The 57671-nt window shown below is 63.6% G+C and carries 52 protein-coding genes (1 of these 52 running past the window's edge); 37 read left to right on the top strand and 15 right to left on the bottom strand.

Going from position 1 to position 57671, the window contains the following annotated elements; genetic code table 11:
• Positions 1-1734: the 3' portion of a pyruvate carboxylase gene (locus tag AC1DJB_RS21500; protein ID WP_441438361.1), read on the top strand. The gene continues 1662 nt to the left of window position 1, outside the view; only the last 1734 of its 3396 coding nucleotides appear in the window; its start codon lies off the left edge, out of view; the stop codon is at positions 1732-1734.
• Between the two features lie 100 nt (positions 1735-1834).
• On the opposite strand, the gene AC1DJB_RS21495 is transcribed toward AC1DJB_RS21500, so the two are convergent.
• A complete protein-coding gene (locus AC1DJB_RS21495; RefSeq protein ID WP_441438360.1) occupies positions 1835-3646 on the bottom strand; it encodes an AMP-dependent synthetase/ligase in 1812 nt (603 codons plus the stop codon).
• Between the two features lie 207 nt (positions 3647-3853).
• Between AC1DJB_RS21495 and AC1DJB_RS21490 the strand changes: the two genes are divergently transcribed.
• On the top strand, positions 3854-4969 hold the full coding sequence (locus AC1DJB_RS21490) for an ROK family glucokinase (RefSeq protein ID WP_476910807.1): 1116 nt from the start codon (positions 3854-3856) through the stop codon (positions 4967-4969).
• A 42-nt stretch (positions 4970-5011) separates the two neighbouring features.
• On the opposite strand, the gene AC1DJB_RS21485 is transcribed toward AC1DJB_RS21490, so the two are convergent.
• Complete coding sequence (locus AC1DJB_RS21485) at positions 5012-5554, bottom strand: hypothetical protein (protein WP_284991591.1); 543 nt, start codon at positions 5552-5554, stop codon at positions 5012-5014.
• Positions 5547-6362, bottom strand: coding sequence for an alpha/beta hydrolase (locus AC1DJB_RS21480; protein ID WP_059389158.1), 816 nt, complete (start codon positions 6360-6362; stop codon positions 5547-5549). The genes AC1DJB_RS21485 and AC1DJB_RS21480 overlap by 8 nt, the downstream gene beginning before the upstream one ends.
• Positions 6363-6517: 155 nt before the next feature.
• Here AC1DJB_RS21480 and AC1DJB_RS21475 point away from each other — a divergent pair, with 155 nt between their 5' ends.
• Both AC1DJB_RS21475 and AC1DJB_RS21470 read left to right on the top strand, forming a co-directional pair.
• Positions 6518-7321 carry a lysophospholipid acyltransferase family protein gene (locus AC1DJB_RS21475; RefSeq protein ID WP_476910806.1) on the top strand — a complete coding sequence of 268 codons (804 nt, stop codon included), beginning with the start codon at positions 6518-6520 and terminating at the stop codon, positions 7319-7321.
• Between the two features lie 66 nt (positions 7322-7387).
• On the top strand, positions 7388-8815 hold the full coding sequence (locus tag AC1DJB_RS21470) for a class II 3-deoxy-7-phosphoheptulonate synthase (protein WP_370872293.1): 1428 nt from the start codon (positions 7388-7390) through the stop codon (positions 8813-8815).
• Between the two features lie 88 nt (positions 8816-8903).
• Here the strand turns inward: AC1DJB_RS21470 and pknB are convergent, their stop codons facing one another.
• From pknB to AC1DJB_RS21450, 4 genes are all read right to left on the bottom strand, one after another.
• Positions 8904-10994 carry a Stk1 family PASTA domain-containing Ser/Thr kinase gene (gene pknB / locus AC1DJB_RS21465; protein ID WP_441438356.1) on the bottom strand — a complete coding sequence of 697 codons (2091 nt, stop codon included), beginning with the start codon at positions 10992-10994 and terminating at the stop codon, positions 8904-8906.
• A gap of 73 nt (positions 10995-11067) precedes the next feature.
• The gene (locus AC1DJB_RS21460) at positions 11068-12453 is read right to left on the bottom strand and encodes a lytic transglycosylase (RefSeq protein ID WP_476910805.1); all 1386 of its coding nucleotides are present in this window, start codon (positions 12451-12453) and stop codon (positions 11068-11070) included.
• Between the two features lie 372 nt (positions 12454-12825).
• Complete coding sequence (locus AC1DJB_RS21455; protein WP_059389150.1) at positions 12826-13917, bottom strand: polyprenyl synthetase family protein; 1092 nt, start codon at positions 13915-13917, stop codon at positions 12826-12828.
• On the bottom strand, positions 13914-14186 hold the full coding sequence (locus AC1DJB_RS21450) for a hypothetical protein (RefSeq protein WP_332603343.1): 273 nt from the start codon (positions 14184-14186) through the stop codon (positions 13914-13916). The genes AC1DJB_RS21455 and AC1DJB_RS21450 overlap by 4 nt, the downstream gene beginning before the upstream one ends.
• Here AC1DJB_RS21450 and AC1DJB_RS21445 point away from each other — a divergent pair.
• The 24 genes from AC1DJB_RS21445 (at position 14164) to dnaE (ending at position 41535) form a co-directional block, all read left to right on the top strand.
• Positions 14164-14427: a hypothetical protein gene (locus AC1DJB_RS21445; RefSeq protein WP_476910804.1), complete on the top strand. Its 264-nt coding sequence runs from the start codon at positions 14164-14166 to the stop codon at positions 14425-14427. The two genes, AC1DJB_RS21450 and AC1DJB_RS21445, sit on opposite strands and share 23 nt — an antisense overlap.
• Before the next feature lie 182 nt (positions 14428-14609).
• The gene (gene dinB / locus AC1DJB_RS21440; RefSeq protein ID WP_441438375.1) at positions 14610-15812 is read left to right on the top strand and encodes a DNA polymerase IV; all 1203 of its coding nucleotides are present in this window, start codon (positions 14610-14612) and stop codon (positions 15810-15812) included.
• A 235-nt stretch (positions 15813-16047) separates the two neighbouring features.
• Positions 16048-16413, top strand: a complete 366-nt coding sequence (locus tag AC1DJB_RS21435) for a DUF3040 domain-containing protein (RefSeq protein ID WP_059389148.1) — start codon at positions 16048-16050, stop codon at positions 16411-16413.
• A gap of 377 nt (positions 16414-16790) precedes the next feature.
• Positions 16791-17222, top strand: coding sequence for a division/cell wall cluster transcriptional repressor MraZ (gene mraZ / locus AC1DJB_RS21430; protein ID WP_059389147.1), 432 nt, complete (start codon positions 16791-16793; stop codon positions 17220-17222).
• 179 nt (positions 17223-17401) lie between these two features.
• Positions 17402-18400: a 16S rRNA (cytosine(1402)-N(4))-methyltransferase RsmH gene (gene rsmH, locus AC1DJB_RS21425; protein WP_306963702.1), complete on the top strand. Its 999-nt coding sequence runs from the start codon at positions 17402-17404 to the stop codon at positions 18398-18400.
• Positions 18397-19062 carry a cell division protein FtsL gene (gene ftsL, locus AC1DJB_RS21420; RefSeq protein WP_306963703.1) on the top strand — a complete coding sequence of 222 codons (666 nt, stop codon included), beginning with the start codon at positions 18397-18399 and terminating at the stop codon, positions 19060-19062. The genes rsmH and ftsL overlap by 4 nt, the downstream gene beginning before the upstream one ends.
• A 54-nt stretch (positions 19063-19116) precedes the next feature.
• Positions 19117-20913 (top strand): peptidoglycan D,D-transpeptidase FtsI family protein, encoded by a 1797-nt coding sequence (locus AC1DJB_RS21415; RefSeq protein ID WP_307055765.1) that lies wholly within the window; start codon positions 19117-19119, stop codon positions 20911-20913.
• A 141-nt stretch (positions 20914-21054) separates the two neighbouring features.
• Positions 21055-22692 carry a UDP-N-acetylmuramoyl-L-alanyl-D-glutamate--2,6-diaminopimelate ligase gene (locus AC1DJB_RS21410; protein ID WP_441438352.1) on the top strand — a complete coding sequence of 546 codons (1638 nt, stop codon included), beginning with the start codon at positions 21055-21057 and terminating at the stop codon, positions 22690-22692.
• Between the two features lie 6 nt (positions 22693-22698).
• A complete protein-coding gene (locus AC1DJB_RS21405) occupies positions 22699-24189 on the top strand; it encodes a UDP-N-acetylmuramoyl-tripeptide--D-alanyl-D-alanine ligase (protein ID WP_441438351.1) in 1491 nt (496 codons plus the stop codon).
• Positions 24186-25295 carry a phospho-N-acetylmuramoyl-pentapeptide-transferase gene (mraY, locus tag AC1DJB_RS21400; RefSeq protein WP_236816883.1) on the top strand — a complete coding sequence of 370 codons (1110 nt, stop codon included), beginning with the start codon at positions 24186-24188 and terminating at the stop codon, positions 25293-25295. The genes AC1DJB_RS21405 and mraY overlap by 4 nt, the downstream gene beginning before the upstream one ends.
• The gene (gene murD / locus AC1DJB_RS21395) at positions 25277-26878 is read left to right on the top strand and encodes a UDP-N-acetylmuramoyl-L-alanine--D-glutamate ligase (RefSeq protein ID WP_441438350.1); all 1602 of its coding nucleotides are present in this window, start codon (positions 25277-25279) and stop codon (positions 26876-26878) included. The genes mraY and murD overlap by 19 nt, the downstream gene beginning before the upstream one ends.
• A gap of 2 nt (positions 26879-26880) precedes the next feature.
• Positions 26881-28185, top strand: a complete 1305-nt coding sequence (gene ftsW, locus AC1DJB_RS21390) for a putative lipid II flippase FtsW (RefSeq protein ID WP_284991582.1) — start codon at positions 26881-26883, stop codon at positions 28183-28185.
• Positions 28186-28191: 6 nt separating this feature from the next.
• Positions 28192-29298: an undecaprenyldiphospho-muramoylpentapeptide beta-N-acetylglucosaminyltransferase gene (gene murG / locus AC1DJB_RS21385; protein ID WP_306963713.1), complete on the top strand. Its 1107-nt coding sequence runs from the start codon at positions 28192-28194 to the stop codon at positions 29296-29298.
• Positions 29295-30668, top strand: a complete 1374-nt coding sequence (gene murC, locus AC1DJB_RS21380; RefSeq protein WP_284991580.1) for a UDP-N-acetylmuramate--L-alanine ligase — start codon at positions 29295-29297, stop codon at positions 30666-30668. Before murG ends, murC begins: the two co-directional genes overlap by 4 nt.
• Positions 30661-31500, top strand: coding sequence for a cell division protein FtsQ/DivIB (locus tag AC1DJB_RS21375; RefSeq protein ID WP_059389144.1), 840 nt, complete (start codon positions 30661-30663; stop codon positions 31498-31500). Before murC ends, AC1DJB_RS21375 begins: the two co-directional genes overlap by 8 nt.
• Positions 31501-31715: 215 nt before the next feature.
• Complete coding sequence (gene ftsZ, locus AC1DJB_RS21370; RefSeq protein ID WP_284991578.1) at positions 31716-32948, top strand: cell division protein FtsZ; 1233 nt, start codon at positions 31716-31718, stop codon at positions 32946-32948.
• Positions 32949-32986: 38 nt separating this feature from the next.
• On the top strand, positions 32987-33682 hold the full coding sequence (locus tag AC1DJB_RS21365) for a purine nucleoside phosphorylase YfiH/LACC1 family protein (RefSeq protein WP_441438349.1): 696 nt from the start codon (positions 32987-32989) through the stop codon (positions 33680-33682).
• On the top strand, positions 33675-34424 hold the full coding sequence (locus AC1DJB_RS21360; protein ID WP_307055749.1) for a YggS family pyridoxal phosphate-dependent enzyme: 750 nt from the start codon (positions 33675-33677) through the stop codon (positions 34422-34424). The genes AC1DJB_RS21365 and AC1DJB_RS21360 overlap by 8 nt, the downstream gene beginning before the upstream one ends.
• Before the next feature lie 88 nt (positions 34425-34512).
• On the top strand, positions 34513-35043 hold the full coding sequence (locus tag AC1DJB_RS21355) for a cell division protein SepF (RefSeq protein WP_059389142.1): 531 nt from the start codon (positions 34513-34515) through the stop codon (positions 35041-35043).
• Positions 35044-35145: 102 nt separating this feature from the next.
• Entirely contained in the window at positions 35146-35433 is a 288-nt protein-coding gene (locus AC1DJB_RS21350) for a YggT family protein (RefSeq protein WP_284991575.1), read from the top strand.
• Positions 35434-35599: 166 nt separating this feature from the next.
• Positions 35600-36283 (top strand): DivIVA domain-containing protein, encoded by a 684-nt coding sequence (locus tag AC1DJB_RS21345; protein WP_441438348.1) that lies wholly within the window; start codon positions 35600-35602, stop codon positions 36281-36283.
• A 93-nt stretch (positions 36284-36376) separates the two neighbouring features.
• Positions 36377-36997 (top strand): signal peptidase II, encoded by a 621-nt coding sequence (gene lspA / locus AC1DJB_RS21340; RefSeq protein WP_059389140.1) that lies wholly within the window; start codon positions 36377-36379, stop codon positions 36995-36997.
• A complete protein-coding gene (locus AC1DJB_RS21335; protein ID WP_284991573.1) occupies positions 36990-37916 on the top strand; it encodes an RluA family pseudouridine synthase in 927 nt (308 codons plus the stop codon). Before lspA ends, AC1DJB_RS21335 begins: the two co-directional genes overlap by 8 nt.
• A 61-nt stretch (positions 37917-37977) precedes the next feature.
• Complete coding sequence (gene dnaE, locus AC1DJB_RS21330) at positions 37978-41535, top strand: DNA polymerase III subunit alpha (RefSeq protein ID WP_059389138.1); 3558 nt, start codon at positions 37978-37980, stop codon at positions 41533-41535.
• Positions 41536-41606: 71 nt separating this feature from the next.
• Here the strand turns inward: dnaE and AC1DJB_RS21325 are convergent, their stop codons facing one another.
• Positions 41607-42065 (bottom strand): flavin reductase family protein, encoded by a 459-nt coding sequence (locus AC1DJB_RS21325; protein WP_113990687.1) that lies wholly within the window; start codon positions 42063-42065, stop codon positions 41607-41609.
• 158 nt (positions 42066-42223) lie between these two features.
• Between AC1DJB_RS21325 and AC1DJB_RS21320 the strand changes: the two genes are divergently transcribed.
• From AC1DJB_RS21320 to nrdR, 3 genes are all read left to right on the top strand, one after another.
• Entirely contained in the window at positions 42224-42775 is a 552-nt protein-coding gene (locus AC1DJB_RS21320; protein ID WP_476910803.1) for a hypothetical protein, read from the top strand.
• A gap of 9 nt (positions 42776-42784) precedes the next feature.
• Positions 42785-44158 carry a histidinol dehydrogenase gene (gene hisD, locus AC1DJB_RS21315; protein WP_476910802.1) on the top strand — a complete coding sequence of 458 codons (1374 nt, stop codon included), beginning with the start codon at positions 42785-42787 and terminating at the stop codon, positions 44156-44158.
• Positions 44159-44328: 170 nt separating this feature from the next.
• The gene (gene nrdR, locus AC1DJB_RS21310) at positions 44329-44841 is read left to right on the top strand and encodes a transcriptional regulator NrdR (protein WP_084784530.1); all 513 of its coding nucleotides are present in this window, start codon (positions 44329-44331) and stop codon (positions 44839-44841) included.
• Positions 44842-44891: 50 nt separating this feature from the next.
• Here nrdR and ppgK read toward each other — a convergent pair whose 3' ends face one another.
• Together ppgK and map are read right to left on the bottom strand one after the other, a co-directional pair.
• A complete protein-coding gene (gene ppgK, locus AC1DJB_RS21305; RefSeq protein ID WP_284991624.1) occupies positions 44892-45695 on the bottom strand; it encodes a polyphosphate--glucose phosphotransferase in 804 nt (267 codons plus the stop codon).
• 72 nt (positions 45696-45767) lie between these two features.
• Complete coding sequence (gene map, locus AC1DJB_RS21300) at positions 45768-46646, bottom strand: type I methionyl aminopeptidase (RefSeq protein WP_059389133.1); 879 nt, start codon at positions 46644-46646, stop codon at positions 45768-45770.
• Positions 46647-46759: 113 nt separating this feature from the next.
• On the opposite strand from map, the gene AC1DJB_RS21295 reads away from it, so the two are divergent.
• Positions 46760-46924 carry an SPOR domain-containing protein gene (locus AC1DJB_RS21295; protein ID WP_113990679.1) on the top strand — a complete coding sequence of 55 codons (165 nt, stop codon included), beginning with the start codon at positions 46760-46762 and terminating at the stop codon, positions 46922-46924.
• A 12-nt stretch (positions 46925-46936) separates the two neighbouring features.
• Here AC1DJB_RS21295 and panB read toward each other — a convergent pair whose 3' ends face one another.
• Positions 46937-47848, bottom strand: coding sequence for a 3-methyl-2-oxobutanoate hydroxymethyltransferase (gene panB, locus AC1DJB_RS21290; protein ID WP_441438345.1), 912 nt, complete (start codon positions 47846-47848; stop codon positions 46937-46939).
• Between the two features lie 190 nt (positions 47849-48038).
• Between panB and AC1DJB_RS21285 the strand changes: the two genes are divergently transcribed.
• From AC1DJB_RS21285 to AC1DJB_RS21275, 3 genes are read left to right on the top strand one after another with little or no spacing between them, the layout of a single operon-like run.
• Entirely contained in the window at positions 48039-49379 is a 1341-nt protein-coding gene (locus AC1DJB_RS21285; protein ID WP_284751784.1) for a glutamine synthetase family protein, read from the top strand.
• Between the two features lie 9 nt (positions 49380-49388).
• On the top strand, positions 49389-52400 hold the full coding sequence (locus tag AC1DJB_RS21280; RefSeq protein WP_284991570.1) for a bifunctional [glutamine synthetase] adenylyltransferase/[glutamine synthetase]-adenylyl-L-tyrosine phosphorylase: 3012 nt from the start codon (positions 49389-49391) through the stop codon (positions 52398-52400).
• A gap of 50 nt (positions 52401-52450) precedes the next feature.
• Positions 52451-52972, top strand: coding sequence for a GNAT family N-acetyltransferase (locus AC1DJB_RS21275; protein WP_059389130.1), 522 nt, complete (start codon positions 52451-52453; stop codon positions 52970-52972).
• Positions 52973-52979: 7 nt separating this feature from the next.
• On the opposite strand, the gene AC1DJB_RS21270 is transcribed toward AC1DJB_RS21275, so the two are convergent.
• Positions 52980-53240 carry a hypothetical protein gene (locus tag AC1DJB_RS21270; RefSeq protein ID WP_059389129.1) on the bottom strand — a complete coding sequence of 87 codons (261 nt, stop codon included), beginning with the start codon at positions 53238-53240 and terminating at the stop codon, positions 52980-52982.
• Between the two features lie 462 nt (positions 53241-53702).
• Between AC1DJB_RS21270 and AC1DJB_RS21265 the strand changes: the two genes are divergently transcribed.
• Positions 53703-53867 (top strand): DUF2207 domain-containing protein, encoded by a 165-nt coding sequence (locus AC1DJB_RS21265; RefSeq protein WP_148667595.1) that lies wholly within the window; start codon positions 53703-53705, stop codon positions 53865-53867.
• Positions 53868-54038: 171 nt separating this feature from the next.
• Here AC1DJB_RS21265 and glnA read toward each other — a convergent pair whose 3' ends face one another.
• Positions 54039-55463: a type I glutamate--ammonia ligase gene (glnA, locus tag AC1DJB_RS21260; protein ID WP_059389128.1), complete on the bottom strand. Its 1425-nt coding sequence runs from the start codon at positions 55461-55463 to the stop codon at positions 54039-54041.
• 319 nt (positions 55464-55782) lie between these two features.
• Between glnA and AC1DJB_RS21255 the strand changes: the two genes are divergently transcribed.
• Complete coding sequence (locus tag AC1DJB_RS21255; RefSeq protein WP_059389127.1) at positions 55783-56220, top strand: RDD family protein; 438 nt, start codon at positions 55783-55785, stop codon at positions 56218-56220.
• A 66-nt stretch (positions 56221-56286) separates the two neighbouring features.
• Here AC1DJB_RS21255 and AC1DJB_RS21250 read toward each other — a convergent pair whose 3' ends face one another.
• Both AC1DJB_RS21250 and AC1DJB_RS21245 read right to left on the bottom strand, forming a co-directional pair.
• Positions 56287-57051, bottom strand: a complete 765-nt coding sequence (locus tag AC1DJB_RS21250) for a DUF4191 domain-containing protein (protein WP_059389126.1) — start codon at positions 57049-57051, stop codon at positions 56287-56289.
• Between the two features lie 89 nt (positions 57052-57140).
• Positions 57141-57671 (bottom strand): lipoyl synthase (locus AC1DJB_RS21245; RefSeq protein ID WP_476910801.1); only part of this gene is annotated, 531 nt, incomplete at its 5' end.

Genomic DNA, 57671 nt, shown 5'->3' with positions numbered 1-57671 from the left:
GCCGGTCCCGCGGTCTCCGCCCTTCTGCCCGAACTGCTCTCGGTCGAAGCCTGGGGTGGTGCCACCTACGACGTCGCCCTGCGCTTCCTCGGCGAGGATCCTTGGGACCGGTTGGCCGCCCTGCGCAAGGCCCTCCCGAATGTCTGCCTTCAGATGCTGCTCCGTGGCCGCAACACGGTCGGGTACACGCCCTACCCCGAGGAAGTCACCGAGGCGTTCGTCAACGAGGCCGCGGCAACGGGCATCGACATCTTCCGCATCTTCGACGCCCTCAACGACGTCAACCAGATGGCTCCGGCCATCCGCGCGGTGCGGGCCACCGGCACAGCAGTAGCGGAGGTTGCACTCTGCTACACCGGCGATCTCCTCGACCCAAACGAGAACCTGTACACCCTCGACTACTACCTGGACCTCGCCCGGAAGATCGTCGACGCCGGTGCGCACATCCTCGCCATCAAGGACATGGCCGGACTGCTCCGCCCGGCGGCCGCAGCCAAGCTTGTCAGCGCCTTGCGTGAACGCTTCGATCTTCCGGTCCACCTGCACACGCACGACACCGCAGGCGGCCAACTGGCCACCTTGCTGGCTGCCGTGGAAGCCGGCGTGGACGCCGTCGATGTCGCGTCAGCCTCCCTGGCCGGTACGACGAGCCAGCCGTCGGCGTCGGCGCTTGTGGCTGCCCTGGCACATACCCCGCGCGACACCGGGCTCAGCCTGGCCAGTGTCAGCTCCCTGGAGCCCTACTGGGAAGCGGTCCGCAGGGTCTACGCGCCGTTCGAGTCCGGGCTTCCCGGTCCCACCGGCCGGGTGTACCAGCACGAAATCCCGGGCGGCCAGCTGTCCAACCTGCGCCAGCAGGCCATCGCGCTGGGCCTTGGCGAGCGTTTCGAGGCCATTGAGGACATGTACACCGCCGCGGACCGCATTTTGGGCCGCTTGGTCAAGGTGACGCCGTCGTCCAAGGTCGTCGGCGATCTCGCGCTGCACCTCGTGGGAATCCACGCCGATCCTGCGGACTTCAACGAAAACCCACAGAACTACGACATCCCGGACTCCGTCATCGGCTTCCTGTCGGGCGAATTGGGAGATCCTCCCGGAGGATGGCCGGAGCCGTTCCGCACCAAGGCGCTCCAGGGCCGCAGCATCAAGGTCCGCGACGTCGAACTGAGCGCCGAAGACAGTGCTGCGCTCAAGGGCGATTCCAAGTCCCGCCAGCGGACCCTGAACCGGTTGCTGTTCGAGGGCCCCACAAAGGACTACCTCAAGAGCGTGGACACCTACGGCAATTTGTCGGTACTTGATACCCGCGACTACCTGTACGGCCTCCAGCTCGGTGCCGAACACGTCATGGAGCTCGAAAAAGGCGTGCGCCTGATCGCCTCCCTGGAAGCAGTCTCGGAGCCCGACGAAAAGGGCATGCGCACCGTCATGTGCAAGCTCAACGGCCAGTCACGCCCGGTGGTGGTTCGCGACAAGTCCGTTGTCAGCAACGTGAAGGCCGCGGAGAAAGCGGATGCGTCCCAGCCCGGCCAGGTAGCAGCGCCGTTCGCCGGTGCCGTGACCCTGACCGTCAAAGCAGGCGACGCCGTCAAGGCCGGCGACACGGTCGCCACCATTGAGGCGATGAAGATGGAGGCATCCATCACGACGCCGGTAGCCGGCACGGTCTCGCGCCTCGCCATCAACAACGTCGAGCAGGTCCAGGGCGGCGATCTGCTGATCGTGGTCGAGTAGCAGCCCGCTCCTCCGCGGAGCACGCAACAAAGGAAGGTCCCGGGCTGTCAAGCCCGGGACCTTCCTTTGTTGCTTTGACCGATGCGTCGGGTGCGGCCCGTCAGGACGCCTTGGGCGCCGAGTACATTTCCTCGATCACGGCGTCGAAGTCTTTCATGACCTGGGCGCGCTTGACCTTCAACGACGGCGTGAGGTGCCCTGAGGCCTCGGTGAAGTCGGACGGAACGATCCGGAACGACTTGATCGCTTCCGCATGCGAGACGGACTGGTTCGCGTGGCTGATCAGTTCCTGGACCGCTGCCCGGACGAGGGCGTTGTCCGCGGCAGCCGTCGTCGTAGTTGACGCGGGAAGGCCGTGGCGCTCCAGCCAGCCCGGCAGCGCTTCCTCGTCGAGGGTGACCAGCGCGCCGATAAAGGGCCGGTTGTCGCCGATGACAAGGACTTGGGACACCAGCGCGTCAGCACGGATCTGGTCCTCCAGCAGGGCCGGTACGACGTTCTTGCCGCTCGCTGTGACGATGATTTCCTTCTTGCGGCCTGTGATCTTCAGGAAACCCTGTTCGTCCAGTTCGCCGATGTCACCCGTGCGGAACCACCCGTCCACGAAGGTTTCCGCGGCGAGGTCATCCCGCTTGAAGTAGCCCTTCATGACGCAGACGCCCTTGGCGAGGATTTCGCCGTCGTCGGCAATCCTGACCGCGTTGCCGGGGAGCGGGGCCCCCACGGTGCCGATCTTGATCAAGGACGGCGTGTTGACTGAAATGGGTGCAGTGGTCTCTGTCAGGCCGTAACCCTCGAGGATCTGCAGGCCGATACCGTGGAAGAAATGGCCCAACCGTTCGCCGAGCGGGCCGCCACCGGAGACGGCATGGCTGACGTGGCCGCCCATTGCGGCCCGAAGCTTCCCGTACACCAAACGGTCGAAGACGGCGTGCTTGAGCCTCAGCACCAAGCCAAGGGATCCCTCCTGCTGCGCCTTGGAGTAGGCGATCGCCGTGTCCACTGCCTTGTGGAAGATGGCGCCCTTGCCGCCGTCCTCTGCCTTGGTGAGGGCAGAGTTGAAGACCTTCTCGAACACGCGGGGAACTGCCAGGATGAAGGACGGCTGGAAGCTCTGCAGGTCAGCCAGCAGGTTCTTGATATCCGGCGTGTGCGCCACCTGGGCACCGGCGGCGACGGCAAGGACCGAGATGAAGCGGGCAAAGACGTGGGCGAGCGGGAGGAACATGATGGTCTTGGCGTTCTCGTTGACGACGTCGCCGAGGGAGGCCAACGCGTTCTCCGAGAGTTCCACGAAGTTGCCGTGCGTGAGTTCGCAACCCTTGGGGCGGCCCGTGGTGCCGGAGGTGTAGATGATCGTGGCGACATCGGCCAGCACGGCGCTGCTGCGGCGCGCCTCGAGTTCCTCGTCGCTGACGCCGCTGCCGGCACTGCGGAGCGCGTCAAGTCCTCCGCCTTCGAGCTGCCAGACATGGGCGACAGAGCCGAGGCCTTCGGCCGTGACGGCCTGGCGGATGACGTCCTCGTGGTGCGCGGATTCGGCGAATGCGGCGACAGCGCCGGAGTCGCCGAGGTTCCAGGCCACTTGCGACGGCGACGAGGTTTCATAGATCGGCACGGAAATGCCGCCCGCAAACCAGATGGCGAAGTCCACGAGGGACCATTCATAACGGGTCCTGGACATGATGCCCACGCGGTCGCCCACACCGACGCCCTTGGCGATCAGGCCTTTGGCCAGGGCCGATACATCCTTGAGGAAGTCGGTTGCCCGGATGTCCTGCCATTGGCCGGCGCTGTTGAGCTTGGCAAACAAGGCCGGGTTTGATGGTACGGCGGCCTGACGAACCACGAGGTCCGTGATGTTGGTTTCGGGGGCAACATTCACCAGGGGCGGAACACTGAATTCACGCACGATAGCTCCTTCGATATCAACAGACCATTACGGGGCTGCTCTAACTCTATATGGCCAAGTAATGGGTGTGTCGCAATTCACCTTACTCAAGTTACTGATGAGTAACTTTACGTGAAGCGTGGGATTCCGCCAATGCAGGCGTATGGGCGTTCCGTCCGTACCGCCGACATGTCAGTACATATGCGGCGCTCGGAATAGGATGGCGACATGCCACTGAATTCATCCAACGAACAGGTCCCGGCAAGAGTTCGGAAGATTTCCTGGTCCGGTTCGGCCGCAGCCGGCCGGCGCCCCGGCTCCACGCACGGCGGCCTGCGCTGGGAGTCCGTGCCGTGGGCCGCGCGCCGTTCCCATCTCGGCCGGAGGGGACTGGCGATCGGGATCGACATCGGCGGCACAAAGGTGGCAGCGGGAGTCGTGGATCCTTCGGGCCGGGTGATCGAGGAAGCGCGGCGCTCCACGCCCGGCAATGACGCCCGGGCAGTAGAGCAGGTGATCGTCGAGCTTGTCCAGGAATTGGGGAGAAGCCACCGGATTGCCTCCGTGGGGATCGGCGCCGCCGGTTGGATGGATCTCGACGGCGGCACGGTGCTGTTCAGCCCGCATCTCGCCTGGCGTAACGAGCCGCTGCGCGAGAACCTTCAGAGCCTGCTGAGGCGCCCGGTACTTGTCACCAACGACGCCGATGCTGCCGCCTGGGCTGAATGGCGCTTTGGGGCCGGTCTTGGGGAGAGCCGCCTCGTCTGCATCACGCTCGGCACCGGCATCGGTGGCGCCATGGTCATGGACGGACGAGTGGAACGTGGGCGATTCGGTGTGGCGGGGGAGTTCGGCCACCAGATCGTGGTTCCCGGCGGGCATCGCTGCGAGTGCGGCAACCGCGGATGCTGGGAGCAATATGCCTCCGGTAACGCGCTCGGCAGGGAAGCCCGGGAGCTTGCCCTCCGGAATTCACCGGTCGCCTACGAATTGCTCAAGGCTGCCGGAGGCTCCGCCGAGAACATCACGGGGGTTACCGTGACGGAGCGGGCAAAAGCCGGAGACTCCGCTTCGAGGGAGCTCCTGGAAGAAGTGGGGCATTGGCTGGGGCTCGGCCTGGCGAACCTGGCGGCTGCGCTCGACCCAGGGACGTTCGTCATTGGCGGTGGGCTGTGCGATGCCGGGGAGCTTCTTGTGGGCCCTGCACGGACAGCATTCGCCCGGAACCTCACCGGCCGCGGTTTCCGTCCCGCGGCTGCGATCAAGCTTGCCGCATTGGGACCGCGGGCCGGGATGATCGGCGCTGCCGACCTGTCCCGGGTCAGCGGCAGGGCACACGGCTAGTACGGGATCAGCCGCGAGGGGATGCGCGGTGCGGCAGTCCCCTTAGACGCGGGCGCCGTCGTCGTTCTCGTCTTTTTCCTGCGGCAGCTTCATGATGAGGTACACCACGGAGGCCAGGAAGATCGCCAGGATGCCCATCACGGCAAGGAGCGGCGCCGAGCGCCAGAACATCGCGGTGAACAGCAGGGCAAGCGGGCCGCCCACGGCTCCGATCCACGCGAGCATGGTCAGCGGTTCGGTACCGGCGAGGCTCGGCGGGTCCTCCGGGACGAAGCCGTTCCCGTCCTCGACCTCGTAGTCGCGCGGACCGGGCTCCCCGCTGCCCGCGGGTTCTTCCGCAGCGCCCCTTTTGGACAATCCAAGCGGGTCGAAGTCTTGGAAGGAACGGGACGAGGAGCGGCCCGGAACCTCCTCCGGACCTGGACCCGGATCCGTTCCGGAATCGCTGCCAGTCTCCTCGGCGGTGGGCGCCTCGTCCAGGGCGGAGGAAGGCATCGACTCAAGCCTGGCTACCAAATCGAGCCAGACGGCGTCGTCGTCCTTGTTGGCACTCTGGTCGGGGGAATCGGGCCCTGGCCTATTCATGGGGTGAATCCCGGAGCTCGGTGCCGGACGGTGTGGCCCGGGCGGAACTGCTTGTCAGCCCTGCCATGGTTTTCCTGATGAACTCGGCCGAGCCCCGGAAAATCTCCAGGGCGTCGTTGTCCAGCGTGGCCACGTGGTAGCTGTTCTCCAAGGTGCTGAACTCCATCGAAGCCGTGACCCGCTCCTTCAACTGCTTGATGCTCCGTTCCGAAACCACGTGGTCCACGGAGGAACGGAACACGCGCACCGGCGCGGAAATCCGGGGGAGCAGGCTAATGGTGTCCTTGTACATCTTTTTCAATTCATGGGCGGCTGCGACCGGCGTCCTGGGGTATGCACCCTCGTCCATGCCGGGTTTGAGGATGTCGTTGGCAATGGCCGGGGTGGACTTCATGACGTGCTTGAGGATGCCGACCACGGCTGCGCGCGGATCATCGATCACCAGCCCCGGATTGACGACGACGGTACCGGCGACCGGCCGCGTAGCCGCGATCCGCAGAGCCAATGTCCCACCCATCGACAAGCCGGCGGCGAACACGAAATCGCACTCGGCCTGGAGCTCGAGGTACGCCGCATCCACCGCATGGTGCCACTCCTGCCAGTGCCGGGTGGCCATATCCTGCCACGTGGTCCCATGGCCCGGAAGCAGAGGGAGGCGGACGGCGTAGCCTTCGGCGGCCAGATACTCGGCCCAAGGGCGCATGCTGTGCGGGCTGCCCGTGAAGCCGTGGCTCATCACGACGCCGATGCTGGGTCCACTACCGGTGAAGTCGCTGGCATACGGCGAGGGATCGGGGAGAGTGTTCATGATGACTCCGAGGCTACTCTGTTGGCGGCACTGCTTTCCGTCATGAGTCCATCGTGTCACTGTTCGGGACATTTCTCACTGGAGTAGGGTGGCTTCTGAATGCGGGCCGGGACCGTCCGGACGCCTTGCAGACGCCGCCCCGGAGAGGAACCAAAGTGTTCTATTGGGTCATGAAACGGATCTTTTTGGGTCCGCTTCTCACATTGCTGTTCCGCCCCTGGGTCAAGGGCCTCGACAACGTTCCGCAGGACGGCGCAGCGATTCTCGCTTCCAACCATTTGTCCTTTTCGGACTCGATCTTCATGCCGGTGATGGTGCCCCGGCGCGTCAGTTTCCTTGCCAAGTCCGAGTACTTCACGGGTACGGGGCTCAAAGGCAGGCTTACGGCAATGTTCTTCAGGCTCACCAACCAGTTGCCAATGGACCGATCGGGCGGGGCCGCGTCCGAGTTGTCCTTGCAGGCCGGCAGGGACGTCCTGGCCGACGGTGGCCTGCTGGGTATCTACCCGGAAGGCACCCGCAGCCCCGATGCGAGGCTCTACCGGGGCAAAGTGGGGGTCGCCAAACTTGCGCTCCAAACCCGCGTGCCCGTTGTTCCCGTGGCGATGATCGGCACGGAAAAGGTGCAACCCATCGGCAAGCGTTTGCCCAACATCCGCAGGATAGGGATCATTTTCGGGCAACCATTGGACTTCAGCCAGTATTACGGCCAAGAGGAAGACCATTCCGTTCAGCGCGCCGTGACCGACCAAATCATGTACGAACTCATGCGGCTCTCGGGGCAGGAATACGTGGACGAATATGCCGCCGTCGTCAAGCAGCGGCTGGCCGGGCAGCTTCCGGAGCCCGCGAATGGAAGCGAAGCGAATCCGGCCGACGGCGGGCAAGAAAGCGGCCGTCCGCCCGGCAACGGTTCAGGGCCTGACGGTGACGGCAGCACAGTGACCGGGAAAGTGTGACGGACGCCGAATAAGGGTTACGGAAGCCGTGCCCCGAACAGCGGGCAAGGCAACTAGTCTTGGAGAGTGACTGAGCTATCCGCGAACCCCGCATCGTCCGTGACCGGCCCCCTGACCAGTTCCCTGGGCAGCCCGCTGACCAGCACCGCGCAAAGCGGCGCGGCAAACTATCCCGGCTTGGACGATTGGCGCCAGCTGCCGATCTCGCAGCAACCCACCTGGACCGACCGGGGCGTCTTCGACGCCTCCGTCAAGGAACTCTCCGTGCTTCCGCCGCTGGTTTTCGCGGGCGAAGTCGACATTTTGCGCGAGCGTCTGGCCGCGGCAGCCCAAGGCAAGGCATTCCTGCTTCAGGGCGGCGACTGCGCCGAGACTTTCGAGGACGCCACAGCTGACAAGATCAGCGCCCGGGTCCGCACCATCCTGCAGATGGCCGTTGTCCTTACCTATGGCGCGGCGATGCCCGTCATCAAGATGGGCCGCATGGCCGGCCAGTTCGCCAAGCCCCGCTCGTCGAACGAGGAAACCCGCGACGGCGTGACCTTGCCTGCGTACCGCGGCGACATCGTCAACGGCTACGATTTCACCCCGGAGTCCCGCGCCCACGACGCCAGTCGCATGCTGAAGGCCTACCACACCTCGGCTTCCACACTGAACCTCATCCGCGCCTTCACGCAGGGCGGCTTCGCTGATCTTCGCCTGGTGCACCTGTGGAACAAGGGCTTCACCGAAAACCCCGCCCACGCCCGCTACGAGTCGTTGGCGCGTGACATCGACCGTGCGATCAAGTTCATGGCGTCCTGCGGCGCCGATTTCGAAGCCCTCAAGCGCGTGGAATTCTTCGCGAGCCACGAGGCATTGCTGCTGGACTACGAGCGTGCCCTGACGCGCATCGACTCCCGCACGGGACTTCCCTACGACACCTCCGGACACTTCCTCTGGATCGGTGAACGCACCCGTGAGCTCGACCATGCGCATGTGGACTTCCTGTCCCGCGTGCGCAATCCGATCGGCGTCAAGCTCGGTCCCGGGACTTCCGGAGACGACGCGTTGCGGCTCATTGACAAGCTGGACCCGAACCGCGAGCCTGGCCGCCTCACCTTCATCACCCGGATGGGTTCCAAGAACATCCGCGAGAAGCTGCCCGCCGTCGTCGAGAAGGTCACTGCCTCCGGCGCCCAGGTCCTCTGGGTCACGGATCCCATGCACGGGAACACTGTCACCTCGCCCAACGGGTACAAGACCCGCAACTTCGACGACGTCGTGGACGAAGTCCGCGGGTTCTTCGAAGTCCACCACGCCCTGGGCACGGTACCCGGTGGCCTGCACATGGAAATGACGGGCGACGACGTCGCCGAATGCCTTGGCGGCGCCGATCCCATTGACCAGGACGCCTTCCTGGACCGCTACGAGTCAGTGTGCGATCCCCGCCTGAACCACATGCAGTCCCTCGAGATGGCATTCCTCGTGGCTGGAGCCCTCACCAAGCGGTAGGCCCCACCAAGCGGTGGTCAAACAGCGGCCCCAATACAGCAAAGGCGATCCGGAACGGTTCCGGATCGCCTTTCCTGTATGCGGGGCCCTATACGACGGTCAAGGTGACCACGGAGCCCTCCGGTGCATCGCTGTCCACGGGGTTCTGGTCCCGGACAGTGCCGAAGAAGCCGCCCAGGATGTTGTTGATCTTGACCTCGAACCCGAGGGACTCCAAGGCTTTGCGGGCGGCATCGGCCTGCTTGCCAATGAAGTTCGGGACGTGCACCATCTTCGGACCCTTGGACAGGGTCAGGGTGACGGAGTCGCCGCGGATCAGGGTTCCGTTGGCAGGGGCCTGGCTGACCACGGCCCCCGCGGGGACCTTCTTGTCGTTGACGGGTTCCGGCGCAATTTTGGCGGTCAATCCGGCGTCGCTGATCGCTTTGACGGCGGCTTGCTGGGTCATGCCCCGGACATCCGGTACAGGGAGGGGCTGCGGTCCCTTGGAAACCACCAGTGCCACCGGAGTGCCGTGGCGGACTGCGGTGTCCTGGGCCGGGGACTGGGAGATGACGGTGCCCGAAGGCACTTTGTCGTCATACTGCTCGGTGACTTTGCCGAGCGTCATCCCCGCCACGCCAAGGGCATTCTTTGCCTGGTCGAGTGTCAGGCCGGTCATCGCGGCAAGCGGGAACAACTGTGGACCCTTCGAGACGAAGAGCGACACCGCTTGGAACTTCCTGACTACCTGGCCGGACGCGGGTTCCGTTCCAACCGCCAACCCTGCAGTGACGTCGTCGTCGAACACGTCTTTTGGCTCGGACTGGAAGCCCGCGGTTCTTAGGAGCTGTTGTGCCTCGGCAACGGTCTTGTTCTTGGTGTCCGGTATGGTTCCGGGCGAGCCGGGCCCCATGCCGAAGAACCAGCCCGCCGCTGTGGCCAGGATCGCCAGGACAATCACGACAATTGTCCAGATCACGGCCCGGCGGCGCGGGTTGCCTTCCCGCAAAGAGCGCGACGGCGTTGCCGCCGCCCGGGCGCGGTCCTTTTCTTCCTGGCGCTCCATGCGCTTGATGTCGCGTTTGCTGGGCGGGGCTTCCGCCGGATCCAGGGGTTCGCGGTCCTGTGGCACTTGGATGTCGAAAGCCGGGGCGCCAGCAGAGAATCCCGACGGCGGAAGCACCGTGGTGGGATTGCGCTGGCTTGAGATAATCTCCGTCGGGCGGCCTATCCGTTCCAGGGGCTCCGTACGTTCGGCAGGGAAAGGGGCGACTACCGCGGTTGCCCCGGCCGCGTCTTGTTGTCCTTCCGGCGTTGCCGCCTTTGCGGCCGGCGGGTTGATATCCAGTTGCGCGTCGCTCAAGGTTGTGCGGATGTGCCGCAGTTCAGACAAGAGCGCCGAACCGTCCACAGGACGCTCTTCAGGATCCTTGGCGGTGCACCACTGGACGAGTTCGTCCACGTCCGCGGCAAGGCCGGGGACTGCGAGCGACGGCGGGGCGACGGCCGCGTTGACGTGCTGGTAGGCAACCTGGATGGGGACGTCGCCGGCATAAGGTTGCCCGCCGGTAAGCATCTCGTAAAGCATGATGCCGGTGGAGTAGATGTCGCTCCGGGCATCGGCGGCTTTGCCGAGGACGAGCTCGGGAGCCAGATATGCGACCGTGCCGATCAGGGCGCCGGTGCTGGTTGTCGCCGTGACGGCCCGGGCCAGGCCGAAGTCGCCCACCTTGATGCGGCCGTCGTCGGCGATCAGGACGTTCTCGGGTTTCACGTCGCGGTGGATCAGCCCTGCCGCGTGGGCGGCCGCGAGCCCTTCGATGACGGGGTCGATCAGTGCAAAGGCAAGCCGGGGCGGAAGCGCCGCCTTCTCGTTGAGGACATCGCGCAGAGTATGGCCTTTGATGTACTCCATGACGATGTATGCAATGTGGCCGTCCTGTCCTTGGTCGAGGACGCCTACGACGTGCGGGTGGGAAAGGCTCGCCGCGGCCCGGGCCTCGCGCTGCAAACGGTCGAGGAAGTTTTGGTCATTGGCCAGGTGCGGATGCAGCACTTTGAGCGCCACGTCGCGGTCGAGCCGTTCGTCGGTGGCGAGATAGACGGTTGACATTCCGCCGTTCGCGAGGCGCGATCGCACCAGATAGCGCCCGTCCACGAGGGATCCGAGGAGTTGGTCCGAAACTTGTTCCTGCACCCTACGATCCTAGTTGAGCAAAAACACGGGCCCGAATCGACATGCGATCCGGGCCCGTGTTGTGCGCCGCGAGTTAGCTGAAGTTCTTCTTGAGGGCCAGGATCGAGGCGACGTAGGCCTTGGTGTCGTCGTACATGCCGTGCTTGCTCACCGAGTACTGGCCCTGGTAGTAGCCTGCGATGGCCGTATTCAAGTCCTTGCTCGTGTTGACGAGCGCCCGGATGATGGCGACGCCGGCGGTCACGTTGTCATACGGGTCGAGGATGTTGAGCTTGCGTCCCACCAATTGGGAAGCCCATTCACCCGAGGAGGGAATCACTTGCATCGTCCCGATGGCGTTGGCGGGGGAGACCGCACGCTGGTTGAAGCCGGATTCTTGGAAGGCGAACGCCATAGCCAAGGACGGGTCCACCCCCATCCGACGCGCAGTATCGGCGACGATCCCCTTCATCTGGGCGGTGCTGGGGACAGGGGACGCATTGAGCAGGGCCTTGTTCGCATTGGCTGAACTGACCACTGCCTCGGGGTAGGTGTAGCCCAGGAATGTGCTCGGAACCAAGGGGGCGCTGACCGGAGCAGGGGCCGGAGCCGAGGCCGCAGGAGCGCCCGGGATGGCGAGCTTCTGCCCGGGATAAATGATGGTGCTCATGGACAGCTTGTTCGCCGAGAGAAGAGACGACAGGGACACCCCAAGGCGGGACGCGATACCGCCCAAAGTGTCACCTGACTTGATGGTGTACGAGCCGGTGTTGGCAAGTGCCGGCGCTGCCGGAGCCGCCGGAGCGGAAGCGGGGACCAGTGCGGCCGGAGCCGGTGTGGCGGGAGCTGGTGCGTTCGTTCCGGGGCCGACCTTGATCTTCTGTCCCGGGTAGATGATGGACCGGCCGTTGAGGCCGTTCCAATTGAAGACGTCGGACAGTGCCACGCCGTGGCGGGCGGCAATGCCGCCCAGGGTGTCACCGGGCACCACTGTGTAGCTGGCAGTCGACGACGACGCCGGGCCGGATGCCGGGCTGGGTGCGGGTGCCGGCGCACTTGGAGCCGGTGCCGAACCGGTCAACTTGATCTGCTGTCCCGGGTAGATGATGGTGTTGCCCGAGAGGCCGTTGAGCTGCAGGACAGTGTTGGTGTTCAGCCCGTAGCGGGCAGCGATGCCGCTGATGGTATCGCCCCGGACGATGGTGTAGGTGGCCGGAGCCGCCGGTGCCATGGGCTGCATGGCAGCCGGGATGGTTGCGGCAACCGCGGAGGCAGGAATGACGTTTGCGGACACTGCCGCGGCCTGGGCCCGCATGGCCGCGGTCAGCGATGCGGGAATCTTCTGGCTTTGTACCGCCGGAAATGCTGTTGCCGGCTGGGCGAGTGCCAATGAAGAGAGCATGACGGCGGGCAGCGCCGCTGTGGTGGCCGCAATTATGGGCATGCTCGTTGTCTTCTTGTGCGAGCTGGGCGTCGTCATGGGAGCAATCCTCATCTCAGCAGCGGCTGTTGGGAATGCCGCTGTTGCCAGTGTTACTAAAGTTAGTAGTGATGCAAATGTGATCAATGTGAATCTCTCACATTTTTCGATTCCGCACAAGAAATCCCTGCGCATTCGATTCTTGGGCAATTCCGGGCACAAATTCCGCCCGTACCGCCCCTCCGGCTAGGCGCAAAGCGCGAGGGCGTGGCAATCTTGATCCGTGAGTAATGTAGAAAGCCTCGTTTCCGAATGGCTGCCGCTGCCCGATGTGGCAGAGCTGCTGAACGTTTCAATCACCAAGGTCCCCCCCCCACCACTGTATTTAAGGCAGGTATTTAGACTGCCCTTAACGCGGAATTATGAAAGAGTTCACGCGGCCCGGCTGACGGCGGCTTCGGCCAACTGCCTGAGCGCGGTGAGGGGGAGGTCCGCCAGGGGGAGGCGTTCCAAGGCCTCGAAAGCTTCGTTGCTGAGTTCCTCGATCATCGCCTCCGTGGCTTCGAGCGCTCCGCAATCCACAATGATCCGCCTGATTTCGGCGACCTCGGCCTCTCCAAGGTCCTGCCTTCCGAGCATCGTATCGATGTAGCTCGAATCATCCGCAGCGGCCTGGTTGATGGCGAATCCCACCAGGACCGTCCGTTTGCCTTCGCGGAGGTCGTCTCCCGCGGGCTTTCCAGTAGTCCCGGGATCCCCGAACACTCCCAAGACGTCGTCGCGGAGCTGGAATGCTTCACCAAGGGGCAACGCGAAAGCGGAATATCCTTGCAGGAGCTCTTCGCTGGCACCGGCCAAGGCGCCCCCAAGGGCCAAGGGGTGTTCCGTTGAGTATTTCGCCGACTTGAAACGGATGATGGACTGGGCGCGATCGACGGCCCCCGCGCGATCCCGCACCGGACCCGCGACTTCCTCGAGGATGTCCAGGTATTGGCCGGCCATGACCTCGGCGCGCATCAGGTTGAAGATCCGCCGCGCAGCCGTGCCGGAAGCGGCCCTGCTGCCGATCTCCGTGAACGCCTCCTCGCTGAACGACAAGCAGAGGTCTCCGGTGAGAATCGCGGCCGCGTGTCCGAAGCGTTCGCTGTCCAGGGCCCAGCCCTCGCCCTCATGGAGCTGGCTGAACCGCTTGTGCACACTCGGACCGCCGCGACGTGTATCAGAGCGGTCGATGATGTCATCGTGAATCAGGGCTGCGGCCTGGAAGAGTTCCAAAGCGCAGCCGGCCGTGATGATGTCGGGATGTGCGGACTCACCTCCGGCACCCCGCCACCCCCAGTAGCACATCAAGGCCCGGAGCCGTTTGCCACCGGTCACAAGGCTCGTGATTGAACCCATGAGGGGAGCGACATCCGGGGAGATGGTGGCCATCGTTTCTTGTTGCACCCCAAGGAAACCGTTGAGTTTGGCGGCGACATCGGCCACAAAACGGCTCTGCTCCGAACCCAGGCTCTCCGCGGTCACTTGATTGACCCGGCGGCCACGTTGGCACCGATGGTGAACGTGGATTTGCCCGCGGTTTCCACCACCGAGATATTCACTGTTTCATTGTCGCCACGCAGGAAGTCCTTTGATTTGATACTTCCCACGGTGCTTCCGGGGACTTCCTTGAAGCCTTGCGCCGTGAGCGCGGAGGTGTAAAAGGCCACAACCGCGTCAGACGGGGACGCAATGGTGCCGACCAAGGCCACCGACGCCGGCGAGGAGTTCTTGTCGAAGCTGCTGGATTCCACAGCCGCCTTGGGCATCAAGGGAATCAGTTGCTGCGGGAATCCCGGGACCAGGGAGCCGACTGCCGCCGAAGCTCCTGAGGCAGCCGTGGACGCGGTGGCCTGTGCCGGACTTGCCGAGGCAGTGGCCGCCCCGGACGATGTTGGCGCCGCCCCTTGGGATGCCGTGCCTGCCGGGGACGACCCGCAAGCCGAGATGGTCAACGCGACGCCCGTGGCCAGCAAGGCCAAGCTGACGGGTTGAGGCTTTCCAAAGAGCTTCACAGGGATTTCCTCCTGGGGACGACGCCGGATGCTGCCTCCAGTTTAGGGCGCCGGATGCGGCCACCAGTAACCAGTGCCGCGGCATAGGATTTCCTTGTGAGACCACAAGCAGAGAACAACGGGCGGGGCCCCGGACAGGAATTCGCCCCGGATCCCGCTGCCCTGCGGGAACTGAGGCGCACCAGCATCCTCCACGTGGACATGGATGCCTTCTTTGTCTCGGTGGAATTGCGCACCCGGCCTGAACTCAAGGGGAAACCCGTCATTGTCGGTTTTCCGGTGGATCGCTCCGTTGTGCTGTCCGCCTCCTACGAAGCGCGCGCGCTCGGTGTGAAGTCTGCCATGCCCATGGCCAACGCCATGCGGATGTGCCCCAACGCGGTCATCATCGAACCCCGCCATAGCCTCTACTACGAGGTGTCCCGGCAATTGATGGGAATATTCGAATCGATAACGGACCTCGTGGAGCCCTTGAGTGTCGACGAGGCGTTCCTGGATGTCGGTGGCGCGATCAGGCGGCTTGGTCCGCCTCTCCAGATCGGCCATCTGATCCGGAGCCGCGTTGCCTCCGAGCTGGGGATCACTGCGTCCGTGGGAATAGCCACCAACAAGTTCGTTGCCAAAATCGCATCTACGCGCTGCAAGCCCGACGGACTGCTGCTCATTGAGGAGGGGCAGACCGTAGCCTATTTGCACAGCCTGCCCGTGAACGCCTTGTGGGGAGTCGGGGCCAAGACCGCCGACGTTCTGGCCAGGCTGGGGATCCGTACCGTGGCTGACGTTGCGGCCACGCCGCTTGCTTCCTTGAAAAAGGTCCTGGGAGCTTCGGGCGAGCACGTCCACCGATTGTCGATGGGCTTGGATCCCCGGCCGGTCATGCCTATCCGGCTCGAGAAGAGCATAGGTTCCGAAGAAACGTTCGCTGTCGACACCCCGGATGACGCGCTCCTCCATCGCGAGTTGCTGAGGCTCTCCCACCGGACCGCGTCACGCCTACGGACAGCCGGAATGCTGGCCCGGACCATCGCGCTGAAGTTGCGCTATGCCGATTTTTCGACAATCAGCCGGAGCAAGACAATGCATACGCCGGTCGATAGCGCCCAGTTGATCTATCAGGTGGCGAGCCAGTTGCTGGAGTCCTTGGGGGAGCGGCCCATGAGTGTGCGCCTTATAGGAGTCCGGGCCGAGCAGCTCGAAGCGGCGGAACACGCCTCGCTGCAGTTAAGCTTCGATCGCAGGGACGACAACTGGCGGGCGGCTGAACAGGCGCTTGACCGTGTCACCGAGCGATTCGGCAGCAAGACTGTCCTTCCGGCGACGCTTTTGGAGCCGCACGCGGAGCCCGACAGGCCGGGTTCTCCCTAGGCTTCGAAGGGCCCACGAGTGCCCTCCGGCGTGTCTTTCAGAACAGCGGCCAACAAACTATCCTAGAGATACACAGATTTAGACCGTCTGGATAAATTGCCATGTTGCGTCTGTTCCGTGAGACCGTGTTCACAAGACCCGGTCTTCGGGAACCCTTTTTTGGGTTCGTCCGTTCAAGGGAACAGAGGCAACGGCCGCGGCGTATCCAGACGCTGGCCGACTAAAGGAGGTCGCGATGCCCCTATCGGAGCACGAACAGAAGCTCCTCGAGCAACTCGAGAAGCAACTGCATGAGGACGATCCGAAGTTTGCCAATTCAATGGGCTCTGACCCCATTCGTTCATGGTCGACCAGGCACATCGTTATTGGCGTTCTAGGCACTATCGCCGGAATTCTCTTGTTGTTGGTAGGTGTGTCCTTGCAGAACATCTTCCTTGGCGTGCTGGGCTTCATCGTGATGGGCGCCGGCGTCTACTTTGCCACCCTGAGAAGGGCAGCTGGCGGGAAGTCGAAGAGCGCCAAGCCGGGCAAGTCGAAGAACTCGTTCATGAGCAACCTCGAAGAACGCTGGGACGAGCGCCGCCGCGGCGAGGAGAGCTGAGCGCTCCACCAAGGGGCTTGGCCTCCACTCGGAAGCCGAGTCCTCCACATTGCACCACCAGGCTCCGGCCTGATTGCGAAAAGACCCGAATATCGGGTCTTTTCGCATTTAACGCCGCGCTCGCACGCCGAGCGAGCCCGTCGGCGCGACTTCCATGCCGCCGTCGTGCGCTTCCCTGCAGCGCCGCGGCAAAGTCTCCTCCACCACCAACCACCCCTGAGATCCACGTGTTTTCAGGCTCCTGCATTCGAATGTGGGGCAGAAACACGCCGGATTGCGTTGACTGTGGGGGCTTGTGGAGTAAAGTGGAGCAAGTAAGAGGGTAGTGGCGGCGTGGGGCAGGTACGGGCACCTTTACGGATGGGGGCGGTGGGCCAGTGTTTCTTGGCACGCATTCTCCCCGTCTGGACGAAAAGGGCCGGATCATCCTTCCCGCCAAGTTCCGCGAGGAACTTGCTGACGGCTTGGTGCTCACAAGGGGCCAGGAGCGTTGCATCTACGTCTTCAGCCAGCGGGAATTCGAACGTATTCACGAGTCCATGCGGGAGGCCCCCATCTCCTCCAAGCAGTCACGTGACTACATCCGGGTTTTCCTGTCCGGAGCCTCTGACGAGGTACCTGACAAGCAGGGGCGCGTGACGATTCCGCCGGCGCTCCGGAGCTACGCAGGTCTTGAGCGGGAATTGGCGGTCATTGGCGCCGGAACCCGTGCGGAGATCTGGGATGCCCAGGCTTGGGATGAGTACCTGGCCGAGAAGGAAGCCGCCTTCTCGGAGACCGACGACGACAACCTTCCCGGATTCATTTAGAAACCGGGACAGGAAGCAGCAATGCTTCTTGGACGGGATCTCCAGCCGCCCATCACATAGTTTTCCTGGCTCACCTTCCCCGGAGCCAGGCGGACGCTGCGATAGGCGCGGATGGGGATCCGGCTCAAGAAGCGACCCGCCCGACTGACAGACGAACGAATCAGCTCTGAGGAGGCCGCATGGAGGAGCACGACGCGCCAAAACCCACCTCGGAGCGACATGTACCGGTCCTGAAGGACCGGTGCATCAATTTGTTGGCACCAGGTTTTGAGGCCGCCCGCAACCGTGGCGAAACGCCCGTCGTCATCGACGCCACGCTGGGAATGGGTGGCCACTCCGAAGCGATGCTCCAGCGGTTCCCCGATCTGCATCTTGTCGGGATAGACCGGGACGAAGAGGCCTTGGCCCTTGCCGGTGAGCGCCTGCGACCCTTCGCGGCCCGCACCGACCTGGTACATGCCGTCTACGACGAAATCGAAGATGTCATCGCAGACCTCGGAATCCCGGAAGTGCACGGCATCCTCATGGATCTGGGTGTGTCTTCCCTCCAATTGGACGAGCGGGAGCGCGGCTTTGCCTACTCCTACGACGCCCCGCTGGATATGCGGATGGACACGAGCCGCGGCCAGACCGCTGCCGACGTCGTCAACAACTATTCCGAAGAAGACCTGGTGCGGATTATCCGCAAGTGGGGCGAAGAGAAGTTCGCCGGCAGGATCGCAAACCGCATCGTCACGGCGAGGGCGATCAAGCCCTTCGCCACCACCGGTGAACTCGTCGAGCAGATCCGCGGAGTTGTTCCTGCGGCCGCTGCGAAGTCCGGCGGGCATCCGGCAAAGCGGACTTTCCAGGCCTTGCGGATTGAAGTCAACGAGGAACTCGACGTCCTGGAGAGGGCAGTGCCTGCCGCTCTCGCGGCCTCGGCAATGGGCGGACGAGTAGTAGTGATGTCGTACCACTCACTCGAGGACAAGATCGTCAAATCGGTCTTCCAATCCCGGTCCAAGTCATCGGCCCCGCTCGGCTTCCCCGTGGAGCTGGAAGAACATAAACCGGAATTCAAGACCCTGACCAAGGGCACGGAAGTGCCCACACCTGAAGAAATCGCCGAAAACCCGCGTGCGGCATCTGCCCGCCTGCGGGCCGTGGAACGCATCAAAGCGAGGAGAACAGCATGAGCACCGCTGCCGCGAAGATCCTGCCGACCACGGTGGGGAACACCGCGCGTGCCCTGCCCGCCCGGGGACCGGAACGCGACACGACCCGGAAGGCGCGGACGCCGCTCTCGCTTGTACAGAGTGTTCCCGGACGACGGCGGACTCCGTTCGTCGTCTTTTGCTTCGGCGTGCTGGCGGCAGCCCTGTTGACTGTCCTGGTGCTCAACATCTCCGTTTCCACGGCACAATACGACCTTGTGAAGCTCAGGAATGACGCCGCGTCCCTGAACAAGCAGAACCAGGATCTGACACAGCAGGTCCAGAACTACCAGGCTCCCCAGAATCTTGCCGCCAAGGCCGCAGAATTGGGAATGGTAGCTTCCACTGCCACGGGACAGATCGATCTGGACAACCTGACAGTCACAGGAAAGGCCACGCCGGCAACCAAGGGACAGAATCCCGGTGCCGTCATCGCTGCCCCTGCGGTCGCAGGCCAGTCGAGCGTCACACCTTCGGCACCCGCCAAGAACGATTCACTGGACAGCCGCAAGCCCAACGGGGCCGCCGACTCCACGCCGGCCAAACCGCAGGCGCCCGTGGCTCCTGCGGCACCCAAGCCGCCGGTTGTGGATCTCCACGGTGGTTCGGTCCCCGCTCCACAGCAGAAGGTACCCGGGCAGTAGCGTCCAGCCGACCTGATTTCAGGTAAACAGCAAGGCAAGCAGCAAGGAATCGACGTGGTGCAAAATACCGGCAAATCGAAGAACAAGAGAACGCCGGCGGCGAAGAAGCGCCTGCGCCTCGGCCTCGGAATCATGCTGACGTTGTTGCTGGTGGTTGGGGGCAAGCTGTTCCTGGTCCAGGGACTCGACGTCGGCGGAATGGCCGAGGCTGCTTACAACAACCGGCTGACCACCACCGTCCTGCCCGCCGAACGCGGCAAGATCCTTGACGCCAACGGCACCGTGCTGGCCAGCAGCGTGATCCGCTACAACATCGTGGTCGACCAGACCGTCAACACCAACACCTCTGAGTTTTCGCGCTACAACACGCAAACCCAAGCCATCGACACGATCTCGAGGACCCAAGGGATAGCAGAACTTTCCAGCGCTCTGGGCATGGACGTCAACCAGGTAACGCAGGCAGTGACCGGCGACAAGAAATACAACATCGTGGCCAAGGAAGTGAAGCCCGATCTCGAAGACCGGATTTCCCAACTGCATATCCCCGGTATCGTCTCCGAGGGCATCAGCAAGCGCGTCTATCCAAACGGCAGCGTCGCGGGTGGCATTATCGGCTTCCTCAAAGATGGCACCACGGGCCAAGCCGGACTTGAGCAGACCCAGGACGACCTCCTGCGCGGCAAAGACGGCAAACGCGTCTTTGAGATCGGCGCCGACGGCCTCCGTATCCCCGTGGCAACCGATCTGCTGACCCCGGCCGTCAACGGCAAAGACGTCAAGCTGACGCTGAACACGGACATCCAGTACTTTGCGCAGCAGGCCATCCAGACCCAGGTCAACCAGCTCAATGCCGAGTGGGGATCGATCGTCGTCGAGGACATCAAGACCGGGAACCTCATTGCGATGGCGGACACGAATGCCCCGGATCCCAACGACCCGGGCAAAGTGGCGGCCGCGGACCGCGGCGTGCGGTCAGTGACGGCTGCCTATGAGCCTGGCTCGGTGGAAAAGATGATTACGGCGTCGGCCGCGATCAATGAAGGAAAGTCCAGCCCGCTGGACACTGTCACCATTCCGCCGGCTTTGACCATCGACGGTCAGACTTTTACCGATGCGTTCGACCATGGAACCGAGCAGAGGACCCTTGCCGGCATCCTTGGATATTCGATGAACACAGGTACCGTGATGATCGGCAGCCGCCTGAGCAAGCAACAGCGTTACGACTACCTCACCCGCTTCGGTATCGGGCAAGCTCCGGACATTGGCCTTCCCGCCGAAACCTCAGGCATCCTGGCCAAGCCCGATCAATGGGATGACCGCCAGCAATACACCGTGCTGTTCGGCCAAGGCGTTTCACAGTCCACGCTGCAGACCGTCCGGGCGTACCAAAGCATTGCCAACGACGGCGTGATGCTGCAACCGCGGCTAATCGACGGCTACGTCGGAGCCGACGGAGCCGAGGAGAAAGTGCCTGCCAAGGATTCCCAGCAAGTCGTTACCAAGGAAACCGCGCAGCAAGTGCGGGACATCCTGGAGAGCAACGTCACCATGGGCGAAGTGAAAGATGCTGCCATCGACGGATACCGGGTGGGCGCCAAGACAGGTACGTCCCAGGCACCGCGTGAAGATGGCCTCCCTGGCTTCGATGGCTACACCGCGTCGATCGTGGGCATGGCGCCGATGGACAATCCGCGCTTCATCGTGGAGGTCGTCCTCCAGCGGCCCAAGGGCAGCATTTACGGCATCACCCAAGGACCGATTTTCCGCTCGGTCATGGGCCAGGTCCTGCGTACCTACAACGTCCCGCCGTCCACCGGCACGCCGGCGCGGTTCCCCCAGTACGCCAAATAGGGCCAGCACGGCAAGTAGTTCAGTTTCGCCAAGTAAGCTTGTTGGGCATCTGTCCGGCCACATTTCGATCCAACCATGCCGTTCGCGGGAGCCCTGAGGGTTCCTGTGCGGCCAGTTTTACGAGTACCAACGGAGACCACCTTGTCAGAGCAGAATGATGCCGTATCGATCCCTACAGGGAACCCGCCGGCTACCGACAAACCCGGCTTCCGTCCAGCCGTCGTGGCGCCTGTTCCCCTGGAAGCCGTCGCCTCGTCCCTCGGAATCGCGCTGCCGCCGGACTCCGCCGCCACGTCGGTGACGGGTGTGTCCCTCAACTCGCGCACCGTGGAGCCGGGAGACTTGTACCTGGCGCTGCCCGGTGCCACGCGCCACGGGGCCGACTTTGTCAGCCAAGCGGTGGCAGCCGGTGCCGTGGCCGTCTTGACCGATGAGGACGGCGCACGTCAATTGGCCCTTGAGGATCTTGCTGTTCCCGTTCTGATCGTCGGCAATCCCCGCGCAGCCGTCGGTTCACTCGCGGCCCTCGTTTATCGAAGCCAACCACTGGATGGGGTTTCGCCGACGCTTTTCGGTGTAACCGGTACGAACGGCAAGACGACGACGACGTATTTCATCAACTCCCTGCTCCGCGCCTTGGGCATGAACCCGGGATTGATCGGGACGATTGAAATTCTTGCGGGGGGTGAGGCCATCCCGAGCCTGCTGACCACGCCGGAATCAACGGATGTCCATGCCTTGCTCGCCCTCATGCGCGAACGCGGGCTGGAGGCGGCTTCCATGGAGGTCTCCTCCCATGCCCTGTCGTTCCACAGGGTCGACTCGGTGACGTTCGACGTTGCCGGCTTCACCAACCTGACACAGGACCACCTCGATCTCCACGGAAGCATGGATGAGTACTTCCGGACCAAGGCGGAGCTGTTCACCAGCGCGCGCGCACGGCGGGCCGTAGTGACCGTGGATGATCCGTGGGGGCGCCAGCTGGCCGATGAGGCGGGAATTCCCGTAACCACGCTGTCGGCCACCCCCGGGGGCGGAGCCGACTGGACGGTGGAGTCGGCCAAGCCGCGGGGGCTTGGAACGGACTTCGAATTGCGCCACCGCGACGGAACGGTCCTGCGCGTCCATACAGGATTGCCAGGGGACTTCAACGTCGCCAACGCGGCGCTGGCCACCATTATGGTGCTTGACTCCGGCATCGAGCCGTCGGCACTGCAGGCGGCTCTCGACGGGCACGATCCCTTCACCGTTTCCGTACCCGGCCGGATGCAGCTGATTTCGGATGCCCCGGCTGCCGTCGTCGATTTCGCGCACAACCCGGACGCACTGGCGAGGGCCCTCAAGGCCGTGCGCCCGCAGGCCCCCGGATCCCGCGTGATCGTCGTATTCGGCGCCACAGGACAGCGCGACCAGGGCAAGCGGCCGACCATGGGCGCCATAGCCGCCCGGCTCGCCGACGTCGTGATTGTCAGCGACGACGATCCCCATGATGAAGACGCTGCCGCGATCCGTTCGGAAGTCATCGCAGGGGCCCGTGCCGCCCGCGAGTCGGAAGACCTTGACTGCGAGATCGTGGAAGCGTACCCCCGGGACGTCGCCATCCGCCAAGCCGTGGAACTGGCCACTGAGAAGGACACTATCCTGGTCGCCGGCCGCGGCCACGAGGTGTGGCAGGAAGTGAAGGGCGTCAACCTCGCCCTCGACGACCGGGTGGAACTGCGGGCGGCCTTGACAGCCAGGGGATTCAAGGTTTCCACGGACGAGCGGATAGAGTCCTAGACCGAGATGATTGCACTTACTGCGGCGGAGATCGCCGATATTACCCATGGCCGATTGGCAGCGGACCCGGGCATTGTCCCGGCGTCCGTCGTTACCGACTCCCGTGAGGCGGCCGCTGGATCGTTGTACGTGGCCAAGCCAGGAGAGAACGCCGACGGCCACGCCTATGTGGGCGCCGCCTTTGAACGCGGGGCTGTCCTGGCGCTGACCGAGCGCGACGTTTCCGACGACGACGGCCGGCCATACCCCGCCGTCGTCGTCGATGACGCCGTGATCGCCATGGGTGCCCTGGCTGCGGAGTCCGTGCGCCGCATCCGTGCCGAACGTGCGGCCCAGGGAGAGCCCTTCACTGTCATCGGCATCACGGGCTCAGCGGGCAAGACCACCACCAAGGACCTGCTCGCGGGCATTCTTTCCCGGGCCGGTGCCACGGTGGCTCCGCAGGGTTCGTACAACGGTGAAGTCGGCGTGCCGCTGACCGTGTTCGGAGCCGATGCGGGCACCCGCTACCTGGTGATCGAAATGGGGGCAACCGGGATTGGCCACATCAAATACCTCGCCGAGATGGTCCAACCGGACATCGGCGTCGTTCTGTGCGTCGGCACCGCCCACGCCGGCGAGTTTGGTGGCGTGGAGAACATCGCGAAGGCCAAGGGCGAACTCGTAGAGGCGCTGGGGCGGGACGGAACCGCCGTCATCAACCTCGACGACGCGCGGGTCGCCGCCATGGTCTCCCGCACCCAGGCCACAGTGCTCGGAACCACCGCTACCGGCATTCCCGGCTCCGCAGTCGAGGCCCGGAACGCGGATATCGACGAGAACGGCCACCCGGAATTCGAGCTCTTCCTGCCCGACGGCGGGGCTCCCCATTCCGTCCACAGCAAGCTCATCGGTGCGCACCACATCACCAACCTGCTTGCCGCTGCGGCCGCCGCGTTCGCGGCTGGCCTCCCTGCGGCCGGGATCGCCGAGTCGCTGAGCGAGCAGTCGCCCGCCAGCCGGTGGCGGATGGAACGCACTGAGCGCGCGGACGGCGTCACCATCATCAACGACGCGTACAACGCGAATCCGGAATCCATGCGCGCAGCATTGCGCACCCTCGCCGACCTCGGGCAGGGACGCCGCACGTGGGCAGTGCTTGGCGCGATGTTGGAACTCGGCGAAGATTCCATCCGCGAACACACGGCTGTGGGTACGCAAGTGGTCCGCTTGAACATTTCCAGGCTCGTGGTGGTTGGCCGGGAAGCCCGGGCGCTGTATGTTTCCGCGATCCAGGAAGGCTCCTGGGGCGACGAGTGCATCTTCACCGAAACTGCCGACGAGGCCTACGAACTGCTGCAGGCTGAGCTCAAACCGGGCGACTTGGTGCTTTTCAAGTCCTCGAACGGGGTCGGCCTAAGGCATTTGGGGGATCGGATAGCATTACCTCCACAGACCGGTACGAGTGCGAACACCGCGGCTGCAACTGCCGCCAATGAAGGGAACGAGCTGCTGTGATTGCACTGTTGATCGGCGCGGGCGTCGCCCTCCTGGTGGCCCTGGTTGGCACGCCACTCTTCATCCGGTTCCTCGTCACCAAGGGATACGGCCAGTTCATCCGCGACGATGGACCTACCTCCCACCACACCAAGCGTGGTACCCCCACGATGGGCGGGACCGTCGTGGTGGCCGCGGTGCTCATCAGCTACGGGTTGACCCACCTGATCATGTGGATGATGAACCCGCGATCACCGGGTCCGTCCGCCTCGGGTCTGCTCTTGTTGTTCCTGATGGTCGGTATGGGATTCGTTGGTTTCCTCGACGATTTCATCAAGATTTCCAAGCAGCGCAGCCTCGGACTCAATGCCAAGGCGAAGCTGATTCTCCAAGCCTTTGTCGGCATCGTCTTCGCAGTGCTCGTCCTGAACTTCCCCGACTCGCAGGGGATCACGCCGGCCTCCACGCATATTTCGCTTGTGCGGGACATTCCCTGGCTGAACCTGGCGTTCGGGGGCACCGTCCTCGGAGCCATCCTGTTCGTCATCTGGTCGAACCTGATCGTCACTGCGGCAACCAACGGCGTCAACCTGACGGACGGATTGGACGGCCTCGCGGCCGGTGCCTCCATCATGGTCTTCGGAGCCTACACACTCATGGGAATCTGGCAGAACAACCAGGCATGCGGTTCACCCCGCGAGGCGGGCAGCGGTTGCTATTCGGTCCGCGACCCGCTCGATCTGGCGTTGCTGGCAGCTATTTGCAGTGCCGCGTTAGTGGGCTTCCTCTGGTGGAACACGTCCCCGGCGAAGATCTTCATGGGCGACACCGGTTCCCTGGCAATCGGCGGTGCCGTGGCCGGCTTTGCGATCCTCTCCCGCACGGAACTTCTTTTGGGCATCATCGGCGGGCTCTTCGTCCTCATCACGCTGTCGGTCATCATCCAGGTGGGCTACTTCAAGGTCACCAAGGGTAAGCGGGTCTTCAAGATGGCCCCGCTTCAGCATCATTTCGAACTCAAGGGCTGGGCCGAAATCACGGTGGTTGTCCGATTCTGGATTCTTTGTGGACTATTCGTGGCCGCAGGCCTTGGGATTTTCTATGCTGAATGGGTGGTGCTGCTGTGAGCGCAAGTCCTCAAACCAAGCCTTCTGCCAATGACCGGCTCAAGGACCTCGTCAGTTGGGATTCCGACTGGAAGGGCCTCCGTGTCGTCGTGACCGGCATCGGTGTGTCCGGATTCGCGGCCGCCGATACCTTGATCGAACTGGGCGCACGCGTGGTGGTTGTCGACGCGGCGACGAGCGCCAAGGCCCTCGCGCAGGCGGACACCTTGAAGATCGTCGGCGCAGCCGACGTCCTCCTCGGCCAAGATGCAGTCAAAACGCTGCCCCGGGTGGACGGTGAAAAGGCCGAGCTCGTCGTGACGTCGCCGGGCTGGCGCCCGGACCAGTCCCTCCTGGCAGCTGCCAAAAGGGCCCACGTACCGGTGTGGGGCGACGTCGAACTCGCTTGGCGGGTGCGCGAACGCCAGGGCCGCAAGACGGCGGACTGGCTCACCATCACGGGTACGAACGGCAAGACCACCACGGTGGGCATGACCGAGGCGATGCTGCAGGCAGCGGGGCTCAAGGCAATCGCCGTGGGGAATGTAGGCACGCCCATCCTGGACGCACTCCGTGACCCAGTGGAGTACGACGCCTTCGCTGTTGAGCTTTCCAGCTTCCAATTGCACTGGATCGAGTCGCTCTCCCCGGTGGCGAGCGTCTGCCTCAATGTCGCCGAGGACCACGTCGACTGGCACGGCTCCTACGAGTCCTACCTCGCGGACAAGGCAAAAATCTTCGAGAACACGCAGAAGGCGTGTATCTACAACGCCGAGCAGATCGAGACCGAACGCATGGTGGAAAACGCCGACGTGGTCGAAGGTTGCCGGGCGATCGGTTTCACCACCCTGACTCCGGCGGTCAGCATGCTCGGCGTCGTCGAGGGCTTGCTCGTGGACCGCGCGTTCATCGAAGAACGCAAGAGTTCGGCAGAAGAACTCGCGTCCCTGGCGGACCTGGGCCCGACCGCGCCGCGACACATGGTTGCGAACGCGCTGGCCGCCGCCGCGCTGGTGCGCGCCTACGGCGTCGAACCGGCCGCAGTGCGGGAGGGCCTCAGGAACTATCTCCCTGGAGACCACCGCATCCAGCCTGTGGCCAAGCAGAACGGCGTGCTCTGGGTCAACGACTCCAAGGCGACCAATCCGCACGCAGCTTCTGCTGCCCTGTCGGCGTTCGACAAGGTCGTCTGGATCGCCGGCGGTCTCTCCAAGGGCGTCAACTATGACGAGTTGGTCGAAAACAACGCGCACAGGCTCAAGGCAGTGGTGCTGATCGGCTCCGACACCGCGGACCTGGAAGCCTCCCTCAAGCGACACGCAGCGGATGTGCCCGTAATCGGGCAGCCCAAGGGCGACACTGAAATGGTGCAGTCCGCCGATTCAGCTGGTACCGCCGCGGAACCGTCTCCGATCTTCGGCGACACCGTGATGGCCCATGCTGTCGAGTCGGCAGCAAGTATCGCCGAGTCCGGCGATACGGTGCTGATGGCCCCGGCGGCTGCCTCCATGGACCAGTTCTCTTCCTACGCTCACCGTGGCGATGCTTTCATCCGGGCAGTGCGCGAGCTTGTGGAAGGCCAGGCACAGACCACCGAGGAGTAACAATGGTCAGCACGCCCACGCGCAGCGGGCCCGGGCGGACCCGGGCCGGCAAGGCAGACCCCGCCGGACGCGCGGGAGGCGTTGGGCGGGCTTCGCTGCCGTCCCGCATCCGCTCGGGGATTTCCGGGTTTTGGTCGACTCTCGAGGGAAGCGGTAAATCGAGCGGCGGGTCAACCTACTACTTGATTCTTGGTGCTTCGCTTGCGCTGACGGCCATCGGGATCATCATGGTCCTGTCGGCGTCGAGCGTCGAAGCGATTGCGGCCGGCGAATCCCCATACTCCATCGCCACTAAGCAAGGCATGTTCGCCGCTATCGGCATCGTCGCGATGCTGGTGCTTTCGAGGGTCAATGTTCTGTGGCTCAAGCGATTCGCGTGGCCCTCGATCATTCTTGCCGGCGCCTTGCTGGTGCTGGTTCTGGTCATCGGCAAACGTGTGCTGGGCAACCAGAACTGGATCGAGATCGGCGGCTTCACCTTCCAGCCATCGGAGTTCGCCAAGTTCGCGCTGGTGCTCTGGATGGCCACGGTTCTTTCCGTCAAAGCAAAACTTCTGGACAAGTGGACGCACGCGCTGATCCCGGTCGTTCCGGTCTCCGGCGCCATCATCACCTTGATTGTCCTCGGACATGACCTCGGAACCTCCCTGGTGGTCATGCTCATCATGGCTGCCGGATTGTTTTTCGGCGGCGTCAACTTGAGGCTCTTCGCTGCGGCCGGCGGAGTTGCCGCAGCTGCCGCCCTGATCCTGGCGTTCACGAGTGGAAACCGGATGTGCCGGATCACCTCATGGATGGGGCAGAGCTGCGCGGGGGCGAGCGACATCGGCTTCCAGAGCGAACAGGGGCTCAGCGCCCTTGCTTCGGGAGGTTGGCTTGGTGTCGGACTCGGCCAGAGCCGGCAAAAATACCAGTGGATTCCCGAAGCCCACAACGACTTCATCTTCGCTGTCATCGGGGAAGAACTCGGGCTTGTGGGGACGATCGTGGTCCTGGTGCTTTTTGCGTTGCTCGCGGTTGCGATCTACCGGGTCGTCAGCCACCAGGAAGACTTGTTCGCCCGGGTGCTCGGCGGCTCGATCATGGCGTGGATGCTTGGACAGGCCGCGATCAACATGGCCATGGTGGCAGGGTTGCTCCCCGTGATCGGCGTTCCGCTGCCTTTCATTTCCTATGGCGGTTCAGCGTTGGTGATGTCGCTATGTGGCGTGGGCGTAGTGTTGTCTTTGGCCCGCGCCCAAATGGCTCCTGCCAGCCGTTCCAAGCCGCGCTGGCGATTTGCGAAAACTGCACGAAAGCGTACATAGCACTCCATGAATTCCCAGCCCAAGCCCCTCTCCGTGGTCCTCGCCGGCGGCGGGACCGCCGGACACATCAGCCCCCTGCTTGCCATCGCCGACGCCATCAAGTCGCTGCGGCCGGACGCGAAGATCCTTGCCGTCGGCACGCCCAACGGCATGGAAACGCGCCTCGTGCCGGCCGCCGGCTACGAGCTGGCCACGATTGACCGGGTTCCCTTTCCCCGCAAGCCTTCCGCGGATCTGCTCAAACTGCCCGGCAGGCTCGCGGCGGCCGTCAAGCAAGCCGGTCGCATCCTGGACGACGCACAGGCCGACGTCCTCCTCGGCGTCGGCGGCTATGTCTGCACTCCCATGTACCTCGCGGCCTGGCGTCGCAGGATCCCCATCGTCATCCACGAGGCCAACACGCGCGCAGGGCTTGCCAACCGGGTAGGAGCCATGTTCACCAAGCACGTGGGTGTGGCCTTCCCGGAAACCCGGCTACGGCACGCCCGCCATGTCGGGATGCCCATGCGCAAGGCCATCGCCGGTTTGGACCGGGCGGCCTGGCGCGCGGATGCCCGGCAGTCGCTTGGCCTGGACGCCGGACAACCAGCACTCATCGTGACGGGCGGTTCCTCGGGCGCCCAGAGCATCAACCGCACCATCGCCGGTGCCGTCGCCGCTTTGGCGGATGCCGGTATCCAGACACTGCACATCACCGGCCGGGGCAAGGCAGTGACGAACGACGACGGCGCCCCCCTGGCTGCCGACGGCTACCACCAGGTGGAATACGTCGACGGCATGGAAAACGTCTACGCGGCAGCAGACGTCCTCCTTGCCCGATCCGGCGCGGCAACCGTCAGTGAGGTGGCCGCCGTCGGGCTCCCGGCAGTCTTCGTTCCACTGCCCATCGGAAACGGCGAGCAGGCAATGAACGCCTCCGCACTGGTCAAGGCCGGGGCAGCGCTTCTGGTCGACGACCGGGCCTTGACCGCGGAGTGGCTCAAAGCCGAGTTGATTCCCTTGCTCACGGATCAAGCCCGCCTTGAGGACATGGCCAGCAAGGCAAAGGAACTTGGCATCAGAAATGCTGATCAGCGGATGGCTGATCTCGTCTTGGAAGCGGTATCCGAATGACCCAGCCCCTCGCAGACATCAATTCCCTCGGTAGGGTCCATTTCATCGGCATCGGCGGCGTGGGCATGTCCGCCGTCGCACGCATCATGGTGGCCAGGGGCGTTCCCGTGAGCGGTTCCGACGCCAAGGACCTGCCCGTCATGCAGGACCTCCAGTCGGCCGGGGCGCGGATCGCTGTGGGCTACGCCGCGGAAAATCTTCGTGACGCCCAGACCGTCGTCGCCGGTTCGGCCATCAGGGCGGACAATCCGGAGCTGGAAGCGGCCCGGGCGGCCGGTCTGCCGGTGCTCCACCGCTCCGAGGCCCTCGCAGCAACCATGGGCGCCGACCGCGTGGTGACCGTGGCCGGGACGCACGGCAAATCCACCACCACGTCAATGGTTGCCGTGTTGCTCAAGGAAGCGGGCCTGGATCCGTCGTTCGCCATCGGCGCCAACGTACCTGCCCTCGGTGTCAACGCCGCGCACGGCGCGTCGGATATCTTCGTTGCCGAAGCCGACGAATCGGACGGTTCCTTCCTCAACTACCGGCCCCTCATCGCCGTCGTCACCAACGTCGAGGCCGACCACCTGGACTACTACGGCACGCCTGAGGCCGTCTACGCCTCTTTCGACAGTTTCGCGGCACTCCTGCCCGCCAACGGCGTGCTTTTCGCCTGCGCGGACGACGACGGCGCCCGGGCCCTCGCGGAACGGACCCGCGCCGCAGGCAATACCCGGGTACTGAGCTACGGGACCGCGGAGGACGCCGATATCCGGCTGCGCGACGGGGGACCCGGCGACGTCAGGGTCTCCGTGGGCGGACAGGAATACCGGCTCGACCTCCAAGTGCCCGGGCGGCACAACGCCTTGAACGCGGCGGCCGCGTTCGGCGTCGCCGTCGAGCTCGGCGTGGCGCCCGGGGTTGCCGCGGCCGCCCTCGGCCATTTCACCGGAGCCTCGCGGCGATTCGAGTTCAAGGGGCAGGGGAGGGGCGTGCGTGTCTACGACGACTACGCCCACCACCCCACGGAGGTCCGGGCCGCCCTGTCCGCTGCCCGTTCCGTCGCAGGCGGCAACAAGGTGCATGTGCTCTTCCAGCCACATCTGTTTTCCCGCACGCGCGAATTCGCGGAGCAGTTTGCTGAAGCGCTTGGCGAGGCGGATACGGCCCTCGTGCTGGATATCTACCCTGCCCGCGAGGATCCCATTCCCGGGGTCACGAGCACCCTGATCACAGGGCGCCTCAAGAGCGGCAGGCTCGTTGCCGGCGGGCAGGAAGCGCTGGACGCGGTTCTCTCCGCGGCCGGCGAGGGCGACATCGTCCTCACCGTCGGAGCCGGTGACGTCACGGCCTACGGGCCCCGGATCGTGGAGCTGTTGGGTGGCTGACACCCGGAAGCCGACTTTCAAGCCGCAGGCGGGCACCCGGCCGGGAGTCGTCAGTGCTGAACGCAGCCTCGACGATCCCGTCGGTGGCCCTTCGGAGGCCGCCCGTGCGAAGGACAGCAACGTGCTGGCCTTTCCGGAACCCAAGGGACGCAAGCGCCGGAGGACAGTGCTCACGGCCTTGGCCATCATCGTCGCCCTTGTCGCCGGAATTATCGTTGCGGCGATCTACTCGCCGGTGTTCGCCGTGCGCACAGTGTCGGTCGACGGTACGAAGCTTCTCCAGGCGGGGAGCGTCCAGAAGGCACTCGAACCGGTGAAGGGAAAACCCCTTCCGCAAATCAACGACGCCGAGATCGCCGCGCTGCTCAAGCCCCTCGTCCAGGTACGTTCAGTCAGTACCGAAGCCCGGCCGCCGTCGGAACTCCTGGTCCACATCGTGGAGCGGGTACCCGTGGCCCTGGTGAAGAGCGGTGACAACTATTCACTGGTTGACGTCGACGGCGTCCAGCTCGGATCAACGGCCGATCCCGCATCGGTTGCCTTGCCGCTCATCGATGGGCAAGGAGCCAACCAGAATCTCTTCAAGGCGATCACGGCCGTTCTTGCGACGCTGCCGGCGGATGTCCTGGCGAAGATGGCCAACGCGTCGGCCTCGTCGCCGGACGCCGTCGAGCTCAAGCTCACGGACGGCAAGATCGTGGTGTGGGGGAATGCGGACGAGAAGGAGCTGAAGGCCCGCGTCCTCGAGGCGTTGCTCAAGGCTCCCGCCAATCCAAAAGTTCCGGTGAATGTCTACGATGTCAGCGCACCGAGGCACCCGTTCACCAAATAGACCATTTCAGGAAGTAACTTCTCTGACGTAGAGGGCTATTTTTCGGACTTTCACACGACACGCGGAGGCGGTCATTGAATGTCGGATTCATAGCCCATACCGTCACTTAAGAGTTACTTGACATAACTATAACCTTCAACTAGAGGGTTAAGGTCCAAGGATTCAAGTTGGACTCGATCTGTTTCGCTATAGGACACAAGCAAGGGGCACGAAACGTGGCAGCACCGCAGAATTACTTGGCCGTCATCAAGGTCGTCGGCATCGGCGGCGGTGGCGTGAATGCAGTTAACCGAATGATCGAAGTCGGCCTCCGCGGCGTCGAGTTCATCGCCATCAACACCGATGCCCAGGCTCTCCTCATGAGCGACGCGGACGTCAAGCTCGACGTCGGACGTGAACTCACCCGCGGTCTGGGAGCCGGCGCCAACCCCGACGTCGGACGCCAGGCAGCCGAGGACCACGCCGACGAGATCGAAGAGGTCATCCGCGGAGCCGACATGGTCTTCGTCACCGCAGGCGAAGGCGGCGGCACCGGAACCGGCGGCGCCCCCGTCGTGGCCCGGATCGCACGCTCGCTCGGCGCACTGACCATCGGTGTGGTCACGCGTCCCTTCACCTTCGAAGGCCGCCGGCGCGCCGGCTCGGCCGAGGCCGGAATCGACGCCCTGCGCGACGAAGTCGATACCCTCATCGTCATCCCCAACGACCGCCTCCTGTCCATCAGCGACCGTAACGTCTCCGTCCTGGACGCTTTCCGTTCCGCTGACCAAGTACTTCTGTCCGGTGTCCAGGGCATCACGGACCTCATCACCACCCCTGGCCTGATCAACCTCGACTTCGCCGACGTCAAGTCGGTCATGCAGGGTGCAGGCTCCGCGCTGATGGGTATCGGCTCGGCACGAGGAGAGGACCGCGCTGTCAAGGCCGCCGAACTCGCCATCGCTTCTCCGCTTCTGGAAGCATCGATCGACGGCGCCCACGGCGTCCTGCTTTCCATCCAGGGCGGCTCGGACCTCGGCCTGTTCGAGATCAACGAGGCCGCGAGGCTCGTGCAGGAAGTGGCCCACCCCGAAGCCAACATCATCTTCGGTGCCGTCATCGACGACGCCTTGGGTGACGAGGCGCGCGTCACGGTTATCGCCGCCGGTTTTGACGACCTCAAGGCCACCTCACCCTCGATGAACCAGCCTGCAGCCCAGCAGCCGGGTCAGCACCAGGCCCCTGCCGCTCCGGACCGTCCCGCGGCACCAACAGCTGCTCCGGCCTACTCTGCGCCGCAGCATGTTTCCGCCGGTGTCGGAGCTTCCGGCTTGAGCAACTGGGGCCAGCAGCGCCCGTCCGCCTTGCCCGCCGACTCGGGCTTCGACGTCGACCTCCCGGCCGTCGTCGAACCGGACCTTTCGGGAAGCCGCACCGACGACCTCGATGTTCCGGACTTCCTGAAGTAGCAGCTCTGTTCAAACCCACCCAGGAGAGTTAGCCAGTAGTGTTTTGGTGGCGAAAAGAAGTGCGGCCCGGAATTTCGGTTGCCTTCTCCGATGACGATGCGGGCAACCTTGCACTGCACGTAGCGGACAATCCTGACGACGTCATGGTGCGCCGGGCCCGGCTGGAAGCAGCAGCGGGGCTCGGCGGACGCCGTTTCCAATACATGAACCAGGTCCACGGAAAAGCCGTCGAATTCATCTCCGTGCCCGGGGACGGACCAACGGCGGACGCCATGGTGTCAAGGGGGCAACCCCTCGCGGTCATGGTGGCCGATTGTGTCCCCGTTGTGCTCTTGGGCAAAGTGCCGGATGACGTCAATCCCGTCCTTGCGGTGGTCCATGCCGGCCGGCCCGGGGTTGCCGCCGATATCGTTTCGGCCACTGTGGTGGAGATGCGAAACCGCGGCGCGGCGGCCATCAGCGCCTGGGTGGGCCCTTCCATCTGCGGTGAATGCTACGAAGTTCCGGAACAGCTGCGGACGGACGTGGCTGCCGCGGTTCCGGAAACCTGGTCCACAACCTCGTGGGGCACGCCCGCACTGGACCTGCCTGCCGGTGTGCGTGCCCAGCTGCAGGCACTCGACGTCACGGTCGAGTACTCGGGGGAGTGCACGCGCGAGACCGCCCGGCTCTTCTCGTACCGCCGCAATCAGAAAACAGGGCGGTTTGCAGGTTTGGTGTGGACGCATGAGTGAGGATTTCCCCACGGCGGAAAGCGCCGCGGGCGATCGGCGTACGGCCGAGCTGCGCGAACGGCTCTCCGCGGTCCGCCAAAGGATTTCGGCGGCAACCGCGGCCGCCGGGCGAAGCGAAGAGCCGCAACTGATAGTCGTCAGCAAGTTCCATCCCGCAGCGGACGTAGCGCGGCTGGCGGCACTTGGCGTGACGGATGTCGGCGAAAACCGGGACCAGGAAGCGGCCGCGAAGTCCGCCGAGCTCGCCGGACTCCCGGTGCGTTGGCACTTCATTGGTCAACTGCAAAGCAACAAGGCCAAGTCCGTCGTGAAGTACGCGTTCTCCGTCCAATCGATCGACCGTCCGCAACTCGCCGAGGCACTTGCAAAGGCCGTTGCGCGGCAACAGTCCGAGTCCGGCAGGCCGGACCTCGACTGCTACATCCAGGTCAGTCTTGAGGACGACGGCGGCGCCCACCGCGGCGGTGCCGCTCCGTCCGACGTCGAGCGCCTCGCGGAATCCATCGCAACCGCCGCCGGACTGCGCCTGGCCGGCGTGATGGCGGTCGCGCCGCTCGGTGCGCCCCCGGAGGAAGCGTTCGAGAAACTCGCCAACATTTCACAGGATCTTCGGGGACTTCATCCGGACGCCGTGGGGGTATCCGCCGGGATGAGCCAGGACCTCGAAGCTGCCGTTCAATTCGGTGCGACACACCTGCGAATTGGCTCGGATATTCTCGGTTCGCGCCCGCGCGTGGGGTAGCGTCAAAGTATTGGAAGCGACGGGCCGGGATTTCAGCGATGTCAAGTCATGGGCGGCCCGCCCACTGCAGACACGATAGGAGTCCAGCATGGCTGGCGCACTGCGCAAGACAATGGTTTATCTTGGGCTCGCCGATGGCGATGAACACTACGAGTCTGAGCAGCACGTGCAGCACACGGACGAGGACCGGTCGGTCGACCACAATCGTGAAGAGCGCCGCGCCCCAGCACCTGTACGTGAAGTAGTTCGTGAAGTCCCCCCTGTCGCCGAAGAGGAATACCGCGCACCCGTGACACCTATCAAGCGTGCGGCGTCCAGCCGCGAAGACGCCTCCGGTCTGAGGCAGATCACCACTGTCCATCCCCGCTCCTACAATGACGCCAAGATCATCGGCGAGAGTTTCCGGGATGGCATCCCGGTGATCATGAACGTCACGGACATGGGCGAGGCAGATGCCAAGCGCCTCGTCGATTTTTCCGCCGGTTTGGTCTTCGGACTCCACGGCAGCATTGAGCGCGTCACCAGCAAGGTTTTCCTGCTGTCGCCGTCGTACGTCGAAGTTCTCGGCGACGACAAGAAGGTCAGCGAAGCGCAAGCAACGTTCTTCAACCAGAGCTAGCGCGGTCAACCCGGATGCCAGGCAGAGCGATCTGCCTGGCATCTGTGTTGCAATAGAGGGACTGACCGGAAAAATGGCGAACTAGGAGATCTGAGCTAACCCGTGGGCATAGTTTTCGGCCTTTTGTACATTGCATTGCTGCTGTTCCTGGTCACCCTCATCATCAGGCTCGTTTTCGATCTGGTGCAGATGTTTGCGCGCCAGTGGCGCCCCCGCGGTGGCGCCTTGGTGGCCGCGCACGTGGTCTATTCCGTGACTGATCCGCCCTTGAAACGGATCCGCCGGCTCATTCCACCGCTGCAGCTTGGTGGGGTGTCCCTTGACCTGGCATTTCTGATCGTGTTTATTGTCGTCAGCATCGCGATGGGATTCGTCTACTCGCTGGCGTAGCTCTTCCGCAGTCCATGTGCCGTCAATCTGTTTTCTTCGGCTAGTGGGTTGCAAACCTCCGACCCAACACGATGGTGTTGAATTGGGGGAATCAGATGATATTTAGGTACCGTAGTTTTGAACGGCCGGAAGGCCTACTGACTAACTAGACCAACGAGGTGACCAGATGGCTTTGACGCCAGAAGACGTTGTCAACAAGCGCTTTCAGCCGACCAAGTTCCGCGAAGGCTACGACCAGGACGAGGTCGACGACTTTCTCGACGAAATCGTCGTCGAGCTGAGGCGCTTGAACCAGGAGAACGACGAGCTCCGCAAGAAGCTCGCCGAAGGCGGAAACCCGGTCCCTGCCAGCGCAGCATCGGCACCCGTGGTCGAGAAGGTGCCCGCTCCGGTGAAGGCCGACAAGGACGCACAGGCCAAGGCGGATGCCGAAGCGAAGGCCGCCGAGGCAGAGAAGAAGAAGGAGCCGGCCGTTGCCGCCGCTCCGGCCCCGGCCGCACCTTCCGCAGGCTCTCCTTCCGCCGAGTCCGCAGCCGGCCTGCTGGCCATGGCCCAGCAGATGCACGACAAGCACGTGGCCGATGGCGAGCAGCAGAAGGAAAAGATCATTGCCGAGGCACAGATCGAAGCCTCCAGCCTCGTCAACGACGCGCAGGACAAGTCCCGCAAGATCCTCGGTGCCCTCGAGCAGCAGCGCAGCGTTCTCGAACGCAAGGTGGAGCAGCTCCGCGGCTTCGAGCGCGACTACCGCTCCCGCCTGAAGGCCTACATCGAAGGCCAGCTGCGTGACCTGGATGCCCGCGGCTCGGTTGCCGCTCCTGAGGTCGGCGAAGCCGCCGCAGAGGTCTAGCAAGTATTCTGAAAGCCGGTGGCTGGGGATTCCTCGGCCACCGGCTTTCGCCTGTTAAGGCGCCAGAAGCCACGGTTACCGAATGAAAGTACTATGAGCGACGAACAAACTGACGGCACAGAACAAACGAACGGCACCACGGAACCGGTCCGCACCAAAGCCCACACGTGGCGTCCGGCACTGCTTTGGGTCTTTGCCGGCTTCGCCGTGTTCGCGTACGCCTTCGATCAACTGACCAAGCTCTGGGTCACCAGCACCATGGTCGAAGGCGAGCGGATCCCTGTGCTTCCTCCGCTCCTGCATTGGTACTACATCCGAAACTCGGGCGCTGCGTTCTCCATCGGTGAAAACGTCACGTGGGTCTTCACGATCGTCATGGCCGCCGTTTCGGTGGTGATTCTGTTCCAAGTGCGTCGATTGGGGTCGGTCTGGTGGTCACTGGCGCTCGGCCTGCTGCTGGGCGGCGCGCTCGGGAACCTTACGGACCGGCTTTTCCGCGAGCCTTCCTTCGCCATGGGCCACGTGGTGGACTTCATCCAGTTGCCCAACTTCGCAATCTTCAACATCGCCGACTCCGCGGTGGTTTCCGGCGTCGTGATCATCTGCCTGCTGACCATACGGGGGATCGGACTCGACGGCTCCCGCCATCATTCCGCCGATTCCGCGCCGGCAAAATCCGGCACGCCGGAAGAACAGGCTCCGGGCGATGTCTGAGCAGTTCGTGGTGCCCGAAGAATTGGGCGGGGCAAGGGCCGACGCGGGCTTGGCGAAGATGATGGATATCTCCCGCTCCGCGGCCGCCTTGTTGATCGCCGAGGGCAATGTCAAAGTCTCTGCGAACACAGTGGGCAAGTCGGCGAAACTCATTGCCGGGTCCGTGTTGGAAGTCACCGTTCCCGAACGCAGGGATCCCTTGGAAGTCGTGGAGGAAGTCGTGGAAGGCCTGAATATCCTGTTGGACGATGACGATTTTGTCGTCATCGACAAGCCGGTCGGCGTGGCGGCGCACCCGTCTCCGGGTTGGGTTGGTCCTACCGTGGTGGGTGGCCTCGCCGGTGCGGGATACCGGATCTCGACGTCAGGCGCGCCTGAACGTGCCGGCATCGTCCACCGCCTCGACGTCGGAACGTCGGGAGTCATGGTCGTGGCCAAGAGCGAACACGCTTACACGGTGCTCAAGCGGGCCTTCAAGGAACGCACGGTGGACAAGGTGTACCACGCAGTGGTCCAGGGCCTGCCGGATCCCCTGGAAGGCACCATAGACGCGCCTATCGGGCGCCACCCCGGGCATGATTGGCGATTCGCGGTGATCGAGGATGGCCGTCCCTCCGTGACGCACTACGAAGTCCTCGAGGCCTACGGCAAGGCGACCCTCGTGGAAATTCATCTTGAGACAGGCAGGACACACCAGATCCGGGTTCACTTCTCGGCCCTCCGGCACCCCTGCGCCGGCGACCTGACCTATGGGGCGGACCCGCGTTTGGCTGCCAACCTGGGACTGACCCGGCAGTGGCTGCACGCGCGGCGGCTTGGCTTCAACCACCCCCGGACCGGCGAGTGGGTGGAAGTCACCAGCCAGTATCCGGCGGACCTGCAATACGCGCTCGAGCTTCTGGAAAGCGGCAACGCGTAGCGCGATCCACGCTTCCAGCGCGCCACTCCAACCGCGGGGTCCCTGCCGGTAGACTGTCGTGGTGACTTCCAGCAATGACTCGTTCGTCCATCTGCACACCCACACCGAATATTCCATGCTGGATGGTGCGGCCCGTCTCACTGAGTTGTTTGACGAGACCGAGCGGTTGGGCATGCCGGCATTGGCCACCACGGACCACGGGTACTTGTTCGGTGCCTTCGATTTCTGGAAGAAGGCCACGGACAAAGGCATCAAGCCGATCATCGGCGTCGAGGCCTATGTCACGCCGGGCACGGCGCGCGGCGACAAGGAGCGCGTCCGTTGGGGCGACGAGAGCCAGCGGAAAGACGACGTGTCCGGTGGTGGTTCCTACACCCACATGACGTTGTTGAGCTACAACAACGCGGGCATGCGGAATCTGTTCCGGGCATCCTCGATTGCTTCGCTCGACTCGGTGTTCGGCAAATGGCCACGCTTGGACCGGGAGTTGCTGAACACCTATTCCGAAGGCCTGATCGCCACCACCGGTTGCCCTTCCGGTGAAGTCCAGACCCGCCTCCGGCTGGGACAATACCGGGAGGCGCTGGCTGCGGCATCCGAGTTCCGCGACATCTTCGGTGCGGAAAACTACTTCTGCGAACTGATGGACCATGGCCTGGACATCGAGCGGCGGGTCACTGGCGATCTGCTGCGCCTGGCCAAGGAACTGAAGCTTCCGCTCGTGGCCACCAATGACCTCCACTACACGCACGAGCATGATGCGAAGGCCCACGAGGCGCTTTTGGCGATCCAGTCGGGCTCCACTCTGCTTGAGCCCACCTATGACAACGGCGGCTCCCGGTTCGCTTTCTCCGGCAGCGGCTACTACTTGAAGTCGCCGCAGGAGATGCGCGAGCTGTTCCGCGACCATCCCGAGGCCTGCGACAACACCTTGTTGATCGCAGAGCGCTGCGAAGTGTCCTTCAACACGGGCGCGAACTACATGCCTCGGTTCCCCTGCCCTCCCGGCGAGGACGAGACGTCCTGGCTCGTCAAGGAAGTGGCCACGGGACTCGATTACCGCTACCCGGACGGCGTCCCGGACAAGGTGCGCAAGCAAGCCGACTATGAGCTTGACGTCATCACCTCCATGGGCTTCCCGGGCTACTTCCTCGTGGTGGCCGACTTCATCAACTGGGCAAAGAACAACGGAATCAGGGTGGGCCCGGGCCGTGGTTCGGGTGCGGGCTCCATGGTGGCGTACGCCATGCGCATCACCGACCTCGACCCGCTGGAACACGGCCTGATTTTCGAGCGCTTCCTCAACCCGGACCGCGTATCCATGCCCGACTTCGACGTCGACTTCGATGATCGTCGCCGTTCCGAGGTGATCGACTACGTCACCCGGAAGTACGGCGACGAGCGCGTTGCCATGATTGTCACCTACGGAACCATCAAGACCAAGCAGGCGCTCAAGGACTCCTCCCGCGTGCTTGGCTACCCGTTCAGCATGGGTGAACAGCTCACCAAGGCCCTGCCACCGGCCGTGATGGCCAAGGACATTCCGCTGGCGGACATCCAGAACCCGGAGGCCAAGCGCTATGGCGAGGCCGGCGACTTCCGCCAGCTGATCAGCACCGACCCGGAGGCTGCCAAGGTCTTCGAGACCGCGCTGGGCATTGAGGGGCTGAAGCGGCAGTGGGGCGTGCATGCCGCCGGTGTCATCATGTCCTCGGACCCCATCATCGACGTCATTCCTGTCATGCGCCGCATCCAGGACGGCCAGGTCATCACGCAGTTCGATTACCCGACGTCCGAAGGCCTTGGCCTGATCAAGATGGACTTCCTCGGCTTGAGGAACCTGACGATCATTTCCGACGCGCTGGAAAACATCAAGATGAACCGGGGCGTCGACCTCGATCTTGAGCACCTGGCGTTGGACGACCCGGCGTCGTACGAGTTGCTGGCGCGCGGCGACACTTTGGGGGTCTTCCAGCTCGACGGCGGACCCATGCGGTCGCTGCTCAAGCTCATGAAGCCTGACAACTTCGAAGACATCTCCGCCGTGTTGGCGCTGTACCGGCCAGGTCCCATGGGTGCCAACGCGCACACCGACTACGCCCTGCGCAAGAACAAGATCCAGGAAGTCATCCCGATCCATCCGGAGCTCGAGGAACCGCTCTCGGAAATCCTCGGCGGAACCTACGGCCTGATCGTGTACCAGGAGCAGGTCATGGCCGTGGCCCAGAAGCTGGCCGGTTACTCACTGGGTCAAGCCGATATCCTGCGCCGCGCCATGGGCAAGAAGAAGAAATCCGAACTGGACAAGCAGTTCGCCGGCTTTTCCCAAGGCATGCAGGACAACGGCTACTCCATGGAGGCCGTCAAGACCCTGTGGGACATCCTGCTCCCGTTCTCCGACTACGCCTTCAACAAGGCGCACTCCGCAGCGTACGGTGTCATCTCCTACTGGACTGCGTACCTGAAGGCCCACTACGCCCCCGAATACATGGCTGCCCTGCTCACGTCCGTGGGCGACGACAAGGACAAATCGGCGATCTACCTCAATGAGTGCCGGCGCATGGGCATCACGGTCCTACCGCCGGACGTCAACGAGTCAAGCCTCAACTTCACTCCTGTGGGAACCGACATCCGCTTCGGAATGGGGGCCATCCGCAACGTCGGCGTCAACGTGGTGGAAGCCATGGTGGCGGCCCGTGCGAGCGAGGGCGCCTACACCTCCTTCAAGGACTTCCTCATGAAGGTCCCGGCGGTGGTCTGCAACAAGCGCACCATCGAGTCCCTCATCAAGGCCGGCGCGTTCGACTCCCTCGGCCATCACCGGCGTGCTTTGGCCATGGTGCACGAAGAAGCGATCGACTCCGTCATCACGCTCAAGCGCAATGAGGCGATCGGCCAGTTCGATCTCTTCGCCGGATTCGAGGACCAGGAGCCGCAGGCCTCCCTGAGCACGGAGATCCCGGACCTGCCGGAATGGGAGAAGAAGGACAAGCTCGCCTTCGAGCGGGACATGCTGGGACTCTATGTTTCGGACCACCCCCTGCAGGGGCTTGAGGGCGTGCTGAGCCAGCATGCAGAGCAATCGATCACGTCTATTCTCGGAGAAGACGGACCGCACGACGGCGCCATCGTCACCATTGCGGGCATGATCACTTCACTCAGCCGCAGGATCGCCAAAGCAAGCGGCAACGCCTACGCGCGGGCGGAGATCGAAGACCTCGGTGCTTCCATCGAGGTCATGTTCTTCGGCCAGGTGTACGGGCCTATCGCTTCGGTCCTCGCGGAGGACCTGATCGTGGTGGTCAAGGGCCGCTTGCAGCGGCGCGACGACGGTGCGGTCACCTTGAACTGCATGGAGCTCTCGGTTCCGGACCTGAGCGAGAGCACCAACGGTCCTCTCGTCATCACGATGCCCACCTACAAGGCAACCGAAGCCGTCGTCACCGATCTTCGCGATGTTTTGACCACCCACCGGGGAAACTCCGAGGTCAGGCTCCACTTGCAGGGCGACTCCAAGGTCGAGGTCATGGGCTTGCCCGTGCACCTGCGCGTGAATCCCACCCCGTCACTTTTCGGTGACCTCAAGGTACTTCTTGGCCCGACCTGCCTGGACACGTGACCGGCCGGCTACCTGAGCCGGCCGGCCGGTAACGCTGGATTTCCTGCCCTCACCGGATTTTCCTGCCCTGACTAAATTTCATAGTCGAGCGGAACCGGCTGGCCGTAGGAGCCCGAGTGGTACAGCAGGGGAGTGTCGTCCTCGCCGACCAGCCCGTCGACAACCTCCACCACCACGATCGCGTTGTTTTCGAAGGACAGGCGCATCTGGATCTTGCCGATCAGCCAGCCGGCCACGTTCTTGAGGATGGGGACATCGAAGGGCCCTGGCTCCCAATGATCGCCTTCAAACCTTTCCTGGGTGCGGGCGAAGCGGTCCGCGAGGGCCTGGTTCTCGAGGCCGAGCATGTGCAAGCCGATATACGTCGAATTCGCCACCGCCGGCCAGGAACTGGAACTGCGGGACATGTTGAACGTGAAGCGGGGCGGCTCGGCCGACAGCGAAGCCACGGAGGTCGCAGTGAACCCGAAAGGCTTGCCGTTGAGGTCGGCAGTGATGATGGCCACGCCGGCGGCATGCCGGCGGAACATTTGCTTGAATGTTGCTTCAAAAGCTGGATTGTCCGAAGCCACTTTGCCGATCTCCTGCGTGAGCTATTGGTATTAACGCTGGTGGATTCAGCGTATTCCGCTGCTCGCCGGCACGCTTGCTTGTTGGGCGTCCAGAAACGTTTGTTAATGTTTGTGTCATGACCAAGCCAACATCGAACCTTCTCGTCTCCGGCCCCGCGGGGGATACTGACCCGGACACCGGAACGGACACGCGGGACCGCACATGGTGGCTTTGGCTCGCGGTGCCCGCCGCCGCGGGCGTTGGGCTGGGCCTCGCTTGGTGGCTGTTGGCTCCGGGTGGCCTCAACGTGATCTCGGGAAATCCTGCCCTCGCCGATCCGACGGCTTCGGCGGGGCGGCTCCCGAGGGATTTGGTCCTTGCCGGGCTTCTGCTGCTTTCCGGCTGCTTCACCGCGGTCCTGCTCGACAGCAAGGTCCGGAGGCCGGGGCACGGCCTCCGCACGTTCCTTGCCGTTCTCGGTGGTGCCGTAGGGGCCTTGGTGGCCTGGCAGGTGGGTCTGCTGGCCGCGCAATGGTGGGGCTCCGCCTCGAGTGGAAGTGACGGCTTCTCATTACGGTCGGTGACGGCCCTCTTGCTGTGGCCAGGGGCGACGGCCCTTGTGACATTCCTCCTGACGCTTTTCAGCTTGATGGGAAAGCAGCCGGAGGGACCGCCGCTTGCCCCGTAAAATGATCTGGTGACCAATTTCCCGGAGAATCCTGCCGAAACCGCCGCCCAGTCCCTGGACTTCCACCGCATTGACTTGCGCGGACGGTCCCTGACCTTGGCGGAACTGCGCGCCGTGGTGCCCCGGGCGAAACATCAGACCATGGCGGACGCCGAGCAAAAAGTCCTGGACATCATTGCGGCCGTCCGTTCCCGCGGCTTCGAAGCGCTTGGGGAGTTCGCATTGGCGTTCGACGGCGTGGAACAGTCCCATCCGCGAGTGCCGGCTGCCGCCCTTGCCGAAGCCCTTGAAAACCTGGATCCTTCAGTGCGCGCAGCCCTGGAGGAATCCATCCGCCGTGCCCGGCGTTTTGCGGATGGCCAACGGCCTGCGAACGTCGACGTTGAACTGGGGGACGGCGCCGTCGTCAGCCAGAACTGGGTACCCGTGGGCCGCGTGGGTTTGTATGTTCCCGGCGGCCTGGCCGTCTACCCGTCCTCCGTCATCATGAACGTTGTTCCGGCGCTGGCCGCCGGGGTTGCCTCGATTGCCTTGGCTTCCCCGCCCCAGAAGGACTTCGGAGGCCTGCCCCACCCCACCATCCTGGCAGCTGCCGCTTTGCTCGGCATCGACGAGGTCTATGCCATTGGAGGCGCCCAGGCGATTGTTTCCTTTGCCTACGGCATCCCCGGGGCTGCCGATGATCAGGCCATCGAACCGGTGGACGTTGTGACCGGTCCGGGAAACATTTTCGTGGCCACCGCGAAGCGTCTTGTGAAAGGCGTCGTGGGGATCGACTCCGAGGCCGGCACCACCGAGATCGCCATTTTGGCTGATGTTTCGGCCCGTCCGGCGCTCGTGGCCGCTGACCTCATCAGCCAGGCAGAGCACGACCCCAAGGCGGCGTCTGTCCTGATCACCGACTCCGAGGAACTTGCCTCCGCTGTGCAGCGGGAACTCACGGTGCAGGCAGGAACCACGAAGCATGGCGAGCGGGTCACTACCGCATTGTCGGGACCCCAGTCGGGCGTGGTGCTGGTGGACGATGTCGAGCAGGGCATCGCGGTCTGCGATGCCTACGCGGCAGAGCACCTGGAAATCATGACGGCGGACGCAGCAGCGGTCGCCGCAAGGATCCGCAACGCGGGCGCGATTTTCGTGGGGGACTACAGCCCGGTCAGCCTCGGAGACTACTGTGCAGGATCCAACCACGTTTTGCCCACGAGCGGCACCGCAGCCTTCTCTTCCGGACTGAACGTGACAACATTCCTCAGGGCCGTACAGGTGATCAACTACGACAAGGCTGCCTTGGAGCAAGTCAGCAAACACATCGTGAGCCTGTCCGATGCCGAAGACCTGCCCGGCCACGGCGACGCCGTAAAGATTCGTTTCGCGGAGGCCTAAACCACTACATGTATGGGTCACAACCACTACATATAGTAATTACAGTCTTGTCATTAGGCCTTATATAGCCGTAAACTGGTGCCGGAAGTCAAACTTCCGGCACCTTTTGCGTTCCCGGCCGATCCCGCCGCGGGGACAGGTGGCCGGGAACCGAGCAGGGGAGGCCCAGCGTGTATTGTCCGTTCTGCCGAAACCCCGACTCACGTGTTGTGGACAGTCGAATGGCCGACGACGGCTCGGCCATCCGCCGTCGGCGCCAGTGCCCCGAGTGCGGACGCCGTTTCACCACCGTGGAGACCACCAGCCTTTCCGTCATCAAACGCTCGGGCGTGGGGGAACCCTTCAGTCGGATCAAGATCATCAACGGCGTTCGCAAGGCCTGCCAAGGCCGTCCAGTGACCGAGGACGACCTTGCGATGCTGGCCCAGGAAGTCGAAGAAAACATCCGCTCTTCCGGTGCGGCGGAGATCGATGCCCACGAGGTCGGCCTGGCCATCCTTGGACCACTCCAGAAGCTGGACGAAGTCGCCTACTTGCGATTTGCCAGCGTTTACCAGGCCTTCGAATCGCTTGAGGACTTCGAGTCGGCCATTTCGCTGCTCCGCCACGAAGCCGAAACCGCAGCCGCGGATAATGCGGCGAAGGGCGCCAAGGGCAAGAGCTCCGAGAAGAGCCCCATCTAGCTCCGGTGGCGGCAGCGGAGGGGAAGCCGCAGCCGCCACCGGCACCACGTCTACTTGGCGAGCTTGTGGTGGAGGGCGACGTCCAGCGCGGCCCCCACGATTCCGGCGTCGTTCTTCAGTTCCGCCGTGACGATGCGTGTCCGCAGATCCAAGTGCGGGAAGTACTCGTCCGAACGCTTCGAGATACCGCCACCGATGATGAAGAGCTCGGGGGAGAACAGGAACTCGACGTGGGAGAGATAGCGCTGCAGCAGCACGCTGTACTCTTCCCAGCTCAAGCCGTCGCGTTCACGCGCGACGGCGGATGCCTTCGTCTCGGCGTCGTGGCCGTCCACTTCGAGGTGGCCGAGCTCGGCGTTGGGCACCAGGTGCCCGTTGAAGATGAAGGCCGAGCCGATGCCCGTTCCGAGGGTGATCACCAGAACCGTGCCGTCGACGCCTTCGCCTGCGCCGTAGCGGGCTTCAGCGAGACCGGCCGCGTCGGCGTCGTTGATGACCTCGACGGGACGGTCCAGGCGCTTGGTGAGGAGCGAATCAATGTCCGTGTCGAGCCAGGACTTGTCCACGTTGGCGGCAGAGCGGACCACGCCGTGCTGGATGATTCCGGGGAAAGTGACTCCCACGGGCGAACCCTTGGCCGGAGCATCCTCACGGGCCGACAACTCTTCGACGATCTGTGCGATCACTTCGGCGACGGCTTCGGGAGTGGCGGGTTGCGGCGTCGGTATGCGGAGGCGGTCCCCGAGCAGCTTGCCTTTCTTGAGATCGACGATGCCGCCCTTGATGCCGGTGCCACCGACGTCGATGCCGATCAGCGGGCCGTTCTTGTGGATCTTCTCATCCTTCTTGGTCAATGCGTTTCCGTTCATGGCAGGAGGGGTGGGCATGTCGCAGCGCGAACGGCTGCAGGTGACCTTCCGGAGAGCTTAGGGAAGAGTCAGGATTTCGGCGCCGGTCTCGGTGACCAACAGGGTGTGTTCAAATTGTGCGGTCCGCTTGTGGTCCCGGGTGACGACGGTCCATTCATCGGGCCACATGTCCCACTCGATCGTTCCAAGGGTGAGCATGGGTTCAATCGTGAAGACCATTCCGGCTTCGATGATGGTGTTGTAGGCCGGCGCGGCGTCGTAGTGGGGGATGATCAGGCCGGTGTGGAACGCCTCGCCGACGCCGTGGCCCGTGAAGTCACGGACCACGCCGTAGCCGAAGCGTTTCGCGTACGACTGGATGGCACGGCCGATCACGTTGATTTCGCGGCCGGGCGCTACGGCCTTGATGGCCCGGTTGAGCGACTCCTGGGTGCGTTCCACCAGGAGCCGGGACTCGTCGTCGACCTCGCCCACCAGGAAGGTGTAGTTCGTGTCGCCGTGGACGCCGTTGATGTAGGCCGTGATGTCGATGTTCAGGATGTCGCCGTCCCGGACGACGGTGCTGTCCGGGATGCCGTGGCAGATGACCTCGTTGAGCGAGGAGCACAGGGACTTGGGGAAGCCGCGGTAGCCAAGCGTCGACGGGTAGGCCTGGTGGTCCAGGATGAACTCGTGGCCGATCCGGTCCAACTGGTCGGTTGTGACGCCGGGCTCGATGTGCTTGCCGACCTCGACGATCGCCTGGGCCGCGATTTTGCTGGCGATGCGGATCTTCTCGATGGTTTCCGCAGACTTGACCTCTGAACCGGTGAACTTCGCGGGTCCCGGCTTGCCGACATACTCCGGGCGCGGGATGGACGCCGGAACAGGCAGCTGTGGGCTGACGGTCCCACGGGTCAGCGTGCCGATGGGTGCGGTCAGAGCGGGAGAAGGCATAGATTGATCATATAAGGGACGCACGAGACGCAAGTAACTAAGAAGCTAAATATCGGCCCGTGCGAAGGCACCGGCCCCGCCGGGCTTGCGGCGGGATTCGAAAAGGAGAAACCGTGGCGGAGTTCTGGTACAACGTTCAGACACACCAAATCGAAGAGGACGCGATGTCCGACTGGTCCCAGCTGATCGGTCCCTACAAGACCCGCGAAGAAGCGGAGCACGCCCTCGAAAAGGTCAAGGCCCGCAACGAAGCCTGGGACAAGGACGAGGAGGACTGAAGCTGCTTCCTCCTAGAAGGAGTGTTCCGGGCCGGGGAACTGGCCGGACCTGACGTCGTCGGCGTAGGCCTTCGCCGCGGCGCCCAGGGTGGTGCGAAGATCCGCGTATTGCTTGACGAACTTGGCCATCTTGCCGCCGCGCAGTCCGGCCATGTCCTGCCACACCAGAACCTGTCCAGTGGTCGCGTTGCCTGCGCCGATTCCTATAGTCGGTACGTCAATGGCTGCGTCGACGGCGGCAGCTGTTTCAGCGGGAACCATCTCCATGAGCACACAGAACGCTCCGGCATTTGCGAGGGCAACGGCGTCTTCGACGAGGCGCGCGGCGTCGTCGCCCCGGCCCTGGACGCGGTAGCCGCCCAGCGAGTGTTCGCTCTGGGGCGTGAAGCCGATGTGCGCCATGACGGGAATGCCTGCCTGGACCATGGCCCGCACAGTTCCCGCATAGAACGCGCCACCTTCGATCTTGACGGCGTGGGCCAAACCTTCCTTCAGGAAGCGGACGCCTGTTGCCACTGCCTGCTCCGGCGACACTTCGTAGCTGCCAAAGGGAAGATCGGCCACTACCAAGGCACGCTTGGCGGACCGGGCCACCGCGCGGCACAAGGGGAGGAGCTCGTCGACGGTCACAGGGAGGCTGGTTTCGTTCCCGAAGACGTTGTTGGACGCCGAATCGCCGATCAGCAGGACCTCGATGCCGGCCTGGTCGAAAATTTCCGCCGTGTATTGCTCGTAGGCGGTCAACATCGCAAAGCGCTCACCCTTGGCCTTGGCCTGCTGCAGATGATGGGTGCGGATCCTCGCGGCGGGCTTCGGTGTTGAAGCATCCGCTGAAGCCCCGGAACCTGCCGCGGCGGGTCCCGTTCCGTAAGGCGCGGGAATTTCGGAGGGCATGCTGGAATCGGAACTGTTGCTTGGGGCCATGGATAGAGCGTATGCGGTAGCGGCCGTCCTAGCCACCGGCGCATGGGGAGCCTCACATTTGTAAACGCTGTGTTACGCGAACCGGGGGTGCAGCCAATCCGGGCCAATGCTTAGTAGAGTGAATGCTGAGTTGTCGTCGGCTTCGAATCCCGAATCCGCGGCATGGACGTTGACCCGGAAATGAGGCCCCATGGACCGCCAGCAAGAGTTCGTTCTGCGAACTATCGAAGAGCGTGATGTGCGCTTCGTACGCTTGTGGTTTACCGACGTCGTCGGTTCCCTGAAATCGGTGGCACTTGCGCCGGCAGAAGTGGAAGGCGCCTTCGAAGAAGGCCTGGGTTTCGACGGCTCGGCCATCGAGGGCCTCGCCAGGGTGTTCGAATCCGACATGCTTGCCCAGCCAGACCCCTCCACGTTCCAGATCCTCCCGTGGCGTGGTGAAACCGAGCAGACCTCCAGGATGTTCTGCGACATCCTGACCCCCGACGGCGAGCCGTCGGCTGCAGACCCCCGGAACGTGCTCAAGCGCACCCTCGCCAAAGCCGCGGACATGGGCTTCACGTGCTACACGCATCCCGAGATCGAGTTCTACCTCCTCAAGTCCCAGGACCTCGATGCCAACGGCGTTCCTGTTCCCGTTGACGAGGGCGGCTACTTCGACCACGTACCCGGCGGCGTGGCACAGGACTTCCGTCGCACGGCCGTCACCATGCTTGAATCCGTGGGCATTTCCGTTGAGTTCAGCCACCATGAGGGCGGACCCGGCCAGAACGAGATCGATCTCCGCTACGCGGACGCCCTCCAGACGGCGGACAACATCATGACCTTCCGCACGGTCATCAAGGAAGTGGCCCTGCAGCAGGGAACCTACGCCACCTTCATGCCCAAGCCGTTCACCGACCACCCGGGTTCAGGCATGCACACCCACTTTTCGCTGTTCGAGGGTGACACCAACGCCTTCTACGAAGCCGGCGCCGAATTCCAGTTGTCCAAGACCGCACGCCAATTCATTGCCGGTATCCTCCGCCACGCGCCGGAATTCACCGCCGTCACCAACCAGTTCGTCAATTCGTACAAGCGTCTCTGGGGCGGCGGCGAAGCGCCGAGCTACCTGAGCTGGGGGCACAACAACCGTTCGGCCCTGGTTCGCGTGCCGCTCTACAAACCGGGCAAGGGCCAGTCCGCACGGATCGAATACCGCGGCATTGACTCCGCCACCAACCCGTATCTCGCCTACGCAGTGTTGCTCGGTGCCGGGCTCAAGGGCATCGAGGAAGGCTACGACCTTCCGGCCGCCGCGGAAGACGACGTTTGGTCGCTGACTTCGGCCGAGCGCAAGGCGATGGGTCACACTCCGCTTCCGGCCAGCCTCCACGACGCCATCCGCGCCATGGAGGATTCGGAACTCGTAGCGGACATCCTCGGCGAACAGGTCTTTGACCACTTCCTGCGCAACAAGCGTGCGGAATGGCAGGACTACCGGCTCCAGGTCACGCCTTACGAGCTCAAGCGCAATCTCGGCATTCTCTAGGCTGTGAGTGTGAGCCTGGCCCGCCGGCTCATCTCGGCCGGTTTCAGCGACCTTGAAAAGGGTGAGCGGTTCCTTGCCGCGCGTGAACTCGACGGCATCGACCAAGACACGATCTTCGCCGGTCTGCACCTCAGCGCCAACCCGGACACCGCGTTGCAGTCGCTGGTCCGTCTGATTGAGAAGCATCCCTCGCTCAGGCAGCTCGCCGGGGAGCACCCGGATCGGAGCGAGCCGCTTTACCGCTTGCTGGGGGCATCCGAAGCCTTGGGGGAGTTCCTGATCAGGCATCCGGAACACCTGGACGTCTTCGATGTCCGCGTCAGCCCGGAGCCCTTGTCCGCCGATGCCAGTGAGCTCCGGACGAAGCTGCTCCGATCGGTCAAGGCAGACCCCAACTCTCCCCGGCCCGTTGCCGCGATGACCGGAGCCAGCGCCTACACGGCTCTCCGGACGGCTTACCGTCGCGGGCTCACCGAACTAGCCATCAAGGACCTCTGCGCCGCCAGTCCGCAGGACTTCATGCCCGCCGTCGGTGCCGAACTGGCCGACCTCGCCGGTGCCGCGATAGAGGCGGCCCTCGCCGTTGCCAGGGCCGAAGCCGCGGCGACTTTCGATCCCGCCGATATTGCCGGCGTCGGGCTGGCCGTCATCGGCATGGGCAAATGCGGTGCCCGGGAGCTCAACTACATCTCCGACGTCGACGTCATCTACGTGATCGAGGCACCGGACCTGGAGGACGCCGAGGCCGCGACCATCGGCACGGCCTTGGCCGCCGGGATATCCCGTGCCATTTCATCCACGGGGACCGAACCGGGTCTGTGGGAGGTCGACGCGAACCTGCGGCCCGAGGGGAAATCCGGTCCCCTCGTCAGGACGTTGCCCTCGCACTTGAGCTACTACGCGAAATGGGCTGAAAGCTGGGAGTTCCAGGCGCTCCTCAAGGCCCGGACCATCGCAGGAGACAGGGACCTGGGCTCGCGTTACGAGCAGGCTGTCCAGCCGCTCGTGTGGGCTTCCGCCGGCCGGGAAGGGTTCGTGGAATCGGTGCAGGCGATGCGCCGCAGGGTGACGAACAACATCGCCCCGGCCGAAGAGCAGCGCCAGATCAAACTCGGTCCCGGCGGGCTGCGCGATGTCGAGTTCACGGTCCAGCTCCTGCAACTTGTCCACGGAAAGTCCGATGAAACGCTCCGTTGCCGGGATACGACGTCGGCAATATCCGCGCTGTCCGCGGGCGGCTACATCGGCCGGGTGGACGCCGCTGCCTTCGACGCGGCCTACCGCTATCTGCGGGTACTTGAGCACCGCATCCAGTTGTTCCAGATGCGCCGTACCCACCTCATGCCCACAAGCCAGGAGTCTTTGCGGTTCCTCGCCAAGGCCGTCCTGGGGCCCTTTTCCACAGGCAGGCCGCATCCGGACGCGCTGGTTGAAACCTGGCAGAAGACCAAACGGTCCGTTCGGGAACTGCATGACCGCATCTTCTACCGGCCGCTGCTCAACACGGCCGCGAAGTTGAGTACCGAAGACGCCCGGCTCACTCCGGAAGCCGCCCAAGGGCGGCTTGCGGCACTCGGTTACCGCGACCCGCAAGGCGCCATGCGCCACATCGAGGCCCTCACGGCCGGGGTCAGCCGGCGCGCCGCACTGCAGCGGCAGTTGCTCCCCATCCTTCTCGGCTGGCTCGCCGAAGGTGTGGACCCCGACGCCGGACTGCTCGCCTTCCGCCGTGTCAGCGAAGCACTCGGAACCACCCATTGGTATCTCGGGATGCTCCGGGACTCGCAAGCGGCGGCCGAACGGCTTTGCCACGTGCTCTCCAACTCACGGCTCATCGCGGATCTCCTCGAGGTTTCCCCGGAATCCGTTGCGTGGCTTGGTTCCGACAAGGAACTCATGCCGCTGAGCTTCGAGGCGCAGTGGCAGGAAATCCAGTCCAAGATGTCGCGCCACGCCGATCCGGAAAACGCGATGCGGCTTATACGGCTCATCAGGCGCCGGGAAATCCTCCGGATCGCCATCGCGGACAGTTCCGGCCTCCTGGAACAGGACGCAGTGGGCACGGCGTTGGCCGATGCCGACCGGGCTGCGGTTCTGGGCGCCTTGCACGTCGCCGAGTCCATCGTGGCTTCCGAGGGGCCCCTCACGACGCACGTGTTGGTAGTCGCCATGGGCAGGCAAGGCGGACGCGAGATCGGCTACGGCTCGGACGCCGACGTCATGTACGTCCACCGTGCCCTCCCCGGGGCGGGTGAATCCGAAGCCCAGCAACAAGCCCTTGCCATTGTGGGACACATTTCCACCTTGTTGACCCAACCCCTCAAACCGGCCATCCTGGCGGAGCGGGTCCTCACCGTCGACGCCGATCTTCGTCCCGAGGGGAAGAACGGGGCCATGGTCCGTTCCCTCGAGTCATACGCGGAGTATTACCGGCGATGGTCCCTCATCTGGGAAGCCCAGGCGCTGTTGCGGGCACAACCCATGGCCGGCAACGACGAATTGGCCGCGGAATTCCTTTGGCTCATCAACCCGATCCGGTACCCCGAATCGCTCGCCGAGACGGATGTGCGCGAGATCCGGCGCGTCAAGGCACGGGTTGAGTCGGAACGGCTCCCGAGAGGCGCCGATCCAGCCAGGCACGTCAAGCTCGGCCGGGGCGGACTGAGCGACGTCGAATGGCTGGTGCAGCTGTTGCAGCTCCAACACGCCGGGAAGCATCCACAACTGCGGACCACGTCAACCCTGCAGGCCCTCGACGCGATCGAGTCGTTGGGCCTGATCGACAAGGGCGACATCGTGTTGCTTCGCGAAGCCTGGCGGCTCGCGAGCCGCATCCGCTCGGCGAATGTGATATGCACCGGGCGTGCCTCGGATCTCCTCCCTGCTTCCCGAAGGGACCTGGAGGCCGTTGCCAGGTGGTGCGGTTACCCTCCCGGGCAGGCTGCGGTGTTCGAAGAAGACTATCTTCGCTTGAGCCGGCGGACCCGGGCGGTGTTCGAAAAGGACTTCTACGGCCAGTGAGCTTCAGGCCGGGCCGTCCCGCGAAGTACGAGGGCGGCTAAGCTCGAAGGATGCTGGAAACCGTGTGGCTCATTCCCCTGAAGGATCTCGACGACGATGCCCGCGCCATCACGCTCGGCGACGTCGCCGTCATGGAATTGGCCGCGGGGCAGGAAGACTTCGTCGGGGACCCGTTCAAGATGATGCTCATGGGGCTGGAAGACGAAAGCCGCCTGCCGTACGTGATCGAAGCGGCAGGCGCCGCCATCGGAGTATTTACCTTGCAGGCTGGTGCCGCAACCCTGGCAGGATGGCACGACGACGATTCCGCCTGGCTCTTGCGCGGGTTCCTGATCGACCAGAAGCGCCAGGGGAGAGGCCTGGGCTCCCTGTCTGCTGTGGCCGCTGCCCGGGAAGCGCAGAAGCTGACAGCAAGGCTGGGTGGCGGGCAGGCCGGCGTCGTGCTTTCCGTCAACGAACACAATCCTGCCGCCAAGGCTGCCTACGCAAACGCGGGTTTTGTCGAGACCGGCAAGTATTTGGGTGGTTCCGCCGGTCCGCAATGGACCATGTACCGGGGTTTCGGCGACTAAGCAGTACCTAGGACTCGACCAGCGTCACGATTGTTTCCGGGCGCACGCCGTCGAATTTCATCGCCTCGGCGGCAGCTTCGGACTCCAGCGTTCGCTGGAACGTCTCCATGTCCGGGACGTCGACGATCAAACCAACCCGGTTGGTTTTTTCCGGGTCCACGAACGTTCGAACTGTGAAGCCCAGGGGTCCGAAGAGTTCTTCCCGTTTCGGCGAGCTAAGCCAGTGCTCAACGTCATCGACCTCGTGGAAGATCATCAAGGTTGTCATCGTATGCCTCCGCTTTGAGTAGTTGCGTCAGGAGCCGGAAGGGATGAGGACTCTCTCTCAAGCATCCTGATCACGCTGAACGTACCACGGCGTCCACGCCCGCGACAGGGGCGTTGGAATGGCAGAACCGGGCGTGAATGCCGGTTCCGGTAGGCACGCCGGATTGCCCCATGGTTTCGGCTCTGCGGCGCGCCGCGGACACAGACGCTCGCTCACTTATGTGGGTGTTTGGCCGGACGCTCGCTCACCTATGTGGGTGTTTGGCCGGACGCTCGCTCACCTATGTGGGTGTTTGGCCGGACGCTCCTGCAGACATGACCTCAAGGTGGACGTGTCCCTTTATGTGAGCGGGCGTCCCGGGAAGGATTAGAATAATAAGCATGCTTATAGTAAGGTTGCTGAGGTTTGCACAGCGATAAAGGCAATCATCAGAATGTTTACGACTGAAACTGGAGCTACATCATGAATGTCATCCTCGGAATCGTCGCGGTCATCGCGATCCTTTTCTTTATCATTGGCGGCACCGTAAAGGCCCTGGGATTCCTTCTCTGGATCGCCCCGATATTGATCGTCTTGGCGATCATCGTCTTCCTCTTCCGGTTGATTAGCGGGCGCCGGCGGGTGTAGGAAAAATTGGGGGTCCGGCCCCTGCGATCCGGGGTCTTTACCAAAAGAACGGCTGTGTCTTAGCGGGCACAGCCGTTCTTTTTTGTGGGCACGAGTCCGACGGCGTTAAAGGGAAAGGGCCGCAGTTCACAAAAATGAACTGCGGCCCTTCATTTGCCTCGTGCGGTGTTACTAGACGCCGTAGTAGAGCTCGAACTCGTACGGGTTCGGGCGCAGCGACAGCGGACGGATCTCGTTCTCGTACTTGTACTCAATCCACGTGTCGATCAGGTCCTGGGTGAAGACACCGCCGGCCTGCAGGAACTCGTTGTCCTCGCGCAGGGCCTCGAGTGCTTCCTCAAGGGAGCCCGGAGCCTTGGGGATGTCCTTGGCTTCCTCTGCAGGCAGTTCGTACAGGTCCTTGTCGATCGGAGCCGGGGGCTCGATGCGGTTGCGGATACCGTCGATGCCGGCCATGAGCTGGGCGGAGAACGCCAAGTACGGGTTGGACGCGGCGTCCGGAGCGCGGAACTCGATGCGCTTGGCCTTCGGGTTGGAGCCCGTGATCGGGATGCGGATGCCGGCGGAGCGGTTGCCCTGCGAGTAGACCATGTTGACCGGAGCTTCGAAGCCCTTGACCAGGCGGCGGTAGGAGTTGACCGTCGGGTTGGTGAAGGCGAGCACGGCAGAGGAGTGCTTCAGCAGGCCGCCGATGTACCAGCGTGCAGTGTCGGACAGGCCGGCGTAGCCCTTCTCGTCGTAGAACAGCGGGTCGCCGTTGCTCCAGAGCGACTGGTGGCAGTGCATACCAGAGCCGTTGTCACCGAAAATCGGCTTCGGCATGAAGGTTACGGACTTGCCGTACTCCCACGCGGTGTTCTTGATGACGTACTTGAACTTCTGCAGGTCATCGGCTGCGTGGACCAGCGTGGTGAACTTGTAGTTGATCTCGGCCTGGCCGGCAGCGCCGACTTCGTGGTGCGAGCGCTCGACTTCGAGGCCTGCTTCGTCCAGGGCGATGCACATGGCGTCGCGGAGGTCGGCCTGGTGGTCAACCGGGGAAACCGGGAAGTAGCCGCCCTTGAAGGGGGTCTTGTAACCGAGGTTTCCGCCTTCTTCTTCGCGGCTCGTGTTCCAAGGGGCTTCAATCGAGTCGACCTTGTAGAAGGAACCCTGCGGGGAGGATTCGAACTGGACGTTGTCGAAGACGTAGAACTCAGCTTCGGGAGCAAAGAATGCCGTGTCCGCAATGCCGGTGGAGGCCAAGTAGGCTTCTGCCTTTTCGGCAACGCCGCGCGGGTCGCGGTGGTACGGGTCGCCGGTGCGCGGGTTCACGATGGAGAAGTTCAATGCCAGGGTCTTCTCGATGCGGAAGGCGTCGATGAAGGCCGTGGTGACGTCCGGGATGAGCTGCATGTCGGACTCGGCGATGCCCTGGAAACCGCGGATGGAAGATCCGTCAAAGAGCTGGCCGTTGACAAAGAAGTCAGCGTCAACGCTCTTGGCCGGCACATTGAAGTGCTGCTGGACGCCCGGAAGATCGGTGAAGCGGATATCGACGAACTTAACATCTTCGTCTTTGATGAACTTGAGGACTTCGTCCGCAGTCTTGAACATCTATGCTCCTAACGCATAACAGGTAACAGGCCCCTCGGGCCGTCTGGTCCAGCGCAAACCGAAAGCAGGGAAACAAAAAAGTATCCCTGATGCGGCGGCTAGCAACTTCTCCAACCATAGGGAAATGGGATTTCCCCGGAGTGTCAGTATTGTTTCGAGCAGGTTACAGAACTGCCTGCCGTGTAAACGCTACTGGTCTACTGCAGTGCCAGTCTATGTCTTTCGCCTGTGTGTCTGTTTCCTTGTGAAGACAGCCAACAGCCCGCCAGCGCCACCTCCCGCCGTCGGGCGTGCGATGGTGAAGCCGTAAGCTTGAAGTGTGGTTGATCGTAAAGATATTGGTTCATGGCTCACAGGGCCGGACACGTCCGGAATTTCCAAGTACCCGGGAGCGCGGCTCGGCCTCCCTGAATCCGGTCCAGGCTCCATGGCCCGGGCCGGCCGTCGCATCCTGGCAATCTGCATCGACTGGGTCATTGCCCTGGTGATCAGCAACTTTGCCTTCGGCGGCAACCAATGGGCGACACTCGCTGTCTTTGCGGTGGAACAGGTCCTTCTCATCGGCACACTGGGCTACAGCATCGGACACCGGGTTGCGGGCATCCACGTGGTACGGCTCGGAGGAGCGCAGGCAGGACCCTTGGCCGCTTTGGTCAGGACGATCCTCTTGTGCCTGGTGATTCCCGCGGTTGTTTTCGATCCTGACCAGCGTGGCCTCCACGACAGGGCCATGAACACGATCCTCATTCGGATGTAACTTTTTGCGCAGACAAAAAAGCCGCCCGTTCCTGGAGATTCCAGGAACGGGCGGCTTTTGTCGTGGTTAGCGTCCGCGTGCGGCCTTGCGGTCAGGGCGTGCCTTGTATGGGTCGATGCCCTTCGGGATCGGCAGGCGGTTGCCCAGCGAAGAGATTCGCTTGCTGACAGCGCCGACCTCAACCTTGGTGAGTTCGTTCTTGTATTTGTTCATGGTCTTTGCGATCTGGCTGATGGGCACTTGGCCTTCGCCACGACCGCTTTCGATCACGTGAATGGTGACGTTCGGCAGGATACGGGCGAGCTTCTTGCGCTCGGCGTCAACCAGCGGCTTGACGCGATGCGACGGTCCCTCGCTGACCAGCACGACGCCGGGCCGGCCGATGGCGCGGAAGACGGCGTCCTGCGTACGCGGGTTGACGGCGACCGGCTGGTCTTCCGTGATCCAGCCGCGGCGCAGGGTTCCCAAAGCCGCACCGGAAGCTCCGGGCTGGTTCTCGATCTGCGCGAAGGCCGCACGTTCCGCGCGCCGCGAGAGGATGAAGACAGCTGCCAGCAGGCCCAAGGGGATGCCGATGATCAGGCCGGTGACCCAGTTGTTCAGGAAGAACCCGACGACGAGGCTGACAGCAACGACGCCAAGGAACGCCAACAGCATGAGCCACACGACGATGGGGTCATTGCGGCGGGTCATCTTGAAGACCTCGCCGATCTGCTTCAGCTGGCTCGGCTTCTTGGCCTTGGCTTCCTTGGGCTTGCGGGAAAACAAGCCGCGCTTGGGAGCGTCGGCAGCCGATGTTGTCGAGTTGCTGGAATCAGGGGATTTCGCCATAGTGCCTTAATTCTACGTGATTTATGCCAAAGGACCGGACGCCGGATTTGTCCGGGGTCCGGTCCTTTGACCGTGCTTTAGCCGACGTGCTATGCGTGGTGTGCGAGGAGGGTGCGGGCTTCCTGGCGGGTGGTGCCGGAGTCCTGGATGCCTTCGGCGATGTGGGCCAGGTGGGCGGGGATTTCGCGGCCTTTTTTGCGCATCGCGGTGGCCCAGAGGCGTCCGGCGCGGTAGGAGGAGCGGACCAGGGGGCCGGACATGACGCCGAGGAAGCCGATTTCCTCGGCTTCGGTGGCGAGTTCGACGAATTCCTGGGGTTTGACCCAGCGGTCCACGGGCAGGTGCCGTTCGGAGGGGCGCAGGTACTGGGTGATGGTGATCAGGTCGCAGCCCGCGGCGTGCAGGTCACGCAGGGCTTCGGAGATCTCTTCCCGGGTTTCGCCCATGCCCAGGATCAGGTTGGATTTGGTGACCATGCCGTGGGCGCGGCCCTGGGTGATGACGTCCAGGGAGCGGTCGTAGCGGAACGCGGGGCGGATGCGCTTGAAGATCCGGGGCACGGTTTCGACGTTGTGCGCGAAGACTTCGGGGGCGGAGTCGCAGATCGCGCTGATGTGGTC

The sequence above is a fragment of the Arthrobacter sp. 01T428 genome (assembly GCF_056398685.1).
This window is presented reverse-complemented; position numbering and strand designations above follow the sequence as displayed.

Coding starts and splice junctions, on each gene's coding strand:
- AC1DJB_RS21490 (WP_476910807.1), top strand. CDS start 3,854: ATGCCACTGAATTCATCCAACGAACAGGTCCCGGCAAGAGTTCGGAAG.
- AC1DJB_RS21485 (WP_284991591.1), bottom strand. CDS start 5,554: ATGAATAGGCCAGGGCCCGATTCCCCCGACCAGAGTGCCAACAAGGAC.
- AC1DJB_RS21480 (WP_059389158.1), bottom strand. CDS start 6,362: ATGAACACTCTCCCCGATCCCTCGCCGTATGCCAGCGACTTCACCGGT.
- AC1DJB_RS21460 (WP_476910805.1), bottom strand. CDS start 12,453: ATGACGACGCCCAGCTCGCACAAGAAGACAACGAGCATGCCCATAATT.
- AC1DJB_RS21435 (WP_059389148.1), top strand. CDS start 16,048: ATGCCCCTATCGGAGCACGAACAGAAGCTCCTCGAGCAACTCGAGAAG.
- rsmH (WP_306963702.1), top strand. CDS start 17,402: ATGGAGGAGCACGACGCGCCAAAACCCACCTCGGAGCGACATGTACCG.
- ftsL (WP_306963703.1), top strand. CDS start 18,397: ATGAGCACCGCTGCCGCGAAGATCCTGCCGACCACGGTGGGGAACACC.
- AC1DJB_RS21405 (WP_441438351.1), top strand. CDS start 22,699: ATGATTGCACTTACTGCGGCGGAGATCGCCGATATTACCCATGGCCGA.
- murD (WP_441438350.1), top strand. CDS start 25,277: ATGGGTGGTGCTGCTGTGAGCGCAAGTCCTCAAACCAAGCCTTCTGCC.
- ftsW (WP_284991582.1), top strand. CDS start 26,881: ATGGTCAGCACGCCCACGCGCAGCGGGCCCGGGCGGACCCGGGCCGGC.
- murG (WP_306963713.1), top strand. CDS start 28,192: ATGAATTCCCAGCCCAAGCCCCTCTCCGTGGTCCTCGCCGGCGGCGGG.
- murC (WP_284991580.1), top strand. CDS start 29,295: ATGACCCAGCCCCTCGCAGACATCAATTCCCTCGGTAGGGTCCATTTC.
- AC1DJB_RS21360 (WP_307055749.1), top strand. CDS start 33,675: ATGAGTGAGGATTTCCCCACGGCGGAAAGCGCCGCGGGCGATCGGCGT.
- AC1DJB_RS21355 (WP_059389142.1), top strand. CDS start 34,513: ATGGCTGGCGCACTGCGCAAGACAATGGTTTATCTTGGGCTCGCCGAT.
- AC1DJB_RS21345 (WP_441438348.1), top strand. CDS start 35,600: ATGGCTTTGACGCCAGAAGACGTTGTCAACAAGCGCTTTCAGCCGACC.
- lspA (WP_059389140.1), top strand. CDS start 36,377: ATGAGCGACGAACAAACTGACGGCACAGAACAAACGAACGGCACCACG.
- AC1DJB_RS21335 (WP_284991573.1), top strand. CDS start 36,990: ATGTCTGAGCAGTTCGTGGTGCCCGAAGAATTGGGCGGGGCAAGGGCC.
- AC1DJB_RS21325 (WP_113990687.1), bottom strand. CDS start 42,065: ATGTTCCGCCGGCATGCCGCCGGCGTGGCCATCATCACTGCCGACCTC.
- AC1DJB_RS21320 (WP_476910803.1), top strand. CDS start 42,224: ATGACCAAGCCAACATCGAACCTTCTCGTCTCCGGCCCCGCGGGGGAT.
- map (WP_059389133.1), bottom strand. CDS start 46,646: ATGCCTTCTCCCGCTCTGACCGCACCCATCGGCACGCTGACCCGTGGG.
- panB (WP_441438345.1), bottom strand. CDS start 47,848: ATGGCCCCAAGCAACAGTTCCGATTCCAGCATGCCCTCCGAAATTCCC.
- AC1DJB_RS21285 (WP_284751784.1), top strand. CDS start 48,039: ATGGACCGCCAGCAAGAGTTCGTTCTGCGAACTATCGAAGAGCGTGAT.
- AC1DJB_RS21275 (WP_059389130.1), top strand. CDS start 52,451: ATGCTGGAAACCGTGTGGCTCATTCCCCTGAAGGATCTCGACGACGAT.
- AC1DJB_RS21270 (WP_059389129.1), bottom strand. CDS start 53,240: ATGACAACCTTGATGATCTTCCACGAGGTCGATGACGTTGAGCACTGG.
- AC1DJB_RS21265 (WP_148667595.1), top strand. CDS start 53,703: ATGAATGTCATCCTCGGAATCGTCGCGGTCATCGCGATCCTTTTCTTT.
- glnA (WP_059389128.1), bottom strand. CDS start 55,463: ATGTTCAAGACTGCGGACGAAGTCCTCAAGTTCATCAAAGACGAAGAT.
- AC1DJB_RS21250 (WP_059389126.1), bottom strand. CDS start 57,051: ATGGCGAAATCCCCTGATTCCAGCAACTCGACAACATCGGCTGCCGAC.